The sequence below is a fragment of the Hymenobacter sp. PAMC 26628 genome (genome assembly GCF_001562275.1).
Taxonomy (GTDB): domain Bacteria; phylum Bacteroidota; class Bacteroidia; order Cytophagales; family Hymenobacteraceae; genus Hymenobacter.
In genome coordinates this window covers 3,696,928-3,753,741 of the sequence record NZ_CP014304.1, presented here as the reverse complement: position 1 = coordinate 3,753,741, position 56,814 = coordinate 3,696,928, and the positions used below count along the sequence as shown (strand labels likewise).

The 56,814-nt window shown below is 62.2% G+C and carries 49 protein-coding genes (2 of these 49 cut by a window edge); 20 read left to right on the top strand and 29 right to left on the bottom strand.

Features of this window, described 5'->3' with window-relative positions; translation table 11 throughout:
- The 3 genes from meaB to AXW84_RS16310 all read right to left on the bottom strand — a co-directional run.
- Positions 1-818, bottom strand: partial view of a methylmalonyl Co-A mutase-associated GTPase MeaB gene (meaB, locus tag AXW84_RS16320; RefSeq protein WP_068235540.1) — the 5' portion only. Its footprint begins 166 nt before the window's first position; 818 of the gene's 984 nt are visible here — the first part of the coding sequence; the start codon lies at positions 816-818; its stop codon lies off the left edge, out of view.
- Between the two features lie 238 nt (positions 819-1,056).
- Positions 1,057-1,815, bottom strand: a complete 759-nt coding sequence (locus AXW84_RS16315; protein WP_068235537.1) for a DUF4197 domain-containing protein — start codon at positions 1,813-1,815, stop codon at positions 1,057-1,059.
- A 69-nt stretch (positions 1,816-1,884) separates the two neighbouring features.
- Positions 1,885-3,012 carry a hypothetical protein gene (locus tag AXW84_RS16310; RefSeq protein ID WP_068235534.1) on the bottom strand — a complete coding sequence of 376 codons (1,128 nt, stop codon included), beginning with the start codon at positions 3,010-3,012 and terminating at the stop codon, positions 1,885-1,887.
- 306 nt (positions 3,013-3,318) lie between these two features.
- Here AXW84_RS16310 and AXW84_RS16305 point away from each other — a divergent pair, with 306 nt between their 5' ends.
- Positions 3,319-3,984, top strand: a complete 666-nt coding sequence (locus AXW84_RS16305; RefSeq protein ID WP_068235531.1) for a DUF2461 domain-containing protein — start codon at positions 3,319-3,321, stop codon at positions 3,982-3,984.
- A 121-nt stretch (positions 3,985-4,105) separates the two neighbouring features.
- Here AXW84_RS16305 and AXW84_RS16300 read toward each other — a convergent pair whose 3' ends face one another.
- The 3 genes from AXW84_RS16300 to AXW84_RS16290 all read right to left on the bottom strand — a co-directional run bounded on the left by AXW84_RS16300 (position 4,106) and on the right by AXW84_RS16290 (position 7,383).
- Complete coding sequence (locus AXW84_RS16300; protein WP_068235528.1) at positions 4,106-4,615, bottom strand: DUF6702 family protein; 510 nt, start codon at positions 4,613-4,615, stop codon at positions 4,106-4,108.
- Positions 4,616-4,762: 147 nt separating this feature from the next.
- The gene (gene rseP / locus AXW84_RS16295; RefSeq protein WP_068235524.1) at positions 4,763-6,106 is read right to left on the bottom strand and encodes an RIP metalloprotease RseP; all 1,344 of its coding nucleotides are present in this window, start codon (positions 6,104-6,106) and stop codon (positions 4,763-4,765) included.
- Positions 6,107-6,210: 104 nt separating this feature from the next.
- Positions 6,211-7,383 (bottom strand): 1-deoxy-D-xylulose-5-phosphate reductoisomerase, encoded by a 1,173-nt coding sequence (locus tag AXW84_RS16290; protein WP_068235521.1) that lies wholly within the window; start codon positions 7,381-7,383, stop codon positions 6,211-6,213.
- Between the two features lie 190 nt (positions 7,384-7,573).
- On the opposite strand from AXW84_RS16290, the gene AXW84_RS16285 reads away from it, so the two are divergent.
- Together AXW84_RS16285 and AXW84_RS16280 are read left to right on the top strand one after the other, a co-directional pair.
- A complete protein-coding gene (locus tag AXW84_RS16285; protein ID WP_071891444.1) occupies positions 7,574-8,719 on the top strand; it encodes an SDR family oxidoreductase in 1,146 nt (381 codons plus the stop codon).
- 137 nt (positions 8,720-8,856) lie between these two features.
- The gene (locus AXW84_RS16280; RefSeq protein WP_068235517.1) at positions 8,857-9,363 is read left to right on the top strand and encodes an ankyrin repeat domain-containing protein; all 507 of its coding nucleotides are present in this window, start codon (positions 8,857-8,859) and stop codon (positions 9,361-9,363) included.
- An 82-nt stretch (positions 9,364-9,445) separates the two neighbouring features.
- Here the strand turns inward: AXW84_RS16280 and AXW84_RS16275 are convergent, their stop codons facing one another.
- Positions 9,446-10,234, bottom strand: coding sequence for an SDR family NAD(P)-dependent oxidoreductase (locus AXW84_RS16275; protein ID WP_068235515.1), 789 nt, complete (start codon positions 10,232-10,234; stop codon positions 9,446-9,448).
- A 338-nt stretch (positions 10,235-10,572) separates the two neighbouring features.
- On the opposite strand from AXW84_RS16275, the gene AXW84_RS25115 reads away from it, so the two are divergent.
- A complete protein-coding gene (locus AXW84_RS25115) occupies positions 10,573-10,767 on the top strand; it encodes a hypothetical protein (RefSeq protein WP_157887076.1) in 195 nt (64 codons plus the stop codon).
- Between the two features lie 62 nt (positions 10,768-10,829).
- A complete protein-coding gene (locus AXW84_RS16270) occupies positions 10,830-12,026 on the top strand; it encodes a DUF418 domain-containing protein (RefSeq protein WP_068235511.1) in 1,197 nt (398 codons plus the stop codon).
- Between the two features lie 239 nt (positions 12,027-12,265).
- Here AXW84_RS16270 and AXW84_RS16265 read toward each other — a convergent pair whose 3' ends face one another.
- Positions 12,266-13,537, bottom strand: a complete 1,272-nt coding sequence (locus AXW84_RS16265) for a Fic family protein (RefSeq protein ID WP_068235508.1) — start codon at positions 13,535-13,537, stop codon at positions 12,266-12,268.
- 50 nt (positions 13,538-13,587) lie between these two features.
- The gene (scpA, locus tag AXW84_RS16260) at positions 13,588-15,756 is read right to left on the bottom strand and encodes a methylmalonyl-CoA mutase (RefSeq protein WP_068235505.1); all 2,169 of its coding nucleotides are present in this window, start codon (positions 15,754-15,756) and stop codon (positions 13,588-13,590) included.
- Between the two features lie 151 nt (positions 15,757-15,907).
- On the opposite strand from scpA, the gene AXW84_RS16255 reads away from it, so the two are divergent.
- Positions 15,908-16,912, top strand: coding sequence for an IS701 family transposase (locus AXW84_RS16255; protein WP_068231096.1), 1,005 nt, complete (start codon positions 15,908-15,910; stop codon positions 16,910-16,912).
- Between the two features lie 26 nt (positions 16,913-16,938).
- On the opposite strand, the gene AXW84_RS16250 is transcribed toward AXW84_RS16255, so the two are convergent.
- Positions 16,939-18,723 carry a methylmalonyl-CoA mutase family protein gene (locus tag AXW84_RS16250; protein WP_068235502.1) on the bottom strand — a complete coding sequence of 595 codons (1,785 nt, stop codon included), beginning with the start codon at positions 18,721-18,723 and terminating at the stop codon, positions 16,939-16,941.
- Between the two features lie 175 nt (positions 18,724-18,898).
- Here AXW84_RS16250 and AXW84_RS16245 point away from each other — a divergent pair, with 175 nt between their 5' ends.
- The 4 genes from AXW84_RS16245 to AXW84_RS16230 all read left to right on the top strand — a co-directional run bounded on the left by AXW84_RS16245 (position 18,899) and on the right by AXW84_RS16230 (position 22,902).
- Positions 18,899-19,657, top strand: coding sequence for a 5'-nucleotidase C-terminal domain-containing protein (locus AXW84_RS16245; protein ID WP_157887075.1), 759 nt, complete (start codon positions 18,899-18,901; stop codon positions 19,655-19,657).
- A gap of 87 nt (positions 19,658-19,744) precedes the next feature.
- Entirely contained in the window at positions 19,745-20,683 is a 939-nt protein-coding gene (locus tag AXW84_RS16240) for a bifunctional metallophosphatase/5'-nucleotidase (protein ID WP_068235495.1), read from the top strand.
- Positions 20,684-20,838: 155 nt separating this feature from the next.
- A complete protein-coding gene (gene dnaA / locus AXW84_RS16235) occupies positions 20,839-22,368 on the top strand; it encodes a chromosomal replication initiator protein DnaA (protein WP_068235493.1) in 1,530 nt (509 codons plus the stop codon).
- Positions 22,369-22,425: 57 nt separating this feature from the next.
- Positions 22,426-22,902 carry a Uma2 family endonuclease gene (locus AXW84_RS16230; protein WP_068235490.1) on the top strand — a complete coding sequence of 159 codons (477 nt, stop codon included), beginning with the start codon at positions 22,426-22,428 and terminating at the stop codon, positions 22,900-22,902.
- A gap of 4 nt (positions 22,903-22,906) precedes the next feature.
- Here AXW84_RS16230 and AXW84_RS16225 read toward each other — a convergent pair whose 3' ends face one another.
- Together AXW84_RS16225 and AXW84_RS16220 are read right to left on the bottom strand one after the other, a co-directional pair.
- Positions 22,907-23,398: a hypothetical protein gene (locus tag AXW84_RS16225; RefSeq protein ID WP_068235487.1), complete on the bottom strand. Its 492-nt coding sequence runs from the start codon at positions 23,396-23,398 to the stop codon at positions 22,907-22,909.
- 117 nt (positions 23,399-23,515) lie between these two features.
- Positions 23,516-23,947 (bottom strand): OsmC family peroxiredoxin, encoded by a 432-nt coding sequence (locus tag AXW84_RS16220; protein ID WP_068235484.1) that lies wholly within the window; start codon positions 23,945-23,947, stop codon positions 23,516-23,518.
- Positions 23,948-24,071: 124 nt separating this feature from the next.
- Here AXW84_RS16220 and AXW84_RS16215 point away from each other — a divergent pair, with 124 nt between their 5' ends.
- From AXW84_RS16215 to AXW84_RS16205, 3 genes are read left to right on the top strand one after another with little or no spacing between them, the layout of a single operon-like run.
- A complete protein-coding gene (locus tag AXW84_RS16215; protein WP_068235481.1) occupies positions 24,072-25,568 on the top strand; it encodes a GH3 auxin-responsive promoter family protein in 1,497 nt (498 codons plus the stop codon).
- Between the two features lie 8 nt (positions 25,569-25,576).
- Positions 25,577-25,810: a hypothetical protein gene (locus AXW84_RS16210; protein ID WP_068235478.1), complete on the top strand. Its 234-nt coding sequence runs from the start codon at positions 25,577-25,579 to the stop codon at positions 25,808-25,810.
- A 1-nt stretch (position 25,811) separates the two neighbouring features.
- Complete coding sequence (locus tag AXW84_RS16205; RefSeq protein WP_068235475.1) at positions 25,812-26,261, top strand: hypothetical protein; 450 nt, start codon at positions 25,812-25,814, stop codon at positions 26,259-26,261.
- A 1-nt stretch (position 26,262) separates the two neighbouring features.
- Here the strand turns inward: AXW84_RS16205 and AXW84_RS16200 are convergent, their stop codons facing one another.
- From AXW84_RS16200 to AXW84_RS16180, 5 genes are all read right to left on the bottom strand, one after another.
- On the bottom strand, positions 26,263-26,928 hold the full coding sequence (locus AXW84_RS16200; RefSeq protein WP_068235472.1) for a response regulator transcription factor: 666 nt from the start codon (positions 26,926-26,928) through the stop codon (positions 26,263-26,265).
- Between the two features lie 39 nt (positions 26,929-26,967).
- Positions 26,968-27,795 carry a sensor histidine kinase gene (locus AXW84_RS16195; protein ID WP_068235469.1) on the bottom strand — a complete coding sequence of 276 codons (828 nt, stop codon included), beginning with the start codon at positions 27,793-27,795 and terminating at the stop codon, positions 26,968-26,970.
- On the bottom strand, positions 27,774-28,109 hold the full coding sequence (locus AXW84_RS25110) for a hypothetical protein (protein WP_157887074.1): 336 nt from the start codon (positions 28,107-28,109) through the stop codon (positions 27,774-27,776). Before AXW84_RS25110 ends, AXW84_RS16195 begins: the two co-directional genes overlap by 22 nt.
- Before the next feature lie 380 nt (positions 28,110-28,489).
- Positions 28,490-29,161, bottom strand: a complete 672-nt coding sequence (locus AXW84_RS16185; RefSeq protein ID WP_068235463.1) for a hypothetical protein — start codon at positions 29,159-29,161, stop codon at positions 28,490-28,492.
- Positions 29,162-29,263: 102 nt separating this feature from the next.
- Positions 29,264-30,112, bottom strand: coding sequence for a hypothetical protein (locus AXW84_RS16180; RefSeq protein ID WP_157887073.1), 849 nt, complete (start codon positions 30,110-30,112; stop codon positions 29,264-29,266).
- A 206-nt stretch (positions 30,113-30,318) separates the two neighbouring features.
- Between AXW84_RS16180 and AXW84_RS16175 the strand changes: the two genes are divergently transcribed.
- From AXW84_RS16175 to AXW84_RS16160, 4 genes are all read left to right on the top strand, one after another.
- The gene (locus AXW84_RS16175) at positions 30,319-30,777 is read left to right on the top strand and encodes a 3-oxoacyl-ACP synthase (protein WP_068235456.1); all 459 of its coding nucleotides are present in this window, start codon (positions 30,319-30,321) and stop codon (positions 30,775-30,777) included.
- A gap of 71 nt (positions 30,778-30,848) precedes the next feature.
- Positions 30,849-31,880, top strand: a complete 1,032-nt coding sequence (locus AXW84_RS16170; protein WP_068235453.1) for an MBL fold metallo-hydrolase — start codon at positions 30,849-30,851, stop codon at positions 31,878-31,880.
- A gap of 267 nt (positions 31,881-32,147) precedes the next feature.
- The gene (locus tag AXW84_RS16165; protein ID WP_068235450.1) at positions 32,148-32,498 is read left to right on the top strand and encodes a DoxX family protein; all 351 of its coding nucleotides are present in this window, start codon (positions 32,148-32,150) and stop codon (positions 32,496-32,498) included.
- Positions 32,499-32,578: 80 nt separating this feature from the next.
- Complete coding sequence (locus tag AXW84_RS16160) at positions 32,579-32,833, top strand: hypothetical protein (protein WP_204248387.1); 255 nt, start codon at positions 32,579-32,581, stop codon at positions 32,831-32,833.
- 35 nt (positions 32,834-32,868) lie between these two features.
- Here the strand turns inward: AXW84_RS16160 and AXW84_RS16155 are convergent, their stop codons facing one another.
- Entirely contained in the window at positions 32,869-34,896 is a 2,028-nt protein-coding gene (locus tag AXW84_RS16155; RefSeq protein ID WP_082773941.1) for an OmpA family protein, read from the bottom strand.
- Positions 34,897-35,191: 295 nt separating this feature from the next.
- Here AXW84_RS16155 and lon point away from each other — a divergent pair, with 295 nt between their 5' ends.
- From lon to hslU, 3 genes are all read left to right on the top strand, one after another.
- Positions 35,192-37,618 carry an endopeptidase La gene (gene lon, locus AXW84_RS16150; RefSeq protein ID WP_068239570.1) on the top strand — a complete coding sequence of 809 codons (2,427 nt, stop codon included), beginning with the start codon at positions 35,192-35,194 and terminating at the stop codon, positions 37,616-37,618.
- Between the two features lie 97 nt (positions 37,619-37,715).
- Entirely contained in the window at positions 37,716-38,765 is a 1,050-nt protein-coding gene (gene porQ / locus AXW84_RS16145; RefSeq protein ID WP_068235443.1) for a type IX secretion system protein PorQ, read from the top strand.
- Between the two features lie 76 nt (positions 38,766-38,841).
- The gene (hslU, locus tag AXW84_RS16140) at positions 38,842-40,266 is read left to right on the top strand and encodes an ATP-dependent protease ATPase subunit HslU (protein WP_068235440.1); all 1,425 of its coding nucleotides are present in this window, start codon (positions 38,842-38,844) and stop codon (positions 40,264-40,266) included.
- Between the two features lie 75 nt (positions 40,267-40,341).
- Here the strand turns inward: hslU and AXW84_RS16135 are convergent, their stop codons facing one another.
- The 11 genes from AXW84_RS16135 to AXW84_RS16085 all read right to left on the bottom strand — a co-directional run.
- The gene (locus AXW84_RS16135) at positions 40,342-40,959 is read right to left on the bottom strand and encodes a hypothetical protein (protein WP_068235437.1); all 618 of its coding nucleotides are present in this window, start codon (positions 40,957-40,959) and stop codon (positions 40,342-40,344) included.
- 35 nt (positions 40,960-40,994) lie between these two features.
- On the bottom strand, positions 40,995-42,503 hold the full coding sequence (locus tag AXW84_RS16130) for a SusD/RagB family nutrient-binding outer membrane lipoprotein (RefSeq protein ID WP_071891442.1): 1,509 nt from the start codon (positions 42,501-42,503) through the stop codon (positions 40,995-40,997).
- A 20-nt stretch (positions 42,504-42,523) separates the two neighbouring features.
- The gene (locus AXW84_RS16125) at positions 42,524-45,679 is read right to left on the bottom strand and encodes a SusC/RagA family TonB-linked outer membrane protein (RefSeq protein WP_068239568.1); all 3,156 of its coding nucleotides are present in this window, start codon (positions 45,677-45,679) and stop codon (positions 42,524-42,526) included.
- Between the two features lie 442 nt (positions 45,680-46,121).
- Positions 46,122-47,507 carry a RagB/SusD family nutrient uptake outer membrane protein gene (locus tag AXW84_RS16120; RefSeq protein ID WP_068235431.1) on the bottom strand — a complete coding sequence of 462 codons (1,386 nt, stop codon included), beginning with the start codon at positions 47,505-47,507 and terminating at the stop codon, positions 46,122-46,124.
- A gap of 20 nt (positions 47,508-47,527) precedes the next feature.
- Entirely contained in the window at positions 47,528-50,716 is a 3,189-nt protein-coding gene (locus AXW84_RS16115) for a SusC/RagA family TonB-linked outer membrane protein (protein ID WP_157887072.1), read from the bottom strand.
- 514 nt (positions 50,717-51,230) lie between these two features.
- Positions 51,231-52,028 carry an IS5 family transposase gene (locus tag AXW84_RS16110; RefSeq protein WP_068230369.1) on the bottom strand — a complete coding sequence of 266 codons (798 nt, stop codon included), beginning with the start codon at positions 52,026-52,028 and terminating at the stop codon, positions 51,231-51,233.
- A 33-nt stretch (positions 52,029-52,061) separates the two neighbouring features.
- Positions 52,062-53,139, bottom strand: a protein-coding gene (gene prfB / locus AXW84_RS16105) for a peptide chain release factor 2 (protein ID WP_204248385.1) whose coding sequence is annotated in 2 segments (ribosomal slippage) — positions 52,062-53,087 and positions 53,089-53,139 — 1,077 coding nt in all. Because the reading frame shifts where the segments join, the coding sequence is not laid out codon by codon here.
- Between the two features lie 245 nt (positions 53,140-53,384).
- Entirely contained in the window at positions 53,385-54,455 is a 1,071-nt protein-coding gene (locus AXW84_RS16100; RefSeq protein ID WP_068235425.1) for a branched-chain amino acid aminotransferase, read from the bottom strand.
- 79 nt (positions 54,456-54,534) lie between these two features.
- Positions 54,535-55,083, bottom strand: a complete 549-nt coding sequence (locus AXW84_RS16095; RefSeq protein WP_068235419.1) for a cob(I)yrinic acid a,c-diamide adenosyltransferase — start codon at positions 55,081-55,083, stop codon at positions 54,535-54,537.
- Positions 55,084-55,327: 244 nt separating this feature from the next.
- Positions 55,328-56,044 (bottom strand): ABC transporter ATP-binding protein, encoded by a 717-nt coding sequence (locus AXW84_RS16090; RefSeq protein WP_068235417.1) that lies wholly within the window; start codon positions 56,042-56,044, stop codon positions 55,328-55,330.
- A 33-nt stretch (positions 56,045-56,077) separates the two neighbouring features.
- On the bottom strand, positions 56,078-56,814 hold the 3' portion of the coding sequence (locus AXW84_RS16085; protein ID WP_068235414.1) for a hypothetical protein. 1,993 nt of this gene lie beyond the right edge of the window; 737 of the gene's 2,730 nt are visible here — the last part of the coding sequence; its start codon lies off the right edge, out of view; the stop codon is at positions 56,078-56,080.

Below are 56,814 nucleotides of genomic sequence, written 5' to 3'. Positions count from 1 at the left end.
GCCCGGCGCTGCGCGAAGTAGCCGCTGGCCTGGGCCGCGGCGGCGTAGGTTTCGATGGTGGCCCAGGTTTCGGGCAGGCCGGTGCCGGTAACGGCGGAGGTGAGCAGCACCGGCACCACCTGGCCCGAGGGCGCGGGCGGAAACAGGTGCAGCGCGCTCTGGTAATCGACGCGGGCGCGGCGGGCGGCTTGCTCGTTGGCTTGGTCGGCTTTGGTGATGCAGAGCGCGTCGGCCATTTCCATGATGCCGCGCTTGAGGCCCTGGAGCTCGTCGCCGGCCCCGGCCAGCAGCAGCAGCAGGAAGAAATCGACCAGGCCGTGCACCGCGGTTTCGGACTGCCCCACGCCCACGGTTTCGACGAAAATGACGTCGTGGCCCGCCGCCTCGCACAGCAGCAGCGCCTCGCGGGTGGCCCGCGTGACGCCCCCCAGGCTGGTGCCGGCCGGTGAGGGGCGCACGAACACCGCCGGGTGCGCCGCCAGCCACGGCATCCGGGTTTTATCGCCCAGAATGCTGCCGCCGCCGCGCTGGCTGCTGGGGTCAATGGCCAGCACGGCCAGCTTTTTCCCCAAGTTTTCCACCACGTGGCGGCCCAGAGCCTCAATAAAGGTGCTTTTGCCTACGCCCGGCACGCCCGTGATGCCGATGCGCAGGCTGCGCCCGGTTTGCGGCAGCACAGCTTGCAGCACCTCCTGGCCCAGGGCCTGGTCGACGAGCAACGTGCTTTCCACCAGTGTAATGGCCCGGCTCAGCACGCCGCGCTGCCCGGCCGATAAGCCCTCAACAAAAGCAGCAGCGGAAAGGCGGGGCGCGGGCAAAGTAGGAGCGGGGGCAGTGGTGGGGCCCCGCAAACTTACCGGCTAATGCGGTTTAACTCGTCGTTGCAACTGGATATTTCCCAATAAAACAGGCCGTCATGCTCATCTGGCGTCCACGCAGTGAAGCATCTCTCCCGCGGCAGTAACCCTTGATTACTTGCGTGGTACAGATGCCTCACTGCGTGGACGCCAGATGAGCATGACGGCCTACTGGGGCCTCAAAACCTAAATGCAGTTTTTAGCCGCCGAACACCTTTTTCAGCAAGGCGGTGGTGCGGGCCACGGGATTTTCGCGGATGTCGGCTTCCTGCTGGGCAATGAGCGTGAAGAGCCCGTCGATGGCCTTGCCGGTGGCGTACTGGTTAAGGTCGGTTTGCACGGGCGTCACCAGCGGCAGCTGGTTGTAGCGCGTGGTGAGGGTGGTGTAGTACTGAGTGGCCGACACTTTATCAAGGCTCTGCTGCACGATGGGCTTGAAGGCCGTGGTGAGCTGCGTGGTGGTGGCGCGCTTAAGGTACTGCGTAGCGGCGTCCTTCGAGCCGGTGAGGATGCCCCACACGTCGCTGAAGGACAGGCTTTTAATGGCGCTTAGGAAAATGGGCTTGGCGCTTTTGGCCGCGTCCTCGGCCCCGCGGTTCAGCGACAGCTCGAACTTATCGACCTGGCTGCCCAGCCCAATAGTGCGCAGCGTATTGGCCACGCGCTGCGCATCGGGCGGGAACGGGATGCGAATCAGGCTGTTGAGGTTGAAGCCGTCGGTTTTGGAAGCCTGGTCGGCGCCCTTGCTGATGCCCTGGATGAGGGCCTCCTTGAGGCCGCTGGCCGCCTCGGTGCTGCTTACGCCCGCGGGCACGGTGGTGGTGCCCGTGGCCGGGGCGGTTTTGCCCAGCGTGGGCAGCTTGAGGCCGCCGATTTTGGGCAGCGAGAACTGAGCTTGGGCCCCCAGCGAGGCCCCCGACAGGGCCAGCAGCAACGCGAAGAAGGAAGGTTTGTTCATGAAGAAAGCGAGAGCGAAAGGCGCGAACGATAAGTACACCTAAGAAAAAAGCGTGCCGTTGCTGCGGAGCTAGGGCACCACCACGAAGTTGGGTAGCCCCAATTTACTGCGGCGCCCGCCCAGCTTGAGGCCATCATCGACGTACTGGCAAGCTTTACCGGCAGCATTGGGCGTTTGCACGACACCGAGGCTGGGGTTGTCTTCGCGGGCCACGTAGATTTTGCCGTCGGGGCCCCGTTGCAGGGCCCCAATCTTGCGGTTGGCCGAGCGGCCCACCAGCGTGGCGGCGCCTTTCTTGGCCAGGTCGAACTGCCAAACCTGGGTTTCGCCGCCGCCCGTGCCGTTGCAGCTGCCGTAGAGCTTGCTGCCGTCGGGCGAAAACTCGACGCCGTAGGCTTCGGCGTAGGGCCCGTAGCTGCGGGCGTTGCTGACTTTGCCGGTGGCGCGGTCGAAGTCGTACACCTCAAACTTGTTGTTTTCGCGCCACAGCGCCGCCGCCACGTGGCGGCCGTCGGGCGAGAACTTCAGGGCCCCGATGGCGTTGCGGCCGGGCCCCGCGTTCACGCTGCCCACGCTGCTGAGCACGGGTTTGTTGCCCTGCACGCCGTCGGCCGTGACGAGGTAAGCCACGAAGGCGCTGGAGTTCCAGCGGTGGGCCAGCACCCAGGTGTCGCGGCCGTTGGCGTGGCGCACGGCGGCCAATTTTTCGGCCACGGGCTGCACCAGCAGCAGGTTGGTGCGGGGCAGGTCGCCGAGGCCGTCGGCGCGGGTCATGTCCAGCAGCGAATAGCGCAGGCCGTCGCGCCCGCCCTGCGGGGCTACCGTGAAGACGTAGAACAAGTTGCCCGAGCCCGGGTCGGGTACAATAAGGGCCGATTGGGTGCTGCTGCCGGGGCCCGTGGCGCTGGTGCCGCCCAGCAGGTGCTGGCCGTTGGGCATCACCTTGTGCTCGCGGTTCCAGACGCTGATGCCGTTGGTGTAAAACAGCAGCTCGCCCTTGCCGGTGGTGGCCACGGCGCAGCCCTCGTAGGTAGCCATCTTGCCGTCGAGCAAGGGCTTGGGGGCCCCGTCGGCGAAGCTCAGGCCAGCCTGCTGGCCGAAGTACCACAGGTCGGTGGGTTGCTGAGCGTGGGCGGCGCCGGCCAGCAGCAAAAGCGGCAGCACAAGCAGGCGCAAGGAAAAGGTGGGAATCTTCATGGGCACAAAAAAAGCGGCAGGAACGGGAACGCACGAAAAACCGGGCCAACCGCGGGGGCCCTGCGTAGGGTCGCGTGGTGAAAATGTAGAGCGTCATGCTGAGCTTGCCGAAGCATCTCTGCCGCGTAAGTAATTAGGTTTACTGCTGCGGCAGAGATGCTTTGGCAAGCTCAGCATGACGTTCAGGTGGTTGCCAGCGGTTTAGGTCCGGCCTTACCCCTGGTTGGTATAACGCCGGGTGGCCGCTGCTATTTTGCGGGGTCCCGGCTAATCGGCCGCGAGGCCCCGTTTTTCGTTGGTAGGCCCATGCAGCTTTCCCCACTTTTTGATTTCCTCGCCGGCCTGGCCGCGCACAACGACCGCGCCTGGTTCCAGGAGCGCAAGGCCGACTACACCCGACTCCGGGCTGATTTTGAAGTAGATGCGGCCTTCTGGCGGCAGGAACTGAACCGCCTCGACCCGGCGCTGGCGGGGCCCCTGGGCCGCACCAGCGTGTTTCGCATCTACCGCGACGTGCGCTTCTCGAAAAACAAAGACCCCTACAAAACGCACTTTTCGGCCTACTTCACCGCCAGCGCTGGCAAAGACATCGATGCGCCCGGCTACTACGTGCAGGTGGGCCCTGGCGGCACGCTGGTGGCCGCCGGCCTCTACCAACCCGACAAGGTGCAGCTGGCCGCTATCCGCCAGGAAATCGACTACAACGCTGACGGCCTGCGCGTCGTGCTGGGGGCCCCCGGGTTCCGCCAGTATTTCCCCGGCCTGGGCGGCGACCGGCTCAAAAAAGCCCCCGCTGGCTACGACCCTAACCACCCCGAAATCGAATTCCTAAAGCACAAAAGCTTCACCGTTAGCCACGAAATTCCCGACGCTGAAGCATTGGCCCAGCAGGATTTCCGCGGTTACGTGCTGGCGCGGCTACAAGAGCTGGTTCCGTTTTGCAGCTTTTTGCGCGAGGCGCTGGACCAGTAGCGCCGAACTGCGGAGGTGTAGAATGTAGCGCGGACTTTGTAGTCCGCGTCGCTGCCCGGTCGCTAAGCGGTAATCGACAGGACGAAGCGAGTGCCGCGGACTACAAAACCCAAGTTGCGAGCTACCAGCTCAGCGTTTCCTGCTCGTGGCCTTGGCGCAGCAGGGCGCTGACTTTCTTGCCGTTGGCTTCCAGGTTTACGATGTTCATCTGGTCGGCGAAGGCGTCGAGCAACAGGGAATTGCGCACTTGTACGCCGGTTACTTTGCCAGCCACAGCTACTTTGCTGTAGAGCCAGTACGAATCTTTTTCGGGCTGCATGCCGATGAACTGCAGCGGCAGTGGGGCCCCGGCGGGCGTCTTCAGCACCAGCGTGCGGCGCAGGTACTCGGCCACTACGAGGGCCCCGGCGGGGCCCGCCGTTTGCAAATCGACGTGGGCCGGGCGTCCTTCCGAAAGGCCGCGCTCAAAGTCGTCGGTGAAGACCTTGGTGGCCAGCTCCAGCTGCTGCTTGGCCGCGTTGTAGCGCAGCTCCGTGATGCTGGCGTGGTAGGCGTGCAACGCCGGCCGGGTGGGCGCGGGGGCCCCCAGCAACGTTAAAACCAAATCGAGCAACGGCAAGAAGGAGAGCATGGGAGGAAGGGTTTAACTAAAGAACGTCATGCTGAACGAAGTGAAGTATCTCTTCCACGCAAGTAATTATTTGCTCGGCGGGAGAGATGCTTCACTTCGTTCAGCATGACGGCCTAACGGAGATGAAAAGTGGCGATAAAGCCGTTTTTAGTGCAACGCTTTGAGCAATGGCTTGAGAATTATGACGTAGGCCATCAGCATCAAAATCAGGACCGTGCCGATTTGCTGGGCCACCCCGAGGAACTTGTCAGACGGCTTGCGGCGGGCAATCATTTCGTAGAGCAGGAATACTACGTGGCCGCCGTCGAGGGCCGGGATGGGCAGCAAGTTCATGAAAGCCAGCACCATGCTCAGGCCGCCGGTGAGGCCCCAGAAGCGCTGCCAGTCCCACTGCCCGCCGTACTGTTGGGCAATTTCCACGGGGCCCCCGAGGCTCTCCGAGGCCTTGGCTTCGCCGCGGAAAATCTTGGCGATGGCGCGGCCTTGCAGGCCGATGACGCCAAAGGCCTTGCTAGTGCCCGCCGGAATGGCCTGAGCCAGACTGTACTGGCGCTGCTCGAAGTGCATGGTGGGTTTGGGCTCGAAGCCGAGCTTGCCCGCGGCCGTCACGGCCGCTGTCAGGGTCAGGGGCTGGCCGTCGCGCTCCACGGCGAGGGCCGTTTTCTTGCCGGCGTTGGCCACCAAGGCGGCTTGCAGCTCGTCGAAAAACTGGATGGGCTTGCCCGCAATGGCCACGATGTGGTCGCCGGGCTTGAGGCCCGCTTCGGCGGCCGGGTTGCCAGCCACCACGCGGCCCACCGTGAAGGGCTCGCGGGGCCGCACAAACAGGCTGTCCTGCTGCTGGGCGAAATGGTCCATGAAATTGGCGGGTACGTTCACGTCCACCAACTGGCTGCCGCGCTCCACGGTGAAGTAGGAGTGCGAGCCCAGCAGCACATCGGGCTTGTACACCTCGTCGAACTCGGCGAAGGGGCGGCCGTTGATTTTCACGATCTTATCGCCGGTGCGGAAGCCCATGCTGCGGCCCAGGCCGTTGGGCAGGATGCCGTAGCGGGCCTCGGAGGCGGGCAGGTAATTTTCGCCGTAGTGCAGGGTGATGGCCGAGAAAATGACGATGCCGGTAAGCACGTTCATGATGATGCCGCCGAGCATCACCAGCAGGCGCTGCCAGGCCGGTTTCGAGCGGAACTCGTCGGGCTGCGGAGGCCCCGCCAGGGCGTCGGCGTCCTGGGTTTCGTCGATCATGCCGTGGATTTGGACGTAGCCGCCCAGCGGGAACCAGCCGATGCCGTACTCCGTCTCGCCGATTTTTTTCTTGACCAGGGCGAAGTTCATCACCGCCGGCAGCGGGAACAGGAAGTCGAAGAAGATGTAGAACTTATCGACCCGAATCTTGAACAGCTTGGCGAAGGCGAAGTGGCCGAATTCGTGCAAGCCCACCAACAGCGACAGGCCCAGCAGCAGCTGGCCGGCCATAACGAGAATTTCCAAGAAGCAGGAATTAAAAATTAAAAATTATGAATTAAAAATTATCGAAACAAAGACCAAAAACGAGGGTGGCCGAAAGAGCTACACTGATTTTTAATTTTTAATTCTCAATTTTTAATTAAGCCCGTAGCCGCCCGCCGTGTTTCCGCGTCGGTCTGAATTAAATCGTCCAGCGAAGGACGGGCAAGGTACGACACCCGCGCCAGGCACCCGGCCACGAGGTCGGACATCTGGCGAAAGCCGACCTCCTCCCGCAAAAATGCGGCCACGGCTATCTCGTTGGCTGCGTTGAGGATACAGGCGGCATTGCCGCCCCGGCGCATGGCCCCGAAGGCCAGCTCCAGGTTCGGGAACGCCGCCCGGTCGGGGGCCTCAAACGTGAGCGTGGGGTGGTCGAGAAACGAGAACCGCGGGAACGCGTTGGCCAGCCGCTGCGGGTAGCCCAGGGCGTACTGGATGGGCAGCTTCATGTCGGGCAGCCCCAGCTGGGCCTTCAGCGAGCCGTCGGCGAACTGCACCAGCGAGTGCACGATGCTCTGGGGATGTACTACCACGTCAATCTGCTCGTTATCAAGCCCGAACAGCCACTTGGCCTCAATCACTTCCAGGCCCTTGTTCATGAGCGAGGCCGAGTCGATGGTGATTTTCGCGCCCATGTCCCAGTTGGGGTGCTTGAGGGCCTGGGCCTTGGTTACGGCCTCCATTTCGCGGGCCGAACGGCCGCGAAAGGGGCCCCCGGAAGCGGTGAGGATAATCTTCTCGATGGGGTTCAGCTCTTCGCCCACCAAGCACTGGAAGATGGCCGAATGCTCGGAATCAACGGGCAGCAGGCGCACGCCGTGCTGCTGCACCAGGCTGGTAATCAGCTCGCCGGCCACCACCAAGGTTTCCTTGTTGGCCAAGGCAATGTCCTTGCCGGCCCGGATGGCGGCCACCGTGGGCAGCAGCCCGGCGTAGCCCACCAGGGCCGTGAGCACAATGTTGATTTCGGGGCGGGTAACCACCTCGGCCAGGGCAGCCGGCCCGGCCAGCACCTCGGTTTCGGGCTGCTGGGCCAGGGCGGCTTGCACGGGGCCCCGGAGGCTTTCGTCGCCGATAACCACCGCCGCGGGGCGGAATTCCAGCGCCTGCTGCACCAGCAGCTCCCACTGCCGCTGGGCGCTTAGTACGGCCACCCGGAAGCGGCCCGGTTGCTGGCGCACCACTTCCAGCGCCTGCGTGCCAATGGAGCCGGTGCTGCCCAGCAAGGCCAGGGTTTTTACGGAAGAATCAGGGGTCATTTAGCGGAGTGGGAAAGACAGTGGCAAAGGTAGGGTAGGGGCGGCCTGCCGGCTTTTTGCCGGCTGCCCGGGCCCCCGGCGCCTCGGGGCCCCGGTAAGCTCGGCATATCCAACCAGGGCGCGGCCGCGTAAGCAAAGGAGTTGCCAGCGTGACAAAGAATCTGTTTTCCTTTCATTTCCTCGCCTACCCATGTCCCACCAACCCAAACCGCTCGACCAGCAAATCATCGTCATCACCGGCGCCACCAGCGGCATCGGCCTGGCCACGGCCCGCGCCGCCGCCCGGGCCGGGGCCCGCCTCGTGCTGGCCGCCCGCTCCGCAAAAGACCTGCGCGCCGTGGCCGAGCAGCTCGAAAAAGCCGGCGGCCACGTGGCCACCGTCGCCGCCGACGTAGCCAAGCCCGCCGACGTGGCCCGCATCGCCGAGGCCGCCCGCAGCCACTTTGGCGGCTTCGATACATGGGTGAACAACGCCGGCGTGGGCATTTTTGGCCGCATCGAAGACGGCAACGCCGAAGACCACCGCCGCTTGTTCGAAACCAACTTCTGGGGCATCGTCAACGGCTCGCTGGAGGCCCTCAAGCACCTCAAGGCGCACGGCGGGGCCCTCATCAACCTGGGCAGCGTGGTGTCGGACGTGGCCATCCCCATGCAAGGCATGTACTCGGCCAGCAAGCACGCCGTGAAGGGCTTCACCGACGCGCTGCGCATCGAGCTGGAGCACGAGCAGGCCCCGGTTACGGTCACGCTCATCAAGCCGGCCAGCATCGACACGCCCTTTAACAAGAACGTGCGCAACTACACCGACCACGAATTGCAGCTGCCCCCGCCCGTGTACGCGCCCGAGGAAGTGGCCAACGCCATTCTGCACGCCGCGGTGCACCCCATGCGCGACATTTACGTGGGCGGCGGCGGCAAGGTGATGAGCACCTTCAACAAGCACGCCCCGGGCGTGATGGACTGGATTAGCGCCAAGGCCATTGTGGGCCAGGAGAAAAGCGACAAGCCCGCTGGCAACCCCGCCGGGGGCCTGCAGCAGCCCGGCCTGGGCGGCCACGCGCACAGCGACTACCCCGGCCACGTGATGAAAAGCTACTACACCCGCACCACGCTGAACCCGTTGCTGGCCGGGGCCCTGGCCGCCGCGGGCCTCGCCGTGGCCAGTGCCCTGATTACGGGCAACTTCTCGTGGGGCAAGCTGAAGGACGCGGGCTTTAAGCCGAAAGACTCTGGGGCCGCCGAGCCTGTGCCCACCGCGCCGGTCAGCAGCGCCAATGGCGCCGTAACACCGAAGGACCCCAAAGAATCGGCCATCCCGCAGGGCCCCCAGGCCTAAGCAGCGCCGCCGTTTGGCTACAAACGAGAAAGCCTTGCCGCCCAGAAAGGCTTACTTATGGCCCCCGGCCCACCCAGCGCAAAGCTGCCTTGCTCCGTATCAAGCGGCAAATTTTTCTGGCTTTAACTCGCTTTTTAATGGAATCCTCCTCCGCCCAACCCCAAGATTTGCTGTTCGACGCCGCTCGCAAAGGCAAAGTGGACCAAATTGAACAGTTGCTGCAAAACCCCGCCGTTGACATCAACGCCCAGGACGGCAAAGGTTTTTCGGCCCTCATCCTGGCTACCTACGACAACAACATCGATGCGGCCCGCGCGCTACTCGACCACCACGCCAACCCCAACGTGCAGGACGCCAGCGGCAACTCGGCCCTGATGGGCGTCAGCTTTAAGGGCTACGCCGAAATAGCCCGCCTGCTCATTGCCCGCGGCGCCGACCTGAACCTGACCAATGGCAACGGCGGCACGGCCCTCATGTTTGCCACCATGTTTGGCCGCAACGAGCTGGTCAAGCTCCTGCTCGAAGCCGGGGCCGACGCCAACTTGCAGGACGCGCGCGGCCTCACCGCCCTGCACCTCGCCGGCCAGCAAGGCAATGCGGAAGCTTGGGCCCTGCTCGGCGGCGAGCCCGAAACGGCCGAATAAGCCCCTCTAGGGCCCCGCTAAAAAAGGTCCGCCGCCCCAACCAACGGTTGGGGCGGCGGACCTTTTTTAGCGGGCACAAACTTTAAATGCTGCGCACCACGCCGCCGTCGGCGCGCACCGCAGCCCCGTTGGTGGCCGCCGCCAGCGGGCTGACGAGGTAGGCCGCCGTGTCGGCAATTTCCTCGACGGTGATGAAGCGCTGGAGCAGCGACGAGGGCCGCGCGTCGCGGAAGAACGCATGCTCGGCTTCTGCGCGGGTTTTGCCTTCGCCGGCCAGCTTTTTCAGAAATTCCTCCACGCCCTCGGAGGCAGTGGGGCCCGGCAGCAGCGAATTGACCGTGACGGCCGTGCCCTTGGTGAGCTCGGCCAGGCCGCGGGCCACGGCCAGCTGGGCCGTTTTGGTGGTGCCGCAATGAATCATTTCGGCCGGAATTTGCAGCCCCGACTCGCTCGAAATGAACAAGATGCGGCCCCAGCCCTGGTCCAGCATCTGCGGAAAGTACTGGCGCGCCAGCCGCACCCCGCTCAGCACGTTCACTTCAAAGAAGCGCAGCCAATCGGCGTCCGGGATGTCAGCAAAGGGCTTGGGCTCAAAAATGCCCACGTTGTTGACCAAAATATCCACCGCGGGCACCGCCTTCAGCAGCGCGTCAATCTGCGCCACGTCGCCAAAATCGACGGCCACGCCGCGCACCGCCGCCGCCGGCGTGCGCTGCAAAATGGCGGCTTTGGCTTCGGCCAAGCGCGCCTCGGTGCGCCCGGTGAGTACAAGGTGGGCCCCCTCGGCCGCCAGCCGCTGGGCAATGGCCAAGCCGATGCCCGCCGTAGAGCCCGTCACGAGGGCCGTTTTGTTGGTGAGTTGAAGATCCATGAGATTAAAAAAAGAGTAAGGGTAACCAACTGGCATTAAAACTGCCATGCTGTTGCTTTGTCGCCGGCGGCGTCCCCGCTTCTTTAATGGAGGCCCTAACTTAAAGTTGCGCTGATTAAAAAGGAAGTTAATAATTGGAAAGATTGTAATTATAATAGTATTAGATCAATTGAATAATTTATAATTAAATTAAAATTAGTTAAGTGGTTAAATATCGATTTTATTTGTCCAAATCATTGGAAAACGAGGATTTGTATTCTACTTGTTGCAAGTATTTATCTTATAATATTGTATTTTATTAATGATAAAATTTAAATAAAATCGTAAAATATTATTCTATGAACACGGTATTAAATAATTTTGCTTTTCGGGTGGTGGCTTTTGTTTGCCTTTCTTTTGGTTGTGGCTTTGCCGTAGCCAAGGCGGTTCACAAACCCGCCCCGCCCGCGGGTACTTCTGCTGCTCACTCCAGCTACTACTTCTATTCTGCTCAGCTGCCGACTGCCGGGCCTGGCGCCCGTACCGCGGCCTGACGTTTTTTGGTGGGGCCCCAACGGCCGCCCCGCCGTGGCCGAAGCGCTGCTGGCCGTTAGTTTTGCCAGCGCCTGCCACCGGCGGGCCCCAACCCGACCCCGGCGTGCAGGCAACCTCAATATTTTCTTCTGCCCCGCCCGCCGCCTCGCCGCGGCTCGAAGTAGTAGATGTGCTGCGGGGTTTTTCTCTGCTGGGCATCTGGCTGGTGCACTTCCTGATAACCTTTGTGGGCCAGCGCGGCGACGGCACGGGCCCCGCGGGCCCGCCAAGCGCCGGCGAAACGGCCGTTCGGCTGGGAGTTGATGCGTTCGTGATTGGGAAGTTTTTCAGCATCTTTTCGCTGCTTTTCGGGTTGGGCTTTGCCTTGCAGCTGCGCAGCGCCGGCGCCAAAGGCCAGCCCTATACCGCGCGCTTCGTGTGGCGGCTGGTGCTGCTGGGGGCCCTGGGGTGGCTGCACCGGATGCTATTCGAATTCGAAATTTTGCACGTTTACGCCGTGGTGGGCCTGCTGCTGGTGCTGGTGTACCGGTGGTGCAATAAGTGGCTGCTGTGCGCAAGCGCCCTGCTCTTCGTTGGGGGGGCGTGCTTTGCTTACTCGCTGGCTCCGGCCACGGCGCTGTTCACGCAGGCTTTTGGGGAGGCGGCGGGCAGCTTTCTGGTGGACGAATTTTCCGGGTTTCGGGTACTCTCCATCGCTGCCCTGTTCGTGCTCGGCTTGTACCTGGGCCGCCGCGACGCATTTGCCGATACGGCTGCCAACCGGGTGTTTTTTAACCGAATTTTAGTCGCGGCAGCGGTTGCTTTTTTTGGCTTGCGGCTTTCCTACAACCAGTTAGCGTCGGCCTTCGGTGCTGGTCTGGCGACTCGTTTCTACGACACCTTTTTTATTCTGAAAAGCCTCGCCGTTTCGGCCCTGTACGTGGCCGGTATGGTGCAATTATACCGGCAGCCCCCGTTCCGGCGTGCCCTGGCCTGGCTGGGGCCCCTGGGCAAAATGGGCTTGACGACCTACGTGCTGCAATCCTTGGGCTTGCTGCTCTTTGCCTGGTATTGCAGGCACTACGTAGGTCCCGCCACCATCCCCCTAAAATGGGCGCTGGGAGCTGCCATGCTCCTATTCGCCGCGCAAGCCGCCGTGGCGCACAGCTGGATGCGCCGCTTCCGCTACGGGCCGCTGGAGTGGCTGTGGCGCAGCGCTACTTACTTGCAGTGGCAGCCGCTGCGGCGGGGGTTAAAAGGAGAGGCGAAACTATTGTAGCATTCGCTATCCTCGTCTCTCGCAAAATATTCCCACAATTTATAGCTGTGAAGAGTATTTGCAGGATTAAGGATTTGCACGAAGAAAATTCACTTGGCAAAGTGGTCCAGGAACTCAGGCTGGAGGCTTGTCGGCCTCGGCGACTTTGGCGGCAATAAAATCGTAGACTTTGTTGGCGAGTTGATGATTAAGAGCGTGAAATTGCATACTGTCATATCCACTCTTGTACACAGATTTTGTTACAAAATAGATGTTGGTTCCTCTAAATTTATTTTAGACTCAAACAAACGAAAATATACTTCAAATTCATACTTAGCAAATTTGAAATCAATTAGTAACCGTAAATCGAAAGGATTATTAGAAATTCTGAATGTAGTCCAGTTAAACACTAGAATGTAGTGATCAAGAGGAGTGTCTAGCTTGCTGAAATGCGTTTGCGCATCTTTTTGGGCTTCTATTAGTGTACTTGCTTTGGTGCCACTAAAAGTTTTCTCCCCCACCTTATGATATGTAATAGAAATGCTTTTTCCAAGAAATAATTCATCGTATCGCTCCACTTCAAGGGCTACGTTATTGAACCAGGGTTCTAATAATGCATGATAAAAGTCCTCTTGTATTTCTGGCGACCATACCACGTTAATCTTGTCCTCGCGGCTCAATACCTGCTTCTTCAGCAGCGCTAGTTTCTTGTCCAAATCATCCGGCTCATCAATAGATTCCCCCTTCGCGGCCCGAATCATCAGCCGCAGCGAAGCCTCTACGTTTTCGATGATGAAGCGCAGAAATGGCTCTGGCTCGCCTGCGTCGGCCTCGGCTAGGGTGGCCAAATAGCGGTTGCGGTCAGCAGCTTTGATAACAGTTATCGAGTAGCCATGACGCAATAAAATCAAGTTCATTAATAGACGCGACATGCGGCCGTTGCCATCGTCGAAGGGATGGATGCGCACGAAACGGTAGTGAAATTCAGCAGCCAGAGCCACCGGATGCAATTCGGAATTCTCAGTTTCTTGGCGGTACCAATCCACTAAATCCGTCATGCGGCCCGGCGTTTCTTCAGGACTAGCGAAGTAGAACATTTCGCCGGTTGAGGTTAGCACGTTGTTTGGCTGCCGCTTGTATTGGCCCGGCTGAATCATCTTGCGAGTAGGCTGGCCGTCGGGCGTCTGTGCCTGCACTTCGTAAGGCTCGCCCAACAATACTTGGTGCATTCCGCGGATAAACTGTTCCGTTAATGGTCGCTCGTCGCGCACAAAATCTTCAAGCCACAGCACCGCTTCGTTGTGGCCCTTAATATCTAAATGGTCACGCATGGGCTTGCCAGCGGCCGTGAGACCGTGCAACAACAACGAACGGGTTTCGCCCAGCGTGAGGGAATTTCCTTCAATGGCGTTGGAATTGTAATTCCAATCAAGCCGAAATTTTTGTAGTACCCGTTGCTCCTGTTCTGCGGAAAGCGGACGTAGCGCATCAAGCTCCGTCTTAAGGCTACGTAATGTTGCAAACAGCGCCATATAATTATTGTAAATTGAAGCGACTGAACACGAAAAAAACGGTCTGGTATTTACCCCTCCAACTTTTCCAAAATCTCCTGCGCAGCTTTGGCAATCACCGTCCCGGGGCCGTACACGCCGGCCACGCCGGCGTTGAAGAGGAACTGGTAGTCCTGGGCGGGGATGACGCCGCCGGCGATGACCAGGATGTCGGGCCGGCCTTGGTCCTTTAGCTCCTGGATGAGCAGGGGCAGCAGGGTTTTGTGGCCGGCGGCGAGGCTGCTCACGCCCACCACGTGCACGTCGTTGTCCACGGCCTGGCGGGCCACTTCGCCAGGGGTTTGGAAGAGGGGGGCCAGGTCCACGTCGAAGCCCACGTCGGCGAAGCTCGTGGCGATGATTTTCGCGCCCCGGTCGTGGCCGTCCTGGCCCATTTTGGCCACCAGCATGCGCGGGCGGCGGCCCTCGGTGGCGGCGAAGGCATCGGCGGCGGCCCGGGCCCGGGCAAATTCCTCGTTGTGGCTCATTTCCTGCGAGTACACGCCCGCCACGGTGCGGGTGGTGGCTTGGTGGCGGCCGTACATGGCCTCCAGTGCGTCCGAGATTTCGCCCAGCGTGGCGCGGGCCCGGGCGGCGGTTACGGCCAGGGCCAGCAGGTTGTGCGGCATGGCTTCGGGGCCCTGGGCCTCGGCGGCTACGTCGGCCAGGCGCAGGCCGGCGGCTTCGGTGAGGGCGGCCAGGGCCACTTTCACGGCCACGTCGTCGCGGGTGGCCTTCACGTGGGTGAGGCGGGCAAGCTGGCTTTCGCGCACGGCATCGTTGTCGATGTCCAGCACTTCGACTTCGGTTTTTTCGTCGGTCTGGTACTTGTTCACGCCCACAATTACCTCTTTGCCGGCGTCGATGCGGGCCTGCTTGCGGGCGGCGGCTTCCTCGATGCGCAGCTTGGGCAGGCCGGTTTCGATGGCCTTGGCCATTCCGCCGAGCTGCTCTACTTCCTGGATGAGGGCCCAGGCGCGGTCGGCCAGCTCGTGGGTCAGGGTTTCGACGTAGTACGAGCCGCCCCAGGGGTCCACCACTTTCGTCACGTCGGTTTCGTGCTGCAAGTAGAGCTGCGTGTTGCGGGCAATGCGGGCCGAGAAGTCGGTGGGCAGGGCAATGGCCTCGTCCAGCGCGTTGGTGTGCAGGCTTTGGGTGCCGCCGAGCACGGCCGCCAGGGCCTCAATGGCGGTGCGGGCCACGTTGTTGTAGGGGTCCTGCTCGGTGAGGGAGTAGCCTGAGGTTTGGCAGTGGGTGCGTAGGGCCAGGCTCTTGGGATTTTGGGGGTTGAACTGCTGCATGAGCTTGGCCCACAGCAGGCGGCCAGCCCGCAGCTTAGCAATTTCCATGAAGTGGTTCATGCCGATGGCCCAGAAAAAGGACAGGCGCGGCGCAAAATCATCAATGGGCAGGCCCACGGCCAGGCCGGCGCGCACGTATTCCAGGCCATCGGCCAAGGTGTAGGCCAGCTCCAAATCGGCGGTGGCGCCGGCTTCCTGCATGTGGTAGCCGCTGATGCTGATGGAGTTGAACTTGGGCATGCGCGCCGCCGTGTAGCTAAAAATGTCGGCGATGATGCGCATGCTGGGGCCCGGCGGGTAGATGTAGGTGTTGCGCACCATGAACTCCTTCAGAATGTCGTTCTGGATGGTACCCGTCAGCTTTTCTGGCGGCACGCCCTGCTCCTCGGCCGCCACGATGAAGAAGGCCAGCACCGGCAGCACGGCCCCGTTCATGGTCATGCTCACCGACATCTGCTCCAGCGGAATCTGGTCGAACAGGATTTTCATGTCCTCCACCGAGTCGATGGCCACGCCGGCCTTGCCCACGTCGCCCTGCACCCGCGGGTGGTCCGAGTCGTAGCCGCGGTGGGTAGCCAGGTCGAAGGCCACGCTCAGCCCTTTTTGCCCGCCGGCCAGGTTGCGGCGGTAGAAAGCGTTGCTGGCCTCGGCCGTCGAAAAGCCCGCGTACTGCCGCACGGTCCACGGGTTTTGGGTGTACATGCTGGCGTAGGGCCCCCGCAGGTAGGGCGCCTGCCCAGCCCCGAAGCCCAGGTGGTCGAGGTGGGCCACGTCGGCGGCGGTGTAGCAAGGCTTCAGCGCAATGCCTTCGGGCGTGGACTGGGCCGGCGCCTCGGGGCCCCCGGGGGTGGGCTGGGGCGGGGCGGCATCGTAGGCAATGGCGGCGAAGTCGGGTTTCATGGGAGGAGAATTAAAAATTAAAAATTATGAATTAAAAATCAGCAAATCAGCTGGTTTAGCATTGGTTCTTACTGAAGAGCTAAGGCAAAAACTCACAACTTTTAATTCTTCATAGGACTTACGCAAAAGGCGTAACTTGAAAAGAAAACCCATGAAAGTGACGGCACAACTTTACGGGCAGTTTTTGGTGAGCAGCCAAGTGAATTACACCGGCACGTACCTGGCCGAGCACTTGGAGGGCCTGACGCACGACAACGTGCGCTACTTTCTCAAGACCAGTCACTTCACGCCGCGCCAGCTCTGGCAGCAGGTGCGCCCGCAGGTGGTGTTGAGCGCGCGGGGCTACGTCCTGTTTGACGACACGGTACTCGACAAGCACCATAGTCGGCGCATCGAGTTGGTGCGCCGCCAGTACAGCGGCAATGCCCACGGCATCATTGCCGGCATCGGCTTGGTCACCTGCGTGTACGTCAACCCCGAAACCGACCAGTTCTGGCTCATTGACTATCGCCTCTTCGCCCCCGCCACCGAGGGCAAGACCAAGCTGGACCACGTGGCCGAGAGGCTGACGCAACTGGTGCCACGTGGCATTTCGTACCGCACGGTGCTCATGGACAGCTGGTACGCGACCACGGCCTTGTTCAAGTGGCTGCTGGCCGCCGGCAAAACGTTTTACTGCCCGCTGAAAAGCAACCGCCTCGTCGACGATTCCGGCGGCCAGCAGCCCTATCAGCCCGTGAGCTGCCTGTCTTGGTCGGCCGCAGAGGTGGAAGTCGGAAAAATCTTGAAAGTGAAGGGCATGCCCAAGGACTGCAAACTGAAACTTTTCCGCGTACTGGTGTCCCCCCACCGGACGGACTACCTCCTCCCCAACGAGGTCGAGCCCTTGAACACGGCCGCTGCCGAACACGAAAGCAGCGTCCGCTGGACGATTGAGCAGTTTCACCGCGAACTCAAGCAACTCACCGGCGTGCAAGCCTGCCAGTGCCGGCTGGCCCGCAGCCAGCGCAACCATAGTGCCCTGGCTATGCGGGCCTGGACCCGCCTCAAACAAGCTGCCTACCAGACCCAAAAGACCGTTTATCAACTTAAACAAGGGTTTTTGGATGCGTATATGCGCCATGAATTAATGCAGCCAACGCTGGCTTTTGCGTAAGTCCTATCTTCATTTTTAATTGAGGCCTACCGCCCTTGCAGGCGGGCCAGCACTTCCTCGGTGGTGTAGCCCTGCACCGTCATTTCTTGGAAGCCGAACACGCGTATGGCCTCCTGCAACGTGGCGAGGTCGGAGGAGAGTAGCACCGGCGGCACAAATACTTGGCGCTCGACTGGGATGCGGTAGAGGAAGCGGGCGAAGCGCTGGAACTGCTCGGGCGTGGCGTACATCAGCGTGGCCTCTTCGGGCGACGAAAACAGGAACGAGAGCGTGCCTTCGGGGTGGCTGGCGGCCAGCTCGGGGCGCTCTAGGGCCGGCAGCAAGCGGTAGAACGACTCCTCGATGTGGCGGTTTATGCCCGCGCCCAGCAGCACCAGTGCGGCCTGCTTGCTCTTGCGCTCGCGCCGCTCGAAGTGCAGGGCCGTGGCCAGGCGCAGCACTTCCGAAGGATAGGCGGCGCGCGTGGTGTCGAAGGCCGCTGAGCGCAGCAACTTCTTGGGGTTGAAGGGGAAGCGCTCGGCGCGGTTTTCGAAGCGGTTGGTGCCCACCACTACTTGTTTGCCGGCGGCAATGCGCTGGAACGTGGCCGTGGCCGCGGCGTGCACGGCCTCCAGCACCAGCGAGCGGGCCTCCGGCAGCCCGCCCGCGGCCTCGGTTTGCTGGAACAGGGCCCAGGCGGCGCGGGCTAACTCGTCGGTCAGGGTTTCGACGAAGTACGAGCCAGCGGCGGGGTCCTGCACGGCGCCAAAGTGGGCTTCCTCGCGCAGCACCAGCGAGAGGTTGCGCGCCAGGCGGCCTGAAAACTCGTTGGGCGCAGTATATAAGCTGTCGAACGTGCCGACCGACAAAGAGTCGGCACCTCCGAGCACGGCGCTCATGGCTTCGGTGGTGGCGCGCAGCAGGTTGGTGTGCGGGTCGAGGGTGGTTTGCGTCCAGGTGGCGGTGGCGGCGTGCACGCGCAGGCCAGCGGCCGCCGCGGGCGGCAGGCCGTAGGCGTGCAGCAGCGTGGGCCAAAGGCGGCGCAGGGCCCGTAGCTTGGCCAGCTCGGGGAAGTAGCTGGGGCCCACGGCCACGTGCCAGTGCAGGGCCCCGGCCACGGCGGCCAGGGGCGTGGCCGCGTCGGGCAGGGTGGCCAGCAGAGCGGCGGCGGTGTTCAGGCCGTAGGCCAACTGCTGCCCGCCGGTGGCCCCGGCGTTGCCGAAGTACGCCGCGTTCACGGCCAGCGCCCGGAAATCGGGCCAGGTCTGGGCCAGGGCTACGCAGCGGCGCAGGGCCCCGGCGTACTGCGGCGGCGTGCCGCCCTCGGGGCCCAGCAGCGGCACAAACCGCAGGAAGCCGCGCAGCGCCACGCCGGGTGCGGCGGCCACCAGGTGGGCCAGCAACACGTCGGGGCCCTCGGCCACGGTGTAGCCCACGAACGTGGCCGCCAGCGGCAGCCGCTGGGCCAAGTAGTCAGCATCAAACCCCGAAGCCGTGGTTAGCTCAAAGTGCACGCCATCAGCTCCGTGGGCCAGGGCTATTACAGCGCGCTCAATCTCGAAGCGGCCGTCGGAACTTGCCGGCACGGGCAGAGCGGGTACGTTCAGCCAGGGGCGGGCGGGGAAGGGCAAGGGCGCGGGTGCCCCCCCCAACGCGTCGAGGGCCTCGCGGTGGTAAAACGGCTCCAGCACGAGGCCGTCGGGCAAGGGCCAGCGCAGCACAGCCGGGTCTTGGCCCTTGAGGTCGCGGGCCAGGCGGGCCTGCCAGTCGGCGGTGGTCAGGGCCGCAAATTCGGTGAAAGCAACCGGTGGCGCCGGCAGGGGTTCGGACATAGGAAGGGGGTGGGAAACCGCAGCCGGGCCGGGCCGCAGGGCGCCTGCAAGATACCGCCCCGGCCGGGAAAGGCCGGGCCGCCTGGCCCCGGCAAACCTAGCCGCGGCCGTACCTTTGCCCGCCGGGGGCTACCCGCCGCCCCCTCAGTTGTTGCCCACCGCTTTCGTGCTTTCCATGCTGCGTTCTTTTCGTTTCACGGCCGCCGCGCTGGCCCTGCTGGCCGCTGCCGGCTGCCAGCGGGGCCCCTACCGGCCCACGGCTCACTTCGTGCCCGCTACGAGCCAGCCGGTGGGCAAAACCCAGGCCGAAGACCCCGCCGTAGCCGCCCTCATCCGGCCCTACCACGACAAGGTGACGGCCGAAATGCAGGGCGTGCTGGGCACCGCCCCGGTGGCCCTGACGAAGAAAGCGGGCGAATCGCCGCTGGCCAATTTTGTAGCCGACTTGCAGCGCCAGCGCGCCGCCGAGGTGCTGCACGAGCCCGTGCCGCTGAGCGTGATGAGCAACGGGGGCCTGCGCGCCAGCCTGCCCGCGGGGCCCGTCACGCTGGGCAACGTGTTCGAGCTAATGCCGTTCGAGAACGAGCTAGTGGTGCTGGACGCGCCGGCCGCCACCGTGCAGCAGTTGTTCGACTATGCCGCCCACGTGAAGATGGCCATCTCGGGGGCCACCTACACGGCCACGCCCGACGGCCACGCCCAGGACATTCGCATCGGCGGCCAGCCCTTCGACGCCGCTCAGGCCAAGCCCTATGCCATCGCCATTTCCGACTACCTGGCCGGGGGCGGCGACAACATGGTGTTCTTCAAAAACATTGCCCCACGCCACACCGGCGTGCTGCTGCGCACCGCCATCGCCGACCACATTCGCGACTTAACCAAGGCCGGCCAGCCCGTCACGGCCCAGGTCGAAGGCCGGGTGAAGGTCAACTAACAGTTATCAGTTAACGATGAGCAGTGGCCGCACAGGGGTTGCTTATTCGCGCTCAACTGATAACTGCTCACCGATAACTGATTCGATATGCAACGCCGCGATTTCCTCCGTAATTCTTTGCTTGGCACCGCCGGCCTCACCACGCTGGGGGCCCTGGCCAACGCCGCCGTGGCGGCCCCTGCCGCCAAAGCACCAGTGAAGCTCACCATCCTGCACACCAACGACATGCATTCGCGCATCGAGCCGTTTCCTGAGGGTGGTGGGCAGTGGGCGGGCCTGGGCGGCATGGCCCGGCGCTCGGCCCTGATTGCCGGCGTGCGGGCCAAGGAGCCCAACGTGCTGCTGCTCGACTCGGGCGATATTTTCCAGGGCACGCCGTACTTCAACTTCTTCGGCGGCGAGCTGGAATACAAGCTGATGACCCGCATGGGCTACGACGCCAGCACCCTCGGCAACCACGATTTCGACAACGGCCTCGACGGCCTCGGGCGCCAATTGCCCAACGCCGGCTTCCCGTTCCTCATCGCCAACTACGACTTCTCGAAGACGCCGCTGGCCGGTAAGTTTCAGCCCTACAAGGTGTTTGTGAAGCAGGGCGTACGCGTGGGCGTGTTCGGGTTGGGCATTGAGCTGGCCGGGCTGGTGGGCGACAAAAACTTCGGCCAAACCCAGTACCTCGACCCCGTGGCCAAGGCCAAGGAAGTGGTGGCCCAGCTGCGGGGCCCCGAGAAGTGCGACATGGTGATTTGCCTCTCGCACCTGGGCTACAAGTACGACAACGAAAAAATCGACGACCGCAAGCTGGCCGCCCAAGTGGCCGGCCTCGACCTGATTTTGGGCGGCCACACCCACACGTTCATGGACGCGCCCGAGCCCATCCAGGGCCCCGACGGCCACGCCGCCCTCATCAACCAAGTGGGCTGGTCGGGCATCAACCTCGGGCGGCTCGACTACGAATTTGCGCCCGGGGCTAAGCGCGGCGGGCTGGCCAGTGCCGCCGTGGTGCCCGTGCGCGGGGCCTGCTAAAAGCCCGACATAAGCAAGGAAGAACCGACTTTTTTTCCTGCTAAGTTTTCCACAATTTTGTCCCCCCCTAACCCAAACGCTTCCGCGTACGGGAGGGGTTTGGTTGTCTTTCTACCCTCGTTTGGCTCTGCCCGGCTCGCTGGCAGACTTGTCCCATGCTCAAAGATTTTCGCACCGTTTGGGCAGGCTGTCTGCGCACGATTGCGGCCGAAATCGGTGAGCAAAGCTTTAAGACGTGGTTCCGGCCCATTGTGCCGGTCGAGCTGAAAGACAACGTGCTCACCATCCAGGTGCCGAGCAACTACTTCTACGACTGGCTCGAAGAGCACTACGTGGACGAGCTACGCCGGGCCCTGTTTCAGGAATTGGGGCCCGCCGGGCGGCTGGAGTACAGCGTGGTGGTGGACCAGGGCACGCCCCTCGACCAGCCCAAAACGCTGCACCTGCCCCCGGCCCGCAAGCAAGCGGCCCCCGAGCGCGACGCCCCGCCGCCCGACGCACGGCCCCGCCCCGTGCCCGGCAACGGCCCCGCCAGCGGCCCGCGCTACTACCAGGCCGCCGGCAGCAACCGCCCCGTGATGGCCCCCGCCGCTGCGACCGCCGAAGCCGCCCCGCGCAACCCCTTCCAGCAGGCGCGCGCCGTGGACGGCAACCTGGTGCCCTCGCAGCTCAACGGCTCCTACACGTTCGACAACTACATCGAAGGCGACTGCAACCGCCTGGCCCGCTCGGCGGGCATTGCCGTGGCCAACAAGCCGGGCACCACCAGCTTCAACCCGCTGATGGTGTACGGCGGCGTAGGCCTGGGCAAAACCCACCTGGTGCAGGCCATCGGCAACCACATCAAGGCCACCACGCCCGAGCGGTTTGTGCTCTACGTGTCGGCCGAGAAGTTCACGAACCAGTTCATCGAGAGCGTGAAGTCGCACAAGGTGCAGGACTTCGCCAACTTCTACCTGCAAGTAGACGTGCTGATTCTGGACGACGTGCAGTTCTTGGCTGACAAGGACAAAACCCAGGAAATGTTTTTTCACATTTTCAACCACTTGCAGCAGTCGGCCAAGCAAATTGTGCTTACTTCCGACCGGCCGCCCAAGGACTTGCAAGGCCTGGAAGACCGGCTGCTGTCGCGCTTTAAGTGGGGCCTGACGGCCGACGTGCAAACGCCCGACTTTGAAACCCGTGTGGCCATCATCCGCAACAAGATGGAGCAGGACGGGATTGACATTCCGGCCCCGCACGTGGTAGACTACCTAGCGAACTCGGTGCACACCAACGTGCGCGAGCTGGAGGGCGTAATCGCCTCACTGGTAGCCCAGAGCAGCCTCTCGCGCCGCGACATCGACTTGGAGATGGTGAAGCAGGCCCTGCGCCACATCATTGAAGAAGTGGAGGCAGAGGTGAACCTCGACTTCATCCAGAAAACGGTGGCGGCCTACTTCAACGTGTCGGTGGACCTGCTGAAGGACAAAACCCGCAAAAAGGAAGTGGTGACGGCCCGGCAGGTGGCCATGTACTTCGCCAAGCACCACACCAGCCACACGCTGAAAACCATCGGGTTCCACTTCGGCGGGCGCGACCACACCACCGTTATGCACTCGGTGCAAACGGTGTCGGACCTAGTGGACTTGGACAAGAAATTCCGCAGCCAGGTCGACGACCTGCGCAAGAAATTTGCTAAGTAGGGGCCCCGGGTTTTCACGGCCAGGCGGGTTATCTTTGGGGAAACCTATTACTCACCTATGGAAACGCTTGCCGTCGAACTTTCCGAATACGAACTGGAACGCGGAAAACCTATGCCCAGCGAGAACCACGGAAGTATCCAGCTTAACATCGGATTTGAATTGAAGCTTCGCTACCGGGAAGCTTTCCGTTTCCGCTCGGAAATAAATATTGCCGTTGCGGAGCGCATAATGGTCCCCGACATAGGCATTTTTCCCTACGTGAAGGTTGATTTGATGCACGATAATATTGTGGCGCAGCAGATGCCTCTTACAACTATCGAAATTCTCTCGCCCACCCAGGCGCTGGATGAATTGATCGACAAAGCTGCTAAGTATTTTGATGCTGGCGTAAAATCCTGCTGGATTGTGTTGCCGCAACTGCAAGCTGTGGTGGTCTATGCTTCGCCTACTAATTACACGTTCTTCCACGGCGCCCAGACCCTGGCCGACCCGGCCACGGGCATTGAACTGCCGCTGGGGCCCCTGTTTGAGTAGTGGGCTACCCGCGCAGCGGGTTGGGCTCCAATAGGTTGATGCTGTAGCGGACTGCAAAGCGGCGCACCTGCTCGCGAAACACCAGCTTGCGGCGCTTGCCCTTTACTTCTTTCAAGTCGAGGGCGTACAGCTCGTTGTCTTTCATGCGCACGCGCAGCACGGAAGCTAATAGCTCCAGGGTGGCGATGTTCTCAACGGCGAATACTTGCTTGGGGCGGAACAGGCCATTTTTGTGCACCAGGTAGCCAGGCGTGAACTCCAGGTAGCTCTGAGTGCCGAAAATGGGGGCGTTGTTCACCAGCACGTAGCCGATGTACACGAGGCTGAACACCAGGAATACCCAGTGTAGGAAGTGGTAGTCGTGGGCCGTGGTGTCACCCCAGGCCATGGCCGAAACGTAGACCACCCAGAACAAGCCGATGGCCAGCTGGCCCCAAAATGGGACGCGGGAAGTGTTGGCGGGGCGGAGGCGGATGCGGGTAGAACCTGTGGGCATGGGGCAAAAATAGTTGTCAGTTATTAGTTGTCGGTTGTCAGGCGCTCAGGGCCCTATCGGAACGATGGCCTGAGCACCTGACAACCGACAACTAATAACTGACAACTAACTAGGAGACTACGCCAGCTTGGCTTCGAGCGTCATCTTGGGCACGGCGCTCAGCACCTTTGACACCGGGCAGTTGGCCTTGGCGTCTTCGGCGTGCTTCTGGAAATCGTCGGGGGTGATGTTGCCGCCCGTCACCTTGCCCACGGTGTTCACGTGGATGTGCTCGATGACCGGGTGGCCGTTGTTGGGGTTCATCGTCACGGTGCTGGTCGTGGTGATGTTCTCGATGGTGTGGCCGTGCTTGGTGAGCACGCTCGTGAGGTACATGGTGTAGCAGCCAGCGTGGGCGGCGCCAATCAGCTCCTCGGGGTTGGTGCCGGGCTTGCCTTCGAAGCGGCTGCCAGCCGAGTACGGCGCGTTGAGCTGGCCGCTGTCGGTAGTAAGGGTGCCGCTGCCTTTGATGTCGCCGTTCCAAACGGCCTTGCCTGCGTGATCTGCCATGATGTAGAGAAAATAAGTGGGTGTGCATAGGAAACGGGGCCCCTGGATTTAGGTTGCTGCCCGGCCGCCGCGGGGGCCCCGGGCGTACTTTCGCCTAGCTTACTAAGACGCTATTGCTCAGATTATGGGACTAAAATCGACGCTGAGCCGGCCCCTGGCGGTCTACGTGGCGCACCGCGACCGCCAGTGGCAGCGCGCGCCGGTGGCCGCGCAGCTGCGGCTGCTGGGCCAGCTGGCCGCCGCCGGGGCCCCCACGGCCTTCGGCCAGGCGCACGGCCTGGGGGCCCTGCGCACGCCCGCCGACCTGGCCCGCCTAGTGCCCGTGCGCGACTACGAGGGCCTAAAGCCGTACTTCGACCGCACCCAGGCCGGCGAGGCCGACGTGCTCTGGCCCGGCCGGCCGCTGTACCTGGCCAAAACCAGCGGTACCACCAGCGGCACTAAGTACATCCCCATCACTCGCGCTAGCATCGGCAACCACATCAACGGGGCCCGCGACGCGCTGCTGCACTACGTGCACGCCACCGGCCGCAGTCAGTTTTTGGACGGTAAGCTCATGTTCCTCAGCGGCTCGCCGGTGCTGGAGCAGCACCACGGCATTGCCACCGGCCGCCTCTCGGGCATCGCCAACCACCACGTGCCCGCCTACCTGCGCCGCAACCAGCTGCCGAGCTACGAGGCCAACATTATCGAGGACTGGGAAGCCAAACTCGACCGCATCGTGGAGGAAACGCTGCCCGAAGACCTGACCCTGATTTCGGGCATTCCGCCCTGGGTGCAGATGTACTTTGACAAGCTCATTCAGCTCACCGGCCGGCCCATTAAGGACGTTTTCCCGAACCTCAACCTGTTCGTGTACGGCGGCGTCAACTTCGCCCCCTACCGCGCTAAGCTCTTCGAAAGCATCGGCCGGCCCATCGACAGCATCGAGCTGTTCCCGGCCTCCGAGGGCTTTCTGGCCTTCCAGGACCAGCCCGGCAACCCCGGCCTGCTGCTGCTGCTGAACAGCGGCATTTTCTTTGAGTTTGTGCCCGCCGAGCGGTTTTTTGAAGAAAACCCGCCCCGCCTCACCATTGCCGACGTGGAGCTGGACCGCCAGTACGCCGTCGTGCTCACCTCCAACGCCGGCCTGTGGGGCTACTCGCTCGGCGACACGGTGCGCTTCGTGAGCCTGGCTCCGCACCGGGTGGTGGTCACGGGCCGCCTCAAGCACTTCCTCTCGGCCTTCGGCGAGCACGTCATCGGCGAGGAAGTGGAAGGGGCCCTGCGCGAAGCCATGCGGCAATTCCCGGCGGTGGAAGTGGTGGAATTCACCGTGGCCCCGCGCGTGAGCGCCGACCCCGCGCAGCCCTCGCGCCACGAGTGGCTGGTAGAGTTTGCCCGGGCCCCGGCCGATGCCGCCGTCTTCGCCGGGGCCCTGGACGGGGCCCTGCGCCAGCGCAATACCTACTACGACGACCTGCGCCGGGGCAACATCCTGGTGCCGTTGCAGCTCACGCCGCTGCCGCCCGGCGCGTTCCAGCGCCACATGAAGCGCCTGGGCAAGCTCGGCGGCCAAAACAAGGTGCCCCGCCTGAGCAACGACAGGGCCCTGGCGGAGGGGCTGTTGGAGAATTCGTAACTTTAGCCATGCTCCGCCTCGACAAAACCGTGACCCGCAAAACCACCCTGCACGCCGACCACAGCGTTCAGGAGGCGGAGGATGCGGCGCGCTGGCGTGCAATGCCCCGGGAGCAGCGCCAGGAAGTGCTGGCGTTTCTGCGGCAGCAGGCGCGGGTGCTGCGTGCCTTCCGCGATTTGGGGCGAGAGCAGGATCGTGGCCGTAACGCGGGAGATTCAACAACTATAGAATCGCTGATTTAACGTGCGCATCGCCTTCGACCTCGATAATACCCTGATTCGCTGCGGCTACGATTTTCCATTGGAGCGGCCACGGCGTAGCAGACTAGCCCGATTGCTGGGTAGCGAAGGTCTTCGGGAAGGAGTTGTAGAACTGGCTGAGTACTGCCGCCAACAGGGCTGGGAGGTGTGGATCTATACCACCTCTTATCGCAGCGATTGGCACATACACCAATTATTCTGGCTACACGGTATCAGTCTGGATGGGGTAGTGAACCAACAGCGACACAGCCGCGAGGTAACGGTTCGCTGCACGAAGCACCCGCTGAGCTTCGGGATTGATTTACTAATCGACGATTCGGAAGGCGTTCGAATAGAAGCCGAGCGCCATAATTTTCGGATGCTGGTAGTAGCGCCCGATGACGATCAGTGGGCGCAAAAAGTTAAAGCCGCGCTGGCACAGCCACTGTATTAGCTCACGCATCCAGCAAGCCGTGGCGGACGGCGTACACCACGAGGCCGGCCGAGTTGGGGGCGTGAGTTTTTTCGAGCAGGTTTTGGCGGTGGCCCTCCACGGTGCGGCGACTGATGAAGAGGTGGTCGGCGATTTCGGCGGCCGTGCGGCCCTCGCAGATGAGGCGCAGGATTTCCTCCTCGCGCGGGGTGAGCTGCACCAGGGCCGAGAGCGCGGGCACTGCTGGCGGGGCCGCCGGGGCCCCGCGCAGCAGTGCCCGCGACATGCGCGGCGTGACATGGTGGCCGGTGGTGAGCACGTCTTCCAGGGCCTGGCGGAGCTGGTCCTGGTCGGCGTCTTTGGGCAGGTAGCTGCGGGCCCCCAGCTTCAGCATTTGGGTGATGAACTTGTCGGCGGAAAACATCGAGAGGACGATGATTTTCAGGCCGGGGAATTCGGCGAGCAGGGTTTTGGCCACCTCGGGGCCGTCCATGCCGGGCATTTGCAGGTCGAGGAGCAGCACGTCGGGCAGGCGCTGGCGGCAGAGGGCCAGCAGCTCGGGGAATTCGCCGGCCTCATCTACAGCCTCCACGTAGGGCAGGGCCTGCAAAATGTAGCGCAGCCCCTGCCGAAACAGCGGGTGGTCGTCGAGCAACGCAATGCGGACCGGGAAATCGATGGCAGCCATGGGAAGGGGAAAGGACGGAAACGGAAGGAAAACGCGGACTTACACCACGAAGGCCGAGGGCAGCTCGACGCGGGTGTGGGTGCCCTGGCCGGGGCCCGAGGCCCGGTGCAGGCGGGCGCGCAGCAGCTGCACCCGCACATCAATGCTGCGCAGGCCCACGCCCCCGCCGGCCGGCGCGGGGGCCCCCGGCGCGGGGGCCCCCGGCGCGGGCAAGGCAAAGCCGCAGCCGTCGTCTTCCACGGCCAGCGTGAGCAGCGTGCCGCGCTGCCGCAGTTGTACGCTGAGGCGCGTGGCCCCGGCGGCGTGCTTAAAAGTATTGTGCATCAGCTCCTGGCAAATGCGGTACAGGGCCAGCTCCTGGGCCAGGGCCAGTGGGCGGGGGTACTCTACTTCCAGCTGCACGGCCAGCGTGCCGGCCTCGTTCGACACGTCCACGAGGTGCTGCAAGGCCTCGGCCAGGCCGAAGCGGGCCAGCACCACCGGGTAGAGGCTGTGCGACACGGTGCGCACGTCCTGCACGGCGGTGCCCATTATTTCCTTCACCAGCCCGAGCAGGTCGGCGCGGTCGGCCAGGGGCTGGGGGCCCTCTAGGCGCTGCACCAGCAGCTTGGCCGTGGCAATGGTCGAGCCGATGCCGTCGTGCAGGTCGCGGCCGATGCGCTCCCGCTCCAGCTCCTGGGCCTCCACAATGGCGGCCAGCAGCGCTTGCTGGTGGGTGGCCTCGGCCGCGCGCTGGCGCAGCTGCTGTTGCAGCAGCCGCTTCTGGTACACCACCAAAAACAGCACCAGGCCCCCCGCCGCCAGCAGCATAAACGCAATGCCGCCGAACAGCAGCGGGGCGAAGGTTACTTCCGGGGGCGAATCCATAGGGCGGTGCAGTAGCAGGCGTACAACACCACGTTTAGCAGCGAGTGAACGGCCCAGGCGTACAAGCTCAACTGGTTGGAATAGTGCGTGAGCAGGTAGTTGCTAAATAGATGAATCTGGAGGCTACCCAAAAAGTTAATGACGATTCCAACCGAAACCCAGAATATGGGCTCCTGGTCCAGGCGCGTCACGCGCAACTCGTGGAGCAGCTTGCGAAAATACAGCCCTACTAAGCTCAGTACCAGTATACTTTCTACGACTTGTAGAGTAGGCTTGAAGCGGGCTACTTCGGGAAAGAGCCAGCCTTCGAGCACACAGTAGATCACGAAGGTGCCGGCTGCCCACGGCCGCCATCGCGAAAAAGCTGGCCACTGCAACGCCCGGTCGTAAACCAACGCCAAAAACCATACCTCAGCCGCTGCAAAAAATGGGTACAGAAATAAGTTGGGTTGATGTAAGTATCCCAGCCACGTAGAGGCAATCTCTGTTGCCATGTCAAACCCCAGAAACACCGCCAAGAAGCGTAGTTCTGGCGGTAGCCGGCGGAAGCGGACCGCGCCACTTAAGAACGCCGCCGCAAGCGCGGCCCGCGACAAGTTCCCAATTAGATGGGATAATTCTTGGCCAGTCATGCCACCTGGGGTAGAAGGTAGAGTAAATAAAAAGGCCCGCCAATCAGTGCCTGCTCAGAACTCTAACAATAAGGTGGGCAAGGCTTCGACATATCAAAGAATGGGTCGTCGGAGCCGCCCTCTAGCTTCTTGGGGTCGTGGAGGCGCAGCACCAGCCCGAAGGTCTGGGCCAGGGGGCCCTCGACGGGGTAGTACTCGTGCAGGCCGAAGCTAATCCGCAGCGTTTGGTCGCCGAAGGGCTGGGCGGCGAAGAGCGGCTCCAGGAAATCGCCCACGTCGAAGGTATAGCCTTGCAGGGGCCCGTAGGCGGTGGCAAACAGGACGGGCGTGACGGCCGGCGCGGCGGTCCAGTTTTGCAGCCAGGCCTTCACCAAATCGTGCGGCACCTGGGTTGCGTGCAGCGCGGACGCGGCCTCTTCGGCATCGGCCAAGTAATAGGCCGACAGGCGCTTGCCCGCAGCATCGGTGGCAAACAAGGCCAGTGCAAAGCGCGCCGGGTGGCCGTCGGAGGGGGCAATGGCCAGGAACCGGGTCCTGACGAAGACTACCCCCACCGTCGACACCAGCCACACCAATTGCTGGATGGGCAGGCTGGCGCAGGTGCGGCGGCCGTGGCCGGGCGCGGCGAAGCACTGGGCCAGCGCGTCGCCCTCGGCGTCATTGGCAATTTTTAGCCATTCGGCGCTGTACTGCTCGAACTGCTCGGGGGTAAGGATGCTCGGAATAACAGACATTTATTAGGGGAAGTAAGGTAAACGTTATAAATGTATAAGTAACTAGCAACCAATGCGTAATAAAAAGTTGCTGCCAACTATTCCTGCCTGAGTGGGAGCGGATTAGGCCGGATCGGAAACGTGCTGGGCCAGCACCACGCGCTGGCCGGGCGCGTGGGCGGCCGGTTGAGCGTGCACGGCCAGGCCCCCTCGCACGTCGCGGAACACCAACTCGGCCAACTGGTAGGGGCCCGGTAGGCCGGCCGCTGGCGGCGCGGGCCCGATGGCCACCTGGTGGCCATCGGCGCCCGCGCCCCCCAGGCAGCGGTACTCCTGGCAGAGCAGCGAAAACGCGTGGCCGCACACCACCACGGCGGCCCCGGGGTGCAAAATCAGCCGCCGCACGTTCACCACCACGTAGGGGGGCAGGCCGGCGGGGCCCCAGGCGTCGCCGCCGGGCGCGCTCACGTCCCACTGCTCACCGGGGCCCAGCACCTTGGTGTCGACGGACACCGCCTGCACGTGCACGGGGCCCCGGGGGGCCGCCGCCAGCGGGCCGGCGGCAAACACCAGCGCGCCGCCCTTGCCCGGGGCCCCGGGCCCCGGGGCCGGCTGGTAGAAGCCGGGCACGGGGTGCGGCAGCAAGGCCGCGGCGGGCAGCAGCCGCAGCGCGTCGGCGGTGGCGGTAAAAAAACGGTGCTCCTCCAGCCCCTGCGCCAGCGCGTCGAGGTGGTGGCCCAGCTGCCGGGCCCGGCGCAAAAACTCGGCGCGCTGGGCACTTTTCAGGGCGGGGAGGTTGGCGAGTTCGCGCGGCGACATGGGGGAAGTATGAGAAGGGATAACACTGGCGCGCCGGGCCCCATCGGTGGTGGCGGGTCCTGCCGCGTCGAAGTTCTTTTGCCGCTGCTGCCAGCGCGGCAGGCGTTGCGCGGTGGCCTCCGCTTCAAGGGTCAGCGTGGGCGAAGGGCTCATGTGGGGAAAAAGGAGGCGAGTGATTTCACGTCGTGCGGCGCGGCAAAAAGCTAGAGCCCCGCACGGTTTAGGTTCAGCGCTGCAAAGAACCAAAGCGTGCCCAACTGTTTAGCGCGTAGAATTACCCGATTTTGGTGCCCGCCCCGGCTGCGCGGCGGTTGCCGGGGCCCGGCCGGGCCTGCTTTCACCCTTTCCGCTTCGTCCCAATGGCCGATTTTTTGCCCAAACCTGCCCTTCACGCCGCCTGCCGGGCCTTCATCGAGCAGCGCATGGCCGCCGCCGCCCTGGCCATGCAGGCCGCTCAGGAATCGGCCAACTCCGACACCAAAAGCAGCGCGGGCGACAAGTACGAAACCGGCCGCGAAATGGCCACCCAGGAGCGCGACCGCAACGCCGGCCAGCTGCACCAGGCCCGCCAGCTGGCCGCCGAGCTGGCCCGCATCAGCCCCGACGCGCCCTGCGACGCCGTGCGCCCCGGGGCCCTGGTGCACACTTCGCTGGGCTGGTTCTACCTGGCCATCAGCGCCGGCCGGTTGGTGGTGGGAGGGCAGGAGTGCTTCGCCGTGTCGGGCGCCGCGCCGGTGGCCCTGGCCCTGAAGGGCAAGCGCGCCGGTGAGGCGGCCGTGTTCAATGGCAAAACGGTGCAGGTGCTGGCCGTTTCGTAGGGCCCCTAAAGCATCGTGGGGCCCCGGCCGTCTACGCCCCAGCGGCCCAGTTAGGGTCCCGTTTCTTACGAATGAAAATCCTCGGCAAAAGCCCTTCAGCGGCGCAGGCCCAGCAATTTGCGGCGCTGCCCAACTTCAAGGGCGGCAAGTTTCAGAACCTGGGCGGGGTGAATTTTAGCCCCGGCGACGCCCCAATGGGCAAGCTGCTGCGGGGCTACCTGAACCGGCCCAAAACCAGCCGCCCCAGCCGGCCGCTGCCGTCGGTGGCCACCAACCTGCGGGCCCCGGGGCCCTTCGCGCGGCCCACCCTCATCTGGTTTGGCCACTCGTCGTACCTAATTAAATACCAGGAATTTAACATCCTGGTCGACCCCGTGTTCAGCGGCAATGCCTCGCCGGTGCCGGGCTCGGTGCGGGCCTTTGCGGGCAGCAACGGCTACGGCGTGGCCGACCTGCCGCCCATCGACGTGCTGGTGCTCACCCACGACCACTACGACCACCTTGATTACGCCACCGTGGCCGCGCTGCGCCCCCAGGTGGCCCGCGTGGTCACGGCCCTGGGCGTGGGGGCCCACCTGCGCCACTGGGGCTACGCCGCCGACCAAATTACGGAGCTAAACTGGCACGAAACCACCGCGCCACTGCCCGGCGTGCAGCTCACGGCCGTGCCGGCGCAGCACATGTCGGGCCGCAGCCTGTCGCCCCAAAACACGCTGTGGGCTGCCTTTGTGCTCCAGCTGGGGCCCTGCCGCCTGTACCTGGGCGGCGACAGCGGCTACGGCCCGCACTTCAAGGCAACCGGCGCCCAGTACGGGCCCTTCGATTTGGCCCTGCTCGAAAACGGGCAGTACGACGAGCTGTGGCACGCCATCCACACCCTGCCCGAGGAAACGGCCCAGGCTGCCCGCGACCTGCGCGCCGCCGTGCTCTGGCCGGTGCACTGGGCCAAATTCACGCTGGCCTACCACCCCTGGAACGAGCCCATCCAGCGCTTGCTGCCCGCCGCCGGGGCCCTGGGCGTGCCCGTCACGGTGCCCCGCATCGGCGAGCCCTACGCCGTGGGCGACCCGGTGCGGCAGGCGCCGTGGTGGGCGTTTAGTTAAGCGGCTAGGCGGCTTTTGTTGATAGGTGGTACATCATTGGCTGACAGCGGACAACTATTGCTGAGCGACCTGCTTGCTTTGGCGCGACTGGTTGGGGCCCGGACGCGGCTTGCTAACGCCCGCGCCCTAAACATTCGAGCGACTTTGGAGCTTTGCTACCGAACCTGTGCACTGCGCCGGGCCCGGAAAATGGCGCGGCATGGCCGGCAGCAATCCGAGCCAACGCGGCAAAAGAATCGGCCGCCGGGGCCCTAAACGGAAACTAGCATGACTACCGCCGCCATCATCGCCCAGCTCGTCGTCGCCCTGTCGGTTATTTACGTGTGGGTCTTCCGATTCGATAATATCGTGCTGGAATTCAAGCAGTACGGCCTAAGCGACCAAACCCGTACGCTGGTGGGAGCCACCAAAATTGCCCTGGCCACCCTGCTGATTGCGGGCATCTGGTACCCGGCCCTGGTGCTGGTGCCCGCCCTGCTCATGGCCGCGCTGATGCTGGCCGCGCAGTACTTTCACTACAAGGTCAATAATCCGCTTTTTAAGCGCGCCCCTTCCTTCATCTTGCTGGTGCTGAGCTTATTCATTGCTTACGCCGCCCTGCATATTTCTGCCGCCTGATGTATTTGTTTATAGTCCTGGTCCTGGTTTCGAGCTTGTCCTTTTTAGGCTACGGGATTGCCTATTTTGTATCCCCCGCTATGAAAGACGAGTTCAAACGGTTTGGGCTGGAAGGGCTGGGACTGGTTGCCATAATCTTCGAGTTGCTCGGGGCCGTTGGGCTGCTGGTGGGCCTGAAATACAACCTCATCCTACTAATTTCCTCCGGCGGCTTGGCCCTGCTGATGTTCCTGGGCGTGGCCGTCCGCATCAAAGTGAAGGACGGCTTGCTGGTCTCGCTGCCAGCCCTGTCCTTCATGCTGCTAAATGCCTATATTTTCGCCAAAGCGCTGTAAAACAATTGGTTGAATTTGGGGCTCCGGCCCCATTTTTATTTCCAGGCCCCGCCGGCCGGGGCGTCGCCTTCGGGCTTGAGGATGCGGAACTCCACGCGGCGGTTCACGCGGGCATCGGCCTCGTTGGCCTCGTCTTTCAACGGTTGGGAGCTGCCAAAGCCGCCGCTTTCGAGGCGGGCGGGCGCAATTTTGCCCCGGCGCTCAATATATCGGCGGATGGCTTCGGCACGGGCCTGCGACAGAAGGAGGTTGGCGTCGGGGTCGCCCTGGGCGTCGGTGTGGCCCGCGATGCTGAGGCGGTAGGTGGGGTGGTCGGCCAGGAAGGTGGTGAGCCGGTCGAGGGTGGAGTGCATGGCCGGCAGCACGTTGGCCTTGCCAGCCTCAAACTCGATGTTCTTGAACACCAGCGGCAGCTTGTAATTCAGGCTGTTCGTCAGCAGGCTCACTAAGGTGTCGCCCTTCAGCTCAAACTTCTTCTCGACGCTGAAAAAATCGGGGCTCTGGATGAGCAGCACGTAGTGCGAGCCCTCCATCAGCTCAAAGTCGAAGCTGCCGTCGGGGCGCAGGTACTTGCTGGCCACCTCCACGCCGTTGTCGGTATCAATCACGCTCACAATGCCTTGCAGCGGCTTGTTGCTCACGGAGTCGCGCAGGGTGCCGGCCACGGTGGTGGTGGCCAGCGGCTGGGCCTCCATCGGCAGCGGGAAGGAGTAGAGGTCGAGGTTGCCCACCTCCGTGGGCTCGGAGCGCGCGTAGTAGAGATTTTTGCTCTCGCGGTCGATGGTGAAGTAGTATTCGGGGCCCTTGCCGTTCACCAGGGGCCCGATGTTGCGCGGCTCCTGCCAGCGCCCTTGCACGCGGTAGGTTTTGTAGATGTCAAAGTCGCCGAAGTTCAGCAATTGCCCGCGCGAGCTGAAGTACAGCACGTGGTAGAGCGGGTGGTAGAAGGGGCTAACCTCGCTCTCGCGGGTGTTCACCACGGGCCCCAGGTTTTGGGCGGGGCCCCACTGGCCGTTCTTCTGGCGGGCGGTGAAGTAGATGTCGCTCGCCCCAAAACCACCCAGGCGGTCAGAGGCAAAGTACAGGGTGTCTTCGGTTTGCGACAGCGCGGGCTGCGAGTCCCAGGCCACCGAGTTCACGGCGGGGCCCAGGCTGCGGGGCACGCTCCACTGGCCGTCTTTGCTCAGCTTGGCCGTGTACAGGTCGCAGTTGCCGTGGCAGGTGGGGCACTCGCAGCGGGCAAAGTAGATGGTGCGCCCGTCCTTGCTAAAGCACGCCGAGCCCTCGTTGTAAGGCGAATTAATGGGTTTGGGCAGCGGCTCGGCGTCGGTCCAGCTCACGCCCTCGCGCCGCGAGGTATAGAGGTCTTCGTCGACGGTGCCGGCCAAACCCCGGCGCTTGCGCTTGCTGCTGAACAGCAGCAGCGAATCGCGCCCGGCCAGGGTGGGGCCGTAGTCGGGGGCCTTGCTGTTCACGGCGTCGCCCATGCTCGTGTACACGCCCTTGGGCGGGTGGAACGTATTGAGGTTTTTGCGGTACTCTACCAGGTTGTAGTACGTTTGCAGGGGCACGTACAAGGCGGTAGTTTTTTGCTCCAGCGAATCGTAATACAATTGCACTTTGGTAACATCCGTTTGGCAATGCTTTAGGGCCAGGCGGTAGTATGCTTTGGCTTTCACCAGCTGGCTGTCGCGCTCCAGCAGCTGGCCCATGCGCCAGAGCAGCCCGGTGCCGCGCCCGAAGTTTTCGGGTCCGAACCGCGCGATGTATTCTTCGAGCAGCAGCTGGGCCTGGTGGTAACGGTGGCGCTTTTCGGCGTGGGCAATGGCGCGCAGGGCTTTTTTATCTTCGTAGAAGCGGTACTGATTGAGGTACACAAAATCGGGGGTGCCGTCGGGGCGCAGGCGCAGCTGGCTGCTGGTGCGGCTGCCAAGGCCGCGCGCTTTATAGGCCCCCGGCGCAACAGCCGGGCGCGGCGCCTGGGCCCACGCGCCGGCCCCCAGGGCCAGGCCCCACGCAAAGACGAGCCACTGCAGCGCCCGCCGACAAAATATTACAGGCATGGCCCGGGTACGAAGAGTTGAATAGCGGATGCAAGTTGTTCAAAAAAATATAATTATCCGGGTAAGCGTCGCTTTGGCGGGCCCTGGGCTTTGGCACGGCGCTTGACCAGCCAGGGCCGCCGGCGGGTGTATCTTGTCGGCTGATTCTGTATGCGCGGCGGGCTGCCAATTTGGCACCCACGGCGCTTGTCCTTTGATTTCCTCTGCCATGCACCTGGCTTCTGTTTCTATCGCCGCCGCACGCCCCCACCGGCTGCGCGGCGAAGCCAATCCCCAACCCGAGGCCATTGCCATCATGGCCGCCGACCCCGACCACCTGCTCAACGGCGACGATGCGCCGGCCAAGCTGCCGCTGCTGCCCGTGCGCAACACCGTGCTGTTTCCGGGCGTGGTGCTGCCCGTCACCGTCACGCGCAAGAAAAGCGCCAAGCTGGTGCGCGCCATCTACGCCAGCGGCGACAAGCTGCTCGGCGTAGTGGCCCAGCGCAGCCCCGACGACGCCGAACCCACCGTGGCCGAGCTGCACCCCGTAGGCACGCTGGCCCGCATCCTTAAGCTCATCGACCAGCCCGATGGGCAGGTGACCATCATCATCCAGGGCCAGGTGCGCTTCGCCATTGAGGAGGAGCTAACCTACGCGCCCCGCCTCACGGCCCGGGTGCAGTACTTCGCCGAAACGTCGCTGAACGTGGACGTGCCCGCCGAATTTGCCCTGCTGCAAAGCCTGCGCGAAGCCGCCGGCAAAGTAGTGGAGCTGAGCCCCGAAATCCCGTCGGAGGCGCGCAGCATGCTCGAAGGCATCCAGTCGCCGGCCTTCCTCACGCATTTTCTGTGCTCGAACGTGCAGCTCGACCTGCCCGCCAAGCAGCGCCTGCTCGAGCTGAGTGACCCCGAGCAGCAGGCCCGCCAGTTGCTCGAAGCGCTGCTCAACCAAGTGGAGCTGCTCGAAATTAAGCAGGACATCCGCACCAAAACCCACACCGGCATCGACGCCCAGCAGCGCGAATACTTCCTGCGCCAGCAGCTCAAAACCTTGCAGGACGAGCTCGGCCAGGAGGGCCCCGACCAGGACATCGGCCGCTACCGTGACCGGGCCCTGACCAAAAAGTGGCCCGAGCCGGTGGCCCTGCACTTCGCCAAGGAGATGGAAAAGCTGGCCCGCACCAACCCCATGGCGCCCGACTTCTCGGTGATTTCCAACTACGTAGAGTTCCTGCTCGACTTGCCCTGGAACGAGTACACGAAGGACAAAATCAACCTCAAGCAAACCCGCAAAATCCTCGATGCCGACCACTTTGGCCTGGAAAAAGTAAAGGAGCGCATCCTTGAATACTTGGCCGTGCTCAAGCTGAAACAGGACTTGAAGTCGCCGATTCTGTGCCTGTACGGGCCCCCCGGCGTGGGCAAAACCTCCCTCGGGCGCAGCATTGCCACGGCCCTGGGCCGCAAGTACGTGCGCTTGAGCCTGGGCGGCGTGCGCGACGAGGCCGAAATCCGCGGGCACCGCAAAACCTACGTGGGGGCCATGCCGGGCCGCATCATCAACCAAATCAAGAAGGCCGGGGCCAGCAACCCGGTCATTATTCTCGATGAAATTGATAAGGTGAGCGCCGACTTCCGCGGCGACCCCAGCTCGGCCCTGCTCGAAGTGCTCGACCCGGAGCAAAACTCGACCTTCGTCGACAATTACCTGGAGGTGGAGTACGACCTGAGCAAGGTGCTGTTCATTGCCACCGCCAACTCACTCGACACCATCCAGCCGGCCCTGCGCGACCGGATGGAAATCATCGACCTGACCGGCTACACCCAGGAAGAGAAGGTGCAGATTGCCAAGAAGCACCTCTGGCCCAAGCAGCTGCGCGAGCACGGCCTGGGGCCCCAGGAAGTGAAGATCACCGATGCCGCGCTGCACCGCGTGGCCGACGACTACACCCGCGAAAGCGGTGTGCGCGGCCTGGAACGCAAGCTGGCCGCCGTGACGCGCAACCTCGCCCGCCGCAAGGCCGGCAAGGAGCTCATGCCCGCCGTGCTCGACCCCGCCGAGGTACGCAAAATCCTGGGCGGGGCTCTGTTCGACCGCGACATGTACCAGGACAACGACACGGCCGGCGTGGTAACGGGCCTGGCCTGGACGAGCGTGGGCGGCGACATCTTATTCGTGGAGAGCCTCTTGAGCCGCGGGCGCGGCAAGCTCACGCTCTCGGGCCAGCTCGGCGACGTAATGAAGGAATCAGCCATCACGGCCCTGAGCTTCCTGCGCAGCCGGGCCGACGAAATCGGCATCGACTACCGCTTGTTCGACCAGTACGACTTGCACATTCACTTCCCCGAGGGCGCCGTGCCCAAGGACGGGCCCAGCGCGGGCATCGCCATTTTCACCAGCATGGCCTCGGCCTTCACCCAGCGCAGGGTGCGCCCGCGCCTGGCCATGACGGGCGAAATCACCCTCCGTGGCAAGGTACTGCCGGTGGGCGGCATCAAGGAAAAGCTGCTGGCTGCCCGCCGCGCCGGCATGACGGACATCATCCTCTGTGCCAAGAACCGCAAGGATGTGGACGAAATAACGGCCGACTACCTTCAGGGCCTCCACATTCACTACGTCGACCGCGTGTCGGATGTGCTGGGCGTGGCCCTGCTTACCGAGTTGGTGCCGCATCCCCAAAAACTGCCCGTGCGTGACGAGCCCGTGGCCGCCCCGGGCCCCAGCGTGGAGGTGCAGTAGGGAAAAGAATTAAAAATTAAGAATGAAGAATTAAAAATGGCTCGTCGGCAGTGCTCTTTTCAATTTTTAATTCTTCATTTTTAATTTTTAATTCCCCATGAAGCACCTTTCCGCCCGCCGGCTCACCGGTTTTGCTTTCGGACTGGCGGGCCTGCTGGGGGCCCTGCCCGCCGCCGCCCAGCTCGGCGGGCGGTCGGTGCTGCCATTTCTGGACCTGCCGCCCGGGGCCCAGCTGGCGGCCTGGGGCGGCATGAACCCGTCGGCCCGTAGTGCCGACCCCACCATGCTCTTCGGCAACCCCGCGCTGCTGAACGCCGACATGGACCACCGCCTGGCCTTGAGCTACGTGGGCTACGTGGCCGACATCAAGCAGAGCACCGCCGCCTACGTCTTCAACACGGCCAAAGCCGGCCGCTTCGGCCTGGCCCTGACGTACGTGAACTACGCCGACCTGCCCAGCTACGACGCGGCCGGCAACAGCCTGGGCTCGTTCGTGGTGAGCGAGTACACGGCCGGCGTGAGCGACAGCTACACTAAGGGCAAGTTCACGTTTGGCCTCACCGCTAAGCTGGCCGTGTCGAGCATTGCCGGCAACCGCTCGCTGGCCGGCGTGGCCGACGCCGGCGTATTATATAAGCACCCCACGCAGGATTTTACGCTGGGCTTGGTGGCCAAAAACTTAGGTTACCAGTTCGTGCCCTACGACGGTACCGCCCGGGGCCCCCTGCCGCTCGACGTGCAGCTGGGCGCCACCGCTAAGCCCGCGCACATGCCGGTGCGCTTCTCGCTCACGGCCCACCACTTGCAGCAGTGGGACATCCAGTACCTCGACCCTGCGGCCACCACCCTCGACGCCAATGGCGTTGCCCAGGCCCCCACCAAAAGCTTCGGCGACAACCTGGCCCGGCACTTTACGGTGGGCGCGGCCTTGGTACTGAGCCAAAACTTGCAGCTGCGCGTGGGCTACAACCACCTTCAGCGCCGCGAGCTGCGCCTGGCCAATACCAGCGGCGGGGCCGGCCTCGCCTTCGGGGCCATGGTGGCCATCAGCGGCTTCCAGCTCGATTACACGTATGCTACCCTGCAAGCGTCGGGGGCAAGCAACTATTTTACCCTGGCGCGCGCTTTGGTTAAGAAGAAAGATTAGCCCGCGGGTTATAAAAACTACTCCCCGGGCCCCGGGGCGACGGCCGTTCGCCGGCCCGGGGCCCCATTCCTTGCCCATGCTTCAAGAACATTTCCTGACCCCGGCCCAGATCGTGGCCGAACTCGACAAGTACATCATCGGCCAGCACGAGGCCAAGCGCCACGTGGCCATTGCCCTGCGCAACCGCTGGCGCCGCCTGCACGCGCCAGCCGACATGCAGGCCGAAATCGTGCCCAACAATATCCTCATGATCGGGGCCACCGGCGTGGGCAAAACTGAAATAGCTCGCCGCCTGGCCCACCTCGCCGACGCCCCCTTCGTGAAGGTCGAAGCCAGCAAGTTCACCGAGGTAGGCTACGTGGGCCGCGACGTGGAAAGCATGGTGCGCGACCTGGCCGAGCAAAGCGTGAACCGCGTGCGCCAGCGCCGCCAGGAGGCTGTGAAGGCCCAGGCCGCCCAGGCCGTGGAAGACGCAATTCTCGACGCCCTCATCCCGCCGCTCAAGGCCCCCGCCAAGGACGGCGGCGCGGCGCGCGCGAACGTGGGCTTCAGCGGCAGCAGCGAAAACATCGTGGGCGACGCCCTGCCCACTTCCGACCAGGAGCTGAACGAGCGCACCCGCGAGCGGTTCCGCCAGAAAATTCGCAACGGCGAAATGGAAGACCGCCACATCGAAATCCAGGTGGCGCAAGGCGGGCCCAACGTGGGCATCATGGGGGCCCCGGGCATGGACGAGGCTGCTCTGTCAGGCTTGCAGGAAATGCTGGGCAACATGCTGCCCAAAAAGTCGCGCAAGCGCAAAGTGACCGTGGCCGAGGCCCGCAAAGTCCTCCTCGAAGAGGAAGCGGCTAAGCTCATCGACATGGACGAGGTAAAGGAGGAAGCCATCCGCCAGGCTGAAAATGCCGGCATCATCTTCATCGACGAAATTGACAAGGTGGCCACCAGCGGCGGCGGCAAGAACGGGGGGCCCGACGTGAGCCGCCAAGGCGTGCAGCGCGACCTGCTGCCCATCGTGGAGGGCTCGGCCGTAAGCACCAAGTACGGCATCGTCAATACCGACCACATCTTGTTCATCGCCGCCGGCGCGTTTCACGTCAGCAAGCCCAGCGACCTGATTCCCGAGCTGCAAGGCCGCTTCCCCATCCGCGTTGAGCTGCAAAGCCTGACCAAAGACGACTTCTACCGCATCCTCAAAGACCCCAAGAATGCCCTCACCAAGCAATACGAGGCCTTGCTCAAAGCCGAGGAAGTGGAGCTGACCTTCGACGATGCTGCCCTGGAGCGCGTGGCCCAAATCGCCTTCGAAGTGAATGCTGAAGTAGAAAACATCGGGGCCCGCCGCCTGCACACCGTCATGAGCCGCCTGCTCAACGACCTGCTCTTCGACGTGCCCGATAAAATAGGGCCCCACGCCCACATCCAAATCACCGCTGCACTGGTAGAGGAGCGCCTGGCCAGCATGGTGAAAAACCGCGACTTGAGCCAGTATATCCTCTGATTTTCCCGCCTTGGGGCCCCACAAAAAAGACCCGGCCTGTGCAGGCCGGGTCTTTTTTGTGGGGGGGCTTTGCGCTTATTGCACCAGCCGCACGTCTACCTCGGTCGGAATCAGCGTCTGGCCGTCTTCCAGCGTGATCAAGAAGAAGAAACGAAGCTGGTTAGGGGCCTGGGGGTTCTTGTTGGGCGTGAGCGACCCCAGGCGACCCGTTGGTATGCCCGAGAAGGTGAAGGCCGCGGCTTTGGTGGCGCTGGCCGGCAGCGTAGCAAAAGCCGCGATGAGGCGGGTCCGATAGTCGCGCACGGCGGTGAGGCTAGAGGTGAACGTGATGGTGTTGGTGCCGCTACCGGCCACCGCCGTGGTCAGGTAATTGGGGTAGCGTGCGTCTTGCAAGTACTCGACGCCGCCGTTGCCGGTTGCCACTTTCGTGATTTCCTTGATTTTGCCCTTATCGGCCGGAATGCTGAAAGCAATGGAAAACGTACCCGTCGAGTTGAGGCTGCCGCTGGCCGTGTCCACCTTGGTAGTGACGACCGGGAAACGCTCAAAAAACTCCTGGTTGGTGACCGTGACCGGAATGGCGGCCACGCTGTCCTGCAGGGGCCCTAACTGGTTGCCGTAGTCCTTTTTGCAGGCCGAAAAACCAGCGGCCAGGAGTGCCAAAGCCAAAATATTGATAGCTATTTTTTTCATGGAGCGAAGCAAATGAGTGTGGTTGAACTTCCCCGTTATTTAGAAGCCCACCAAACATCGGTGGTGATGACGGCGGCCGGGATGTTGGCGCCATTGCCCGCAATTTCGGACGGCGGGTACAGCAGGCGCCGCGGGATGTTCGGGGTCACCGATACGTTTAGGGCCGGTTGTAGCTTGGGGTAGCCAGTGCGGCGGTAGTCGTTGTAAGCTTCATAGCCGTTGCCCACCCACGCCATCCACTTCTGGCGAATAATTTGGCCAATTTTGTGGCCGTCGCTGCCGCTCAAGGTCACAATGCCGGGGTTGGCGGCAAAATAAGCATCAATTTCGGTCGTCGTCAGCCCGGTTTCCTCCATTGCCCGCCGGATGCCTTCCTGGTACAGCAAGTTGGCGTTGCCGTTCGTTTTTAGCCGGATGGCCGACTCAGCTAAAATAAAGGCCCGCTGGAAATTGGTGAGCAGGCGCACGGCCCCTTCGCCGGCGTTGCCCAGCACGTAGGTGCTATATACCGAACGGTCGGCCCGGCCGGGCGGAACGGTGGTGTTACCGTTCTCGAAGCCCGTGAATTTGCCGAATGTAGTGGTATGGGTCGGCGAGGCGTTGTTGGGCGTAGTCGTGAAGTACTTGGGCAGGCGCGGGTCCTTGTATGCCACCAGCGAGTCCAGGAAGCGCGTACTGGCCATCTGGTCGTCGGGCCGGTTCGTGATGTTGTAGGAGTAAAACGGGTTGGTGTTGCCAACCGCCGCGCCGAAGGGAACGGCGAAATCATCGGCGTTGGCAGCAATGGCCGCGCTGCCTAGGGTGGCGCTCCCGCTGGGGTCTTTCGCCAGCACTTCGTTGATGACCTTCGTGGCCAGCGCGGGGTCCTTCACGCTCACGGTATTGGCAAATTTCAGCAGCAGCATGTTGCCCATTTTGCGCCACTTTGCCAAGCTGCCTTTGTACACAAAGTCGTCGGCGCCGGGCGTCAGCACGCTGGTTTTATCCAGGTCGGCCAAGCCTTCGCGCACCAAATCAAACAGGCTTTGCACGTTGGTTGCGCCTTCGTAGATGTCCTGCTGCTTGTCAAACTGGGGCTGAATGTTGCCCAGGCCCTGCAACGCCTGCGAGTAGGGGACGTCGCCCCACAAATCGGTCGCCACCGCGAAGTTGTACGCCTTGATCAACTTCGCGATGCCCGAATAGGCCGGGCTGGTGCCCTGAGTGCTGGCAATCAAGGTTTGGGCCCCAATCAGGTTGTTGCCGTACAGGTCGCCGCGCCACTCGTTGTCGTAGTTGCCGTTGATGACGTAGCGGTCTTCGGTGGCGGGCTGGTTGGCAATGCCTGCGTAGTGCTGTACAAACAGGTCGGCGTCGCGGCCCAGGGTGTTGGTCACTACGAACGCCGTACCGATGGTGATGGTTGGCAGCTGCACGCTGGGCTGCACAGCCGTGGGGTTGTTGGGGCTGGCGTTTACATCCAAAAAACTATTGGGGGAGCAGCTGCCAACCAGAACGGCAGCGGCTACGAGCGCCGAATACCGGAAGATAGATAAGTTCTTCATTTGTACGTGTTATGATTGCTTTACAGGGTGAACCGCAGGTAGGCGCCGTAGCTGCGCACGCTCGGGGGGCCCTGTAAGTCGAGCCCGCGGATGTTACCCGCGCCCTGGGTGTTCACTTCCGGGAAGAAGTTAGCGTTGGGGGCATAATAGAGCAGGTTGCGGCCCGAGATGGAGAACGATACGTTGCCAAACGGCGTGTGCTCCAGCAGTCCCTTGGGTAGCGCGTACCCCAGCGAGACTTCGCGTAGGGTATAGTGGGTGCCATCAAAGATGGCCAGGTCGCTCTGCAGGCCTTGGTTGCTCCAGTAGTTCTGGGCATCTACCTGGATATTATTAGGCGTGTAGGTCGCGCTGCCATCGGCCGCCACGCCCTGAATCACGCCCGGGATGACGCGCGGCATGTTGCGGTCAACGCCGGTTTCCTTTAGCATGCCCGCCGACTTGTAGGCGGCTTGCGTGAACGACAGGATGTCGCCGCCCACAATGGCATCTACCAAGAAAGAGAAATTGAGCCCTTTGTAGGCCAAGGTGTTAGTAATGCCTCCTTGCCAGTTCACGTTCGGGTTGGCCGTCACCTGCGCGCTCAGCTCCGGCACCCACAAGCCCGTTTTACCGTTGATCAGGTACTGGCCGTCGGGGGCAGTGGCCTTCTTTTGGCCTAAAATAACCCCGTAGGGCTGGCCCACCACGTACGACGGCACCGACCCGATGAACGAGTTGCCGGCAATCGACGAACTCGTCACGCCGGGGTAAATGTCCACCACCAGGTTGCGCAGGCGGGTGTAGTTGGCCGTAACGTCCCAGGTAAAGCCCGAGGCACTCTTAACCGGCCGGATGTTGGCCAGTAGCTCAATGCCTTTGTTGGTGAGCTTCCCGGCATTGGTTATGAAGCTGCTATAGCCCGTGGTACCGGGCAGCGTTACTTGCAAAATTTGGTTGGAGCTAACCGTGCTGAAGTAGGTAGCGTCCAAGGTGACGCGGTTGTTGAAGAAGCCCAGGTTCAGGCCCACCTCGCCCGACTTGGTAAACTCGGGCTTCAGCACGTCGCCCCCGCCAATGGACGTACTGGGCTTAAAGCCCACCACCCCGTTAAAGGGAAAAGTCACGTTGGCGACGTTGTTGCCTTGGCCGGCCGAAACGTAGTAAGATTCCAGCACGTACGGATCGGCATCGCGGCCCACGCGGGCCACGTTCGCCCGAATTTTGCCGTAGGAGAAGAAGCGCGAATCGATGTGAAAGGCATCCGTAAACACGAAGCCGGCCGACACGGACGGGTACAAGTAGGTGTTGTTGTTTTTGGGTAGGGTAGAGGACTGGTCCACGCGCGCCGTTGCTTCCAAAAACAAGAAGTTGTTGTAGGCCAGCGAAAGGTCGGCGTAGTAGCCCAGCAAGCGCCGAACCGTCGAAATTTCGCCACTGCCCGTAAAGTTGGCCGCGTTGATGGTGTTGTAAAAGCCGGGCTGCGAAAGCGTCGCGGCCGATACGTACTGCTCGTTGCGCCGACGCTGATTCACCTGCTGGCCAACCAACAGGTTGGCGTTCAGCTTGTCAAAAAAGAGGTTATCCTTCTTCGCGTTGATCAGCAGGTCGCCCGTGAACTCCGCGTACTGGATGTTGTCTTGGAAAATTAGACCGGTCGGGTTGCGGTTCGAGCTGATGGCCGCAATCTGTTTCCGGCGGTCGGTGTAGGCGTCCAAGCCGGCCCGGTACGTAACGCTCAGCCAGGGCAAGAAGTCGTAGCCTACGCTGGCCACGTTAATAAAACGGGTGACGTTACTGGATGTGTTGGTATTCAGTAGGTTCCAGTTCGGGTTGTCGCGCCCTGGAAAGAACAGGTTGGCCCCCGTAACCGTCTGGTAGGGCTGGCCTTGCAAGTCATAGCTTCGCGGCACGGCCGACAAGGTGCCGAATGCACTGGCCCCATTGCCCGTTTGGGGCGCCAACTGGTCGGTTTGAGAGAAATTGACCGAACCCGTAAGCCGGATCTTGTTCTGCAAAGTGGTGCCACCGCCCAACTGAACGTTGGTACGATTCAACGTCGACGATTCGGTTAGCCCTTTCTGGTGCGTGTTGTTGACGTTGAGCGAAAAGTTGGACGTTCCGTTGTTGCCCGCCAGTTGAACGCCGTTCGTCAGCAGTACACCCCGCTTGAAAAAGTTGCGAATGTTATCCGGGTACGCTTGGTAAGGCAGGAACGAGTTATCGGCTAGTAACAGGCCGTTGGGGCGGGTAGGGCCCGTGCCGAAAGCCGGGCCCCAGGAATTGACGCTGCCCGTGTAGATATTGCCCGCGCCGTTGAGGGTGGTATTTACTCCGCCGGTGCCCTGGCCGTAGCCGTTCTGAAACTCGGGCAAGCCGAGCACACTCTGGAAGTTGAGGCCCGACGTAACGTTGACCTCCAGCTTCCGTGTGACGTTTGCGCCTGACTTGGTGGTAATCAAAATGGCCCCCGAAGAAGCCCGCGACCCGTACAGCGCCGCCGCCGCGGGGCCCTTCAAAATGCTGATGCTGGCCACGTTCTCCGGGTCGATGTCGGCGGCCCGGTTGGAGGTTTGGGCCCCGTACAGCGTGCCAGCAGCGCCCCCGTTGGTGCGGTCAGCGTCGTTGCTGATCGGGATGCCGTCCACCACGAACAACGGCTGGTTGCTGCTTCCTAAAGAGGTGATGCCACGGATGTTGATGTTTGTAGAGGAGCCCGCCAAGCCGCTGGCTCCCGTGATGTTGACCCCCGAAACCTTGCCTTGCAAGGCGTTCACTACGTTGGGCTCTGATTTCTGGGCTACTTCGCCACCCTTTATCTCTTGGGTGGCATAGCCCAGGGTGCGCTTATCCTTCTCGATGCCAAGGGCCGTTACCACCACTTCACTCAGTTCCTTCACGTCGGCAACCAAACTCACATTGAACTTGGTTTCGCTGCCGATGATGCGCTGCTGCGGTATATAGCCCACCGAACTAAACATCAAGGTCCCGTCGGTACTGGGTATGGTCAGGCTAAATCCACCATCCGCATTAGTCGAGCCACCGTTGGTAGTGCCTTTCAGCAGTACCGTAACCCCAGGCAAACCTTCGCCCGACTTCTGGTCCGTCACCTTTCCCGACACCACCCTATTTTGGGCTGCAACGTGCTGAAAAAAGGTGATTACGAGCATTAAGCTCATGAGTAACATTTTTTTCATGTACGCAAAAGAGTTTTTTGCCCGCTTGGGCAAGTGAAAAATTGGATTTAGTAGATGATATGCCGTTCAAAAGGTAATGATTTAGAATGGAAGAAAATAAATTATGTATTAGTTAATTGGATTTTTTTGACCAATAGTAAAATGACGTATCTCACAAAATCCTCTTTACCAGCTATTTGACAATTTTACTGTTCTTTCTGCTATTAGTGGTATCGGTACAGAAGAGTAGTGCATTAGGTCGTAATAAACCTAGTTACATATACAATAGGGCCCCACGCTCACGTCCGGATCACGGCGGATCTGGTCGATGAGCATCTGGCCAGCATGGTGAAAAACCGCAACCTGAGCCAGTGCATTCTCTGAGGTCTCATCGGATTGCATTGCACAAAAAAGCCCAGGCCAACTTGGCCTGGGCTTTTTTGTGCAATGGTTTTGCTGAAAATTAGTACTGTGGGTTCTGCGCAATCAGCCCGTTGGTGACGTTGATTTCGCGCACTGGAATCGGGAATAGGTTGCGGTAGGTCTGGTTCCAGGCGTTGGCTGCGGCCGGGGGGGCCGTGCCCAAGGTCGATTGCACGGTGTTGGTGCGGCGCAGGTCGAACCAGTAGTTGCCCTCGTAAGCTAGTTCCAAGCGGCGCTGCAACAGGATATCGGTAATCAAGTCCGAAGCCGTTGTAGCCGTGGTTGGGGCCAGGCCGGCCCGGGTGCGGATGACGTTGAGTTGCAGCGCTGCTGTGGCCAGGTCGCCGGTTTGGGCAGCAGCTTCGGCCAAAGTAAGCACTACCTCAGCGTAGCGCACCACGTTGAAGGGGTCGTCGCGGGTAGCGGTGCGGGTGTATTTGAGCGTGGTGCCCGCAGGCGCAGTAGCTACGTTGACGGCCAAGCGGCGGTCGCCGGCCGGGTGCGCCGCGGCAAAGCCTGTGCCCGGGTCAAATTCGTTCCGTCCGCCCGGGGCAGGGTACCAGTAAAAAGCAAACAGGTTCTGGTCTGTGTTCGAAAACACCAGTTGCCAGAGGGCATCGGGCGTTGTGACGCCCGTGGCTGCCGCCGTGGCAAACCCAGCCGTGGCGGGCACCTGCTTGGCAAACGACAGGGCATCGGCGTAGTTGCGCATCCGCAGTTCGAAGCGAGCCCGCAGGGCCAGGGCCGAGTTTTTGGTAACGCGGTTGCCAGTGCCGGCCGCCAAGTTGGCGATGGCGAAATCCAGGTCGGCCCGGATGGCCGCGGCTACCTGGGCCTCGGTTGAGCGGGGAATGGCATCGGTTTCCGGGCCAACGGCCGTGGTTGGCGTGAGGCGCAGCGGCACCCCGAGACCCCCGTCGTAGCCGTAGCCTTGGGGGCTGCCGCCCCACAAGGCCAGCAGGTTCATGTAGTGGTAGGCCCGCAACGCCCGCGCCTGGGCCTGAGTAGCCAGCTTCGGAAACGCGGGGTCAGTAATCTTATCGCTTTGTTGGAGCAGGTAGTTGGCGCGGTTGATGGCGGTGTAAATGGCGTTCCAGGTGTTGCCTACCTGCACGTTATCCGCTGAAGTCTGGTTCTGGTTTATCAGGCCAAAAGTGGTGTTAAACGTGCCCACTTCCCGGATTTCTCGGGCCAGCAAGTCAACCGTTGACGGGAAGCCTACACCGTCGTAATCAACGTTTTGCACGGCATCGTAGCAGCCAAGCAAGCCAGCGGCGGCATCTTCCTTGGTGCTGTAGCCAGCAGTTGAGCTCACACTGTTCGACGGCTGAACGTTGACCGCTTTGTCGCACGCACCCACGGTTAGCCCCAGGCTCAGTAGCAGGGCCGAGCGGGTGGCGAGCTGGCGAAAATTAGTTATATGCATGGTTGAGAAGAAGCAAAAGGTTAGAACCCAAGCGTAACGCCGCCGGTGATGGTACGCGCCTGAGGATAGGTGAAGAAGTCCGTGCCAAGCACGGTGTTTCCCGAATTGTTTGTTGCGCTTACCGTGTTCGCGGTGCTAACCTCGGGGTCGAGGCCCGTGTATTTGGTGAAGGTCACCAGGTTCTGCGACTGCACGTAGATGCGCACGGTGCGCAGGTGGGCGCGGGTAGCCAAGGCCGAAGGCAGAGAATAGCCTAGGGTCAGGCTTTTCAGGCGCAGGTACGAACCGTCCTCCAGGAACCGGTCCGAAGTCCGGGCGTTGTTATTGGGGTCGTTGTACACGGCCCGCGGCATGTCGGTGTCGGTGTTGGTAGGCGTCCACCGGTTCAGCACCGCCACGTCCTGGCCGTACACGCTGCTCATGCCCTGGGTGTAGGCCCGCGGGTTGTTGTACACTTTGTTGCCCACGTTGTATTGCAGGAAGGCGCTAAGGTCGAAATTCATGAAGCGGAACGTGTTGGTGATGCCGCCGTAATACTTCGGCTGGGCATTGCCCATGATTTCCTGGTCGGCAGCAGTTATGCGGCCATCCCCGTTCAGGTCTTTAAACTTGATGTCGCCGGGCCGGGTGCTGGGGGACTGGTAGGCACCGGTAGTCGAGGCGGCGTTCAGCGCGTTGATTTCCTCCTGGGTCTGGAAGATGTGGTCCACGCGGTAGCCGTAAAACGCCCCCAGGGGCTGGCCCACGATGAGGCGGCTGGCGAAGCCCGTTGCAATGCCCAGCGGATTGGGGTCCGACAACAGCGTCACCAAGTTGCGGTTGAAGCTGATGTTGAAGTTGGTTTCCCAGTTGAAGCCGGTGCCCTCGTTACGGAAGTTGATGGTCGTCAGCGCGAACTCGAGGCCTTTGTTCTCGATGTTGCCCACGTTGGCGCTGTAGCTCAGAAAGCCGGTGTCGGACGGAAGGTTCTGCGCGAGTAAGAGGGCGTCGGTCTTGCGCTGGTACACGTCGGCCGAAACATAAAGGCGGTTCTGGAAGAGGCCGAAGTCCACGCCTATGTTGGTCTGGCGCGTCCGCTCCCATTTCAGGTTGGGGTTGGCCAGCTGCGACAACGACAGGCCGCCCTGGTCGAGGTAGTTGCGGCCGGGGCTGATGAGGCCGCGCGAGCTAAAGTCGCCGAGGGCCTGGTTGCCGGTTTCGCCGTAGCTGCCCCGCAGCTTCAATTCGCTCAGGGTAGTCTGGTCCTTGAGGAAGCCTTCCTCAATTACGCGCCAACCGGCAGATACCGCCGGGAAGTAGCCCACCTGGTTATCGGCCCCGAAGGTAGAAGACTGGTCGCGGCGCACCGACGCGCCGAGCAGGTAACGGCCCTTGTAGGCGTAATCTACCTTGGCCAACACACCAAACAGGGCCCGGCCAGTGGAAGAGGAAGTGGCGTTCGTCTTGGTAGCGCCCGCCGAAAGTTCGCGGATGGCATTGCTGGGGAAGCCCGTTACTTCGGTAAAGATGTCGCTTTCGGAATTGCGCTGGTACTCGGCCACAGCCAAAGCGCTCAGGCTGTGGTCGGTGCCAAAAGTTTTGTTGTAGTTGAGTGAGCTGATGTGGTTGTAGTTCAGGTTTTGTATGGTGGCCGCAGTGGCATCGCCGCGCACGGCGGCCCCGGCGTTTGTCAGGGTTGACAGGAAAACGTCGTCGCGCCCGTAAGTGTAATCGATGCCGAACGTGGCCCGGTACTTCAGGTTTTTGATCAGCTCAAACTCGGTGTACTGGCTGCCAATCAAGCGGCTGTTCGTGGATTTGAAGTAGGGCTCTTTGCCCGCCGCCACGGGGTTTTCCAGCGAGCCGTTTTTGTAGTAGGTACCGTCCGCGTTGTAGATGGGCAAATCGCTGGGGTACAGACGAGCCGTCGTCAGCACGCCGTAGATGTTGTTGTCGTTGTTAATGCGGTTGTTAACACTTTGGCTCAGGCCAATGGAGACCCCCATCCGGATTTTTTCCGACAATTTATTATCCACCGACAAGCGGGCGCTGCCCCGGGTGTAGCCCGAGCCAATGAATGTGCCCTGCTGGTCGAAGTAGTTTAGCGCCAAGCGATAACGGCTGGCATCCGAACCGCCCGAAAAAGTAAGGCCGTAGTTGCTGATAGGGGCCGTGCGCAGTACCTCTTTGGTCCAGTCGGTGCTGGTAGACGTGGTGGGGTTCTGGAACTGGCTCAGGGGCCGGATGGGGCCGGCGTCCACGTACTGGGCCAAGCCGTTCACGACGGTCGCATCGCCGGGACCGTAGATGTAGGCGGCCAGGTCGGCGTTGCTGCGAAATACGTACCGAGCATTAGGAGGACCAAAATCAGTAGGGTAGTTACCGGCCGCGTTGGCCGGATACGCGCCCGCGGCGGCGTCCAGAAACAGCTGGGTTTGCTGAGCCCCGTTCAGCACCTGGGGGCGCTTCCACACCGATTGGGCCCCGGTGTAGTAGTCGAGGTCAACGCGGGCCTTGCCCGACTTGCCCCGCTTGGTGGTGATGAGCACCACACCGTTCGAGCCCCGCGAGCCGTAGATAGCCGCCGAAGCCGCATCTTTCAGCACTTCGATGGATTCAATATCGTTGGGGTTGAGGTCATTCAGGCCGTTGGTCAGCTGGCCGCCCGCGCCTACCTGAGTCGTACTGCCGGTAATTACGGGCAGGCCATCCACCACGTACAGCGGCTCGTTGCTGGCCCCAATGGAAGCCGCGCCGCGCACACGCACGCTGATGCCGCCGCCAGGAGTGCCCGAGCTTTGGGTTACTTGCACGCCAGCCGCCCGGCCTTGCAAAGCCTGGTCAACGCCAATGATGGGCTGGTCTTTGTAATCGGCCGAGTTTACTGTGGAAACGGCGCCTTTTACTTCACGGCGGTTTTGCTGGGTACCATAGCCCATCACCACAATTTCGTTCAATTGCTTGGTATCGGTGGCCATGGCCACCGACATCACAGCCGAACTGCCAATGGGTTGGTCTTGGGTGACGAAGCCCACGGAGCTGAACGTCAGCGTACCACCGCTGGCGGGCACACCCAGGGTAAAGCCGCCATCGGCGTTGGTTGATACACCGGTGGTGGTGCCTTTCAGCAGCACCGTTACGCCTGGCAGGCCGCCACCGTTAGTCTGGTCGATTACTCTACCCGAGATGGTCCGCGTCTGGGCCATTACTTGGTGGAAGAGGGTGAACATGAGCACCAAGCTCATGAGTAATATTTTTTCATAAGTAATGAAAAAAGATGTGAAGAAGTGAAGTAATGGTGGTCTTTAAGTCAAAAAATTATTACGTCGGCTAAAAGTATGGTGAATGAATGAGGAAAAAAAACTTTATTTTATCTTAACGAATAGTATTTTATCTAATTAAAATTAGAGTATATGATAAATCATATGAGCGGAAAATATTTGGATATGTAAACATTAAGCTTAATAGTTAAAGATGCTATGATACATAAATTGCCAGAAATGCTACAAAAACAGGTTGTTGAAAATAAACGATTGTCGCTTGGTACATTTTGTTTTAAGCCCAGCTAGTATTATGGTTTCGTGCTGGCCTGTAGTTCACGTGTTTGTCTTCGTCGCTTGCGGCTCCGTTGGAAAAGCGACCGCCAACTGCTAAATGCGAAGCCCGCCGGGGCTGGTGGCCTCCTTTAGGGCCCCAGCCCCGGCGGGCTTGCTTTAGTGAGAGCTATAGCGCCCCTAGAGCCTGTTATGTACTTGAAGCGTGTCGGGCGAGCATAATACAGGCAAAAACGACAAAATGAAGCTGCTGTAAGGTCTGACTCAAGCGCTCGTGGTCGCGGGCCAGCCGCCGAAAGCGGCTGCACCAGGCAAAGCTGCGTTCGACCACCCACCGGCGGGGCAATAATACAAAACCAGTCTGCCCTTCTGGTTTCATAATTACTTGCAAGTCAATGTCATGCACCGCCGCTTCGTACTCCGGGTCCTCCCCCGTATACCCCTGGTCGCCGAAGCTGACCTCGACCGTTTGACCCGTCACTTCCTGCACCTGCCGACATAGCTCGCCCACCTGCGCCCGCTCCTGCTCATTAGCCGGGGTGACGACCACGCTCAGCAGGTGGCCCAGCGTATCCACGGCGATGTGCGCTTTACTTCCCTTGCGCCGTTTGGCTCCGTCATAGCCCGCCCGGTGTCCACTCTCAGGCGTGCTTTGCAGCGTGCGCCCGTCAAAAATGACGGCCGTGGGTGTAGCTGCCCGGCCCAGTAACATTCGCTGCAACTCATTCAAGTCGTGTACGATACGTTCGAATACGCGGGCGTCCCGCCAGCGCTCCCATTGCTGGTACACGGCCGCCCAGGGCGGCAGGTCGTGGGGCAGGTAACGCCAGGGGCAACCTGTGTGGGCCAGATAGCGCAAGCCATTAAAGAGGGCGCGCAACGGGTGTTCCCGTTGGGGCGCATCTTCACGCATCAAGCACAGGTAGGGGCACACAAATGCCCATTCATCGTCCGAAATATCACTGGGGTAACACCGCGTTGTCGCCATACCCCAAATTTAACCCTCAGTACAGAACAGCCTCTAGTGCTGCATCAGGAAACCTTTGATATACTCGTCCAGGTCGCCGTCCAGCACGTTTTGTACGTCGGTGCGCTCGATGCCGGTGCGCAGGTCCTTGATGAGCTTGTACGGGTGCAGCACGTAGTTGCGGATTTGGGAGCCGAAGTCGATGCGCTTTTTAGTGGCTTCTATCTTATCGCGCTCGGCGTGGCGCTTGTCCATCTCCACTTGGTAGAGGCGCGAGCGGAGCATGCGCAGGGCGTGCTCCTTGTTCATGAGTTGGCTGCGTTCGATTTGCACGGCGATGACGATGCCCGACGGCGCGTGGGTGAGGCGCACGGCGGTTTCGACCTTGTTCACGTTCTGGCCGCCCGCGCCGCCGGCCCGGAACGTGTCCCAGGAGATATCGGCGGGATTGATGTCAATGACAATCGTGTCGTCGACCACCGGGTAGGCAAACACCGACGCGAACGAAGTGTGCCGCCGGCCGCTGCTGTCGAACGGCGACATGCGCACGAGGCGGTGCACGCCAATCTCGCTCTTGAGGTAGCCATAGGCAAAGGGTCCGTCGATTTCCAGCGAGGCCGACTTGATGCCCGCGCCCTCGCCGGGCTGGTAGCTGAGCTGGCGCACGCCGAAGCCGTGGCGCTCGCCCCACATGATGTACATGCGCATGAGCATCTCGGCCCAGTCCTGGCTTTCGGTGCCGCCCGCTCCGGGGTTAATTTCGATGACGGCCGGCAACTGGTCTTCTTCGTTGGAGAGCATCCGCTTGAATTCTAGGGCCTCCACTTTCTGCTGGGCCCCGTCAAATTCGGCTTGGAGCTCTGCTTCGGTTGCCTCGCCTTCCTTGTAAAAGTCGAAGAGCACTTCCACATCGGCCACGGCTTGCTGCACGGCCTCGAAGTCGTCGGTCCAGGTTTTGATGGCCTTGATTTCGCGGAGCTTGGTTTCGGCCGCCTTGGAGTCGTCCCAGAAGTCGGGAGCCAGGGTTTCGGCCTCGGCCGCGGTCACTTGGTTTTTGCGGGTATCGTAGTCAAAGATACCTCCTTAGGGCCTCGGCGCGGCCCTTCAAGTCCCGCACGTGGTCTTGAGTCATTCTTAGGAGTGTTGAATGGGATGGGTGGAGTTGGAACGGGCAAAGGTCCGCAAAAAAAGGCGGCCGGCCCGTTGCGGGACCGGCTGCCTTTTTTTGCATTGCCGAAATCAGGCGGTTATGCTCGTCTGGCGTCCGCGCAGCCGAAGCATCTCTACTGCTCAACTAATTATGATTACTGCCGCGGTAGAGATGCTTCGGCAAGCTCAGCATGACGTTCTCTGTGTAAAATAGATTCTCCCAATCAGCTATTCGCCCACCGGCACTACCCAGCCGTACGGGTCGGGGGCCTGGCCGTTGCGGATGGCTCCGAGGGCCGCGCCAATCTGCTTCGACAGCGCATCGGGGCCCGGGGTGGGCAGTTCGTAGTCGTGGCCTTCGTAACCGATGGTGGCAATGGGAGCGATGGTGGCCGCCGTGCCCACGCCGAAGGCTTCTTGCAGCGTGCCGGCTTGCAGGGCCCCAATGACTTCGCGGCTGCTCACGCGGCGCTCTTCCACGGCTACGCCCATGTCGCGGGCCAACTGGAGTACCGAACGACGGGTGATGCCGTCGAGAATAGACGTGCTGATTGACGGGGTAATGAGTTTGCCGTCAATGATAAATACGATATTCATCGTGCCCGATTCCTCCACGTACTGGTGCTCCGAGGCGTCGGTCCAGATGAGCTGGTGGTAGCCTTCCTGCTGGGCCAGCTTGGTGGGGTACATGGCGGCGCCGTAGTTGCCCGCGTTTTTGGCGAAGCCCGCGCCGCCCTCGGCCGAGCGCACGTACTTCTGCTCGAAGCGCACGCGCAGCGGCTTGCTGTAGTACAGGTCGACGGGGCAGGTGATGATGGAGAACAGGTAAGTTTCGGAGGGCCGCACGCCCAGCGTGCCGTCGGTGGCGAACATGAAGGGGCGAATGTAGAGGGCCCCGCCAGCCACCTTGGGCAGCCAGTGTGCATCGAGGCTCACCAATTCCTTAAGGCCCTGCATAAATAGCTCCTCAGGAATGGGGGGCATGCACATGCGCTCGGCCGAAGCGTTGAGGCGGGCCCAGTTGTCGAGGGGCCGAAACAGGGCCACGCCGCCATCGGCGGTAGGGTAAGCTTTCATGCCCTCAAAAATGGCCTGGCCATAGTGCAGGGCTGAATTGGCCGGGCTCACGGGCAGGTCGCCAAAGGGCAAAATCTGGGCGTTGTGCCACTCGCCGCCGCGGTACTCGGCCAGGAACATGTGGTCGGAAAACACTTTGCCGAACTCCAGCGGAGTGGCGTCGCGCTCGGCAATGCGGGAGGCATCGGTGCGCTGGGTGCGGATGGCGAGGGTGTCGAGCATAAACTGAAAAAGTAACGGGCTAAGAACGGGGGTGGGGGACGGCGAAGGTACGACTGGGGGCCCCGGCCGGTTGGGCGGGCTACACCCGGGCCTTCCAGGTCACTTCCTCCACGCCCAGCTCGTGGGCCATGTAGCGGCTCAGCACAAACAGGTAATCGGAGAGGCGGTTGAGGTACATCACCACTAAATCGGCCACGAACGACTCCTCGCGCAGGTGGATGGCCAGGCGCTCGGCCCGGCGGCACACGCAGCGGGCCACGTGGGCCATGCTCACGGCGGGGTGGCCGCCGGGCAGGATGAAGGCCCGCAGCTCGGGCAGCTCCTCGTTCATGCGGTCCATTTCGTCTTCCAACAGCTTCACGTCGGCGTCGTGCAGGTCGGGCAACTTCATGCGCGACTTCTCGGGGTCGGCGGCTAAGGCCGAGCCGACGGTGAAGAGCCGGTCTTGTAGTTCCTTCAGCAGCGGCCGGCGCGGGGCGTTGATGTCCTGGTCGCGCAGCAGGCCCACGTGCGAATTCAGCTCATCCACGGTGCCATAGGCCTCAATGCGCAGGCTGCCCTTGGATACGCGGGTGCCGCCGATGAGCGAGGTAAGGCCTTGGTCGCCGGTGCGGGTGTAAATTTTCATTCTTTAAATGGGTGAATGGTAGAATGGTAGAATGAAGGAATGGGCTTTTTGTTAGAAAGTGCGGCTTCGTGGCTATCGAACTAAATGAGAGGGTTGTCGTTCCGACATTCCACGCATTAAGTGGAGAGAGGAATCTGGGTAAAATCAGGTAAGGACAGTCCTCAGATTCCTCCTGCTTCGGAATGACAACCCCCTGTTTGGATAGCTGCTAATCGGTCATTCACCCATTCTATCATTAACTCATTCAACCAAGTATCGTGTGGATGGCCACTTCCGTATTCACTTCGTCGGATTCTACTAGGCCGTCGCGCAGGCGCACGATGCGGTGGGCGTAGCGGGCAATGTCCTCCTCGTGCGTTACCATGATGATGGTGTTGCCCTTGGCGTACAGCGCCTCGAACAAATCCATGATTTCGTAGCTCGTTTTGCTGTCGAGGTTGCCGGTGGGTTCGTCGGCCAGGATGATGCTGGGGTTGTTGACCAGGGCCCTCGCGATGGCTACGCGCTGGCGCTGGCCGCCGCTGAGCTCATTGGGGCGGTGTTTGGCACGGTCGCCCAGGCCCACGCTTTGCAGCGCGTGCATGGCCCGCTCGTCGCGCTCGCGCTTGCCGTAGCCGGCATAAATCAGCGGCAGGGCTACGTTGTCGAGCGACGAGGCGCGGGGCAGCAGGTTGAAGGTTTGGAAGACGAAGCCGATTTCCTTGTTGCGGACCTGGGCCAGGGCGTTGTCGCTCATGCGGCTCACGTCCTGGCCGTTGAGGATGTACTGGCCGCCGCTGGGCGTGTCGAGGCAGCCCACAATGTTCATCAGCGTGGACTTGCCCGAGCCCGAGGGCCCCATGAACGCCACGTACTCGCCCCGCGGAATGGTGATGCTGATGGAGCGCAGGGCGTGAATTTCCTCGGTGCCCATGCGGTACATCCGGGAAATGTTGTGGGTTTCGATGACGTTCGGTTGCATAAGTGGGTGCGGAAAACGAGTCGAAAGAAAGGCTTAAAAAGTCGCGTGGGCCGCCCGGCGCGCCGCAAACTGCGCCTGGAGCGCCGCGAAAGCCTCAGCCGGCACCTGCTGCCGTACCCGGGCCAGGGCATCGGTGGCGTAATCCGACAAGCCCGCGTCGGCCGCGGCCAGCACGTAAGCTTGCAACAGCGCCAGCGAGCCGGGGTTTTCGGCCAGGCCCGCTTGCAGCGCGTTGTAGGCCGCCGAGTAGTCGCGCCGCTGGGTGTAGAAGGCCGCTGCCGCCAGCACCGCCGGCTCATTAAACGGGGCTTCGCGCACGATACGCTGGTACAAGCCCGCCGCTTGGGGCCCCGCACCGGCCGCCCGCGCTTGCGCCAGCCAAGGCGTCCCCACTCGTGGATAGCGCGCGGCAAAAGCGGTGCGCCACTGGCCTACATCGGCCCCGGGTAAGGCCCCCGCTAGGGGCGCGGCGGCGCGGCGCAGCGCCGTATCGGGCGCCGCCGCGATGCGGGCCAGTGCGGTGCGGGCCGAATCGGCGCGGTCGGCCAGCAGCAGGGCCCCAGCGCGCGCCAATGGGGCGGTGGTAGCGCCGTGGCTGGCCGCTAGGGCAAGCTGGTCGGCCGCCGTGGCGTACTGGCCTTGCTGCAACTGCCACAGGCCCAGCAGCTGCTGGTAGTAGCCGGCAGTGGCGCTGGTGCCCGCCGCCAGCGGGGCCAGCAGCTGCCGGGCCACTTGCTCTTGCCCCAGCGCGTGGCGCGTGAGGGCCTGTA

Bases quoted from the DNA above. Each gene is read 5' to 3' on its own strand.
- AXW84_RS16315 (WP_068235537.1), bottom strand. From the start codon at position 1,815: ATGAACAAACCTTCCTTCTTCGCGTTGCTGCTGGCCCTGTCGGGGGCC.
- AXW84_RS16310 (WP_068235534.1), bottom strand. From the start codon at position 3,012: ATGAAGATTCCCACCTTTTCCTTGCGCCTGCTTGTGCTGCCGCTTTTG.
- AXW84_RS16305 (WP_068235531.1), top strand. From the start codon at position 3,319: ATGCAGCTTTCCCCACTTTTTGATTTCCTCGCCGGCCTGGCCGCGCAC.
- AXW84_RS16300 (WP_068235528.1), bottom strand. From the start codon at position 4,615: ATGCTCTCCTTCTTGCCGTTGCTCGATTTGGTTTTAACGTTGCTGGGG.
- AXW84_RS16290 (WP_068235521.1), bottom strand. From the start codon at position 7,383: ATGACCCCTGATTCTTCCGTAAAAACCCTGGCCTTGCTGGGCAGCACC.
- AXW84_RS16285 (WP_071891444.1), top strand. From the start codon at position 7,574: ATGTCCCACCAACCCAAACCGCTCGACCAGCAAATCATCGTCATCACC.
- AXW84_RS16280 (WP_068235517.1), top strand. From the start codon at position 8,857: ATGGAATCCTCCTCCGCCCAACCCCAAGATTTGCTGTTCGACGCCGCT.
- AXW84_RS16275 (WP_068235515.1), bottom strand. From the start codon at position 10,234: ATGGATCTTCAACTCACCAACAAAACGGCCCTCGTGACGGGCTCTACG.
- AXW84_RS25115 (WP_157887076.1), top strand. From the start codon at position 10,573: ATGAACACGGTATTAAATAATTTTGCTTTTCGGGTGGTGGCTTTTGTT.
- AXW84_RS16265 (WP_068235508.1), bottom strand. From the start codon at position 13,537: ATGGCGCTGTTTGCAACATTACGTAGCCTTAAGACGGAGCTTGATGCG.
- scpA (WP_068235505.1), bottom strand. From the start codon at position 15,756: ATGAAACCCGACTTCGCCGCCATTGCCTACGATGCCGCCCCGCCCCAG.
- AXW84_RS16255 (WP_068231096.1), top strand. From the start codon at position 15,908: ATGAAAGTGACGGCACAACTTTACGGGCAGTTTTTGGTGAGCAGCCAA.
- AXW84_RS16250 (WP_068235502.1), bottom strand. From the start codon at position 18,723: ATGTCCGAACCCCTGCCGGCGCCACCGGTTGCTTTCACCGAATTTGCG.
- AXW84_RS16245 (WP_157887075.1), top strand. From the start codon at position 18,899: ATGCTGCGTTCTTTTCGTTTCACGGCCGCCGCGCTGGCCCTGCTGGCC.
- AXW84_RS16240 (WP_068235495.1), top strand. From the start codon at position 19,745: ATGCAACGCCGCGATTTCCTCCGTAATTCTTTGCTTGGCACCGCCGGC.
- dnaA (WP_068235493.1), top strand. From the start codon at position 20,839: ATGCTCAAAGATTTTCGCACCGTTTGGGCAGGCTGTCTGCGCACGATT.
- AXW84_RS16230 (WP_068235490.1), top strand. From the start codon at position 22,426: ATGGAAACGCTTGCCGTCGAACTTTCCGAATACGAACTGGAACGCGGA.
- AXW84_RS16225 (WP_068235487.1), bottom strand. From the start codon at position 23,398: ATGCCCACAGGTTCTACCCGCATCCGCCTCCGCCCCGCCAACACTTCC.
- AXW84_RS16220 (WP_068235484.1), bottom strand. From the start codon at position 23,947: ATGGCAGATCACGCAGGCAAGGCCGTTTGGAACGGCGACATCAAAGGC.
- AXW84_RS16215 (WP_068235481.1), top strand. From the start codon at position 24,072: ATGGGACTAAAATCGACGCTGAGCCGGCCCCTGGCGGTCTACGTGGCG.
- AXW84_RS16210 (WP_068235478.1), top strand. From the start codon at position 25,577: ATGCTCCGCCTCGACAAAACCGTGACCCGCAAAACCACCCTGCACGCC.
- AXW84_RS16200 (WP_068235472.1), bottom strand. From the start codon at position 26,928: ATGGCTGCCATCGATTTCCCGGTCCGCATTGCGTTGCTCGACGACCAC.
- AXW84_RS16195 (WP_068235469.1), bottom strand. From the start codon at position 27,795: ATGGATTCGCCCCCGGAAGTAACCTTCGCCCCGCTGCTGTTCGGCGGC.
- AXW84_RS16185 (WP_068235463.1), bottom strand. From the start codon at position 29,161: ATGTCTGTTATTCCGAGCATCCTTACCCCCGAGCAGTTCGAGCAGTAC.
- AXW84_RS16180 (WP_157887073.1), bottom strand. From the start codon at position 30,112: ATGAGCCCTTCGCCCACGCTGACCCTTGAAGCGGAGGCCACCGCGCAA.
- AXW84_RS16175 (WP_068235456.1), top strand. From the start codon at position 30,319: ATGGCCGATTTTTTGCCCAAACCTGCCCTTCACGCCGCCTGCCGGGCC.
- AXW84_RS16170 (WP_068235453.1), top strand. From the start codon at position 30,849: ATGAAAATCCTCGGCAAAAGCCCTTCAGCGGCGCAGGCCCAGCAATTT.
- AXW84_RS16165 (WP_068235450.1), top strand. From the start codon at position 32,148: ATGACTACCGCCGCCATCATCGCCCAGCTCGTCGTCGCCCTGTCGGTT.
- AXW84_RS16160 (WP_204248387.1), top strand. From the start codon at position 32,579: ATGAAAGACGAGTTCAAACGGTTTGGGCTGGAAGGGCTGGGACTGGTT.
- AXW84_RS16155 (WP_082773941.1), bottom strand. From the start codon at position 34,896: ATGCCTGTAATATTTTGTCGGCGGGCGCTGCAGTGGCTCGTCTTTGCG.
- lon (WP_068239570.1), top strand. From the start codon at position 35,192: ATGGCCGCCGACCCCGACCACCTGCTCAACGGCGACGATGCGCCGGCC.
- porQ (WP_068235443.1), top strand. From the start codon at position 37,716: ATGAAGCACCTTTCCGCCCGCCGGCTCACCGGTTTTGCTTTCGGACTG.
- hslU (WP_068235440.1), top strand. From the start codon at position 38,842: ATGCTTCAAGAACATTTCCTGACCCCGGCCCAGATCGTGGCCGAACTC.
- AXW84_RS16135 (WP_068235437.1), bottom strand. From the start codon at position 40,959: ATGAAAAAAATAGCTATCAATATTTTGGCTTTGGCACTCCTGGCCGCT.
- AXW84_RS16130 (WP_071891442.1), bottom strand. From the start codon at position 42,503: ATGAAGAACTTATCTATCTTCCGGTATTCGGCGCTCGTAGCCGCTGCC.
- AXW84_RS16125 (WP_068239568.1), bottom strand. From the start codon at position 45,679: ATGAAAAAAATGTTACTCATGAGCTTAATGCTCGTAATCACCTTTTTT.
- AXW84_RS16120 (WP_068235431.1), bottom strand. From the start codon at position 47,507: ATGCATATAACTAATTTTCGCCAGCTCGCCACCCGCTCGGCCCTGCTA.
- AXW84_RS16115 (WP_157887072.1), bottom strand. From the start codon at position 50,716: ATGTTCACCCTCTTCCACCAAGTAATGGCCCAGACGCGGACCATCTCG.
- AXW84_RS16110 (WP_068230369.1), bottom strand. From the start codon at position 52,028: ATGGCGACAACGCGGTGTTACCCCAGTGATATTTCGGACGATGAATGG.
- AXW84_RS16100 (WP_068235425.1), bottom strand. From the start codon at position 54,455: ATGCTCGACACCCTCGCCATCCGCACCCAGCGCACCGATGCCTCCCGC.
- AXW84_RS16095 (WP_068235419.1), bottom strand. From the start codon at position 55,083: ATGAAAATTTACACCCGCACCGGCGACCAAGGCCTTACCTCGCTCATC.
- AXW84_RS16090 (WP_068235417.1), bottom strand. From the start codon at position 56,044: ATGCAACCGAACGTCATCGAAACCCACAACATTTCCCGGATGTACCGC.